Origin of the sequence: Kribbella yunnanensis (assembly GCF_039529655.1) — a bacterium.
GTDB classification, from domain to species: domain Bacteria; phylum Actinomycetota; class Actinomycetes; order Propionibacteriales; family Kribbellaceae; genus Kribbella; species Kribbella yunnanensis.
Map to the genome: position 1 here is coordinate 29035 of NZ_BAAANF010000030.1, position 53172 is coordinate 82206.

Below are 53172 nucleotides of genomic sequence, written 5' to 3' on the forward strand. Positions count from 1 at the left end.
CCCCCCCAGCTCCGTGGCGTCGCCCTTTATCTGGGGTGTGATTCCCCCTCGCAGCCTGACTACGCCCGCTCCTACGTCGCGTGCTACGCAGTCCACCCTTTGCACGCTCGCAACGCTCGCTGACCTGCTCACTACCGCTCGCGCTGACCACGGGCCGCGTGCGCTGCAGGCAGGCGCAGGTGCTCCACGCCTGGGGGGATGACCCGGACGGTTGTGTTCGAGCCAGCGCGCGTTGCTGCGGACACACGGCACTCCACAATTGCGGATTGCACGATGTGGTCAGGCGTGGCGGTCGCCGCCGGGTGCATTTGTGGAGTGCCTGCGGTCCGCCACCCGTGGGCGTGCGCGGACCGCCAGCACCCAGTAACCCCGCTCGGACCGTCTTCGCGACACCGACCTGAGCGTGAACTCCGCGGCCGAGCCGCACTTACACGGTGATGCCGGTCCGCTCTCTGCGTCGGGTAGGACATGAGGTAGCCCCCCAGCAGGAACCTCGCGACAAGCTGGCAGGTGTGGGAATCACCACCCCACCCGACTACCTCATGTCCGTGGCGACGCCAGACCGCTTCGCTGACCTGCACCACCCTCGACCTGTGGTCAGGGCGAGCGGTAGCGAGGGTCGGAGGGTTACAGGAAGCGCTTGGCTACCTGCTCGACTCGGTCTACGAGGTTGAGGTCGTAGGCGACGCCGGGGATGTAGAAGATGACGTAGTCGGCGCCGGCTTCGAGGGCGGCTTCTACGCGGTTGGCGAGTTCGTCTTCGGTTTCGATGTTGTTGTCGTTGGAGAAACGGTCCCAGTCGATCGGGCCGCGGGCCTTGTCGGTGGCGAGTTTGGGGTCGTCGCCCTTGTCGATGGGGAAGACGTTGATACCGGTCGACTTGATGATCGAGTCGTAGTCGCGGTCGAGTTTGTTGCAGTGGTCCTTGAGGACGGCGACCTTCTCGCGGATGACCTCGGGGTTGCCGCCGCCGATGTTGGCGGCGTCGCCGTATTGGGCGACGAGTTTGAGGGTGACCTGGGGGCCGCCGCCGCCGATCCAGAGGCTGGGCTTCTTGCCGCCGGCGCCCTTGGGGAGGTTGATCGGGCCGTCGATCGAGTGGTACTTGCCGTTCACGACCGGGCGGTCCTCGGTCCACATCCGGTGGATGATCTCGGTGGCCTCGCGGAAGGCGGCCATCCGCGGCTTCACATCGGGCCACTCGTAGCCGTAGGCCTTCCACTCGTGCTCGTACCAGCCGGCGCCGATCCCGGCGTACAGGCGGCCGTGGCTGGCGACGTCGACGGTGGAGGCGATCTTCGCGTACAGCGCGGGGTTGCGGTAGCCGTTGCAGCCGACCATCTGGCCGATGTTCACCCGCTCGGTGTCGCGGGCCAGCGCGGCCGTCGCGGTCCAGCACTCGAACGTCGTGTTGTCACTCGGCTCCGGCACCGTGTGGAAGTGGTCGAACAGCCAGATCGAATCCCAGGACTGCTCGTCGGCCCGCTTCGCCACCGCCGTCATTGCTTCCCACTGCTCCACCGGATCCGCGATCTGCGCCAGATCCATCTTCCAGCCCTGCGGCACGAACAAACCGAAACGTGTAGTCATGGTCTCCATCCTTTCCATCCGCAGGGCCGCCGGTCCATCGATCCGAGTACTGAATTTGCACTCAATCAGAGCACCAGAACTTCTGAATCACTCCCCGCGTCCTATCCCCCGCACGCGATCCGAGGAGGAACCATCACCAAGTTCGACGAGCTCTTCGCCCACGCCGTACCGCTGATCGCGGGCGGTGCGCACACCCGCGACGAACCACCATCGGAAGGCGGACGCTGGCCGTTGTCGGTGATCCTTCCGGCCAGTACGGCGTTCCTGGACGACCTGACCGCGGAAGCCGCCGAATTGGCGGGGCCTGGTCATTGGCAGACCGGGCAACTCGGTTCGGCCCACTTCACCGTGCGGGCGTTGGAGGGGTACCGCAGCGAGGTGCCGCCGGATGATCCAGCCTGCGCGCGGTATCTCTCCGCCATGAGCCGTACGGCGGCCGGTCCCTTCCGCATGCGGGTCACCGGGCTGACGCTCACCCCCGGCAGCGTGATGGCTTCCGCGGAGCCGGTAGACGACGTGGCTGACGCGTTCATGGACGATCTTGCGGTGGAGCTCGGAGCGGATGCGTGGTTCGAGCAACCCCACGGACGACGGGACATCTGGTACGTGAACCTGCTGCACTTCACGGGCGAGATCGTTGACCCCGGCAAGCTGATCGATTGGGTCGCGGAGCGTCGTACGGCGGAGGTCGGGGAGCTGTCGATTCCGGCGCCGGCGCTGGTGCGGTTCCGGCTGGTCGGTGGGGAGCGGCCGCATATGCGGCCGGTGGGGTTGTGAGCGGACGGTTAGGCGATGGTGAGCGGGCTCCGCGAGCCTGTGCGCGTGTCCGCCACGCCCGGCGGACCTGAGGAAGGAGCCACGATGTCCACGTTCCGTAAGTCTGCTGCGCTGACCGGTGCACTCGCCGCCGGTGTCCTGGCGGTGTCCCTCGCCACTACCGGCACCGCGTCGGCCGCCACGGTGAGCGGCGGCTGGTACAGCACCAGCGGTGCCTGCAACCAGTCCGGCAAGAACATCACCAGCAACCCGTCCAGCCCGTACGAGGGCTGGTCCTGGAACTGCAAATACGTCAGCACGCACAACCCCCACTGGCACCTCCTCCTCACCAGCTGAGCAGCACCTGCGGGCTCCCACGCTCCTGACCGCTCGCTGTGGTCAGGAGGCGTGGGTATACGTGCACCCGATCCTGACCGAGAATGTGGCGTGTACTTTCGCCTGCTCGGACCGGTCGAGGTGGTCGCCGAGCCGGTCGCTCTCGGCGGCCGGGAGCGGCTCGTGCTGGCGATGCTGCTCATCAACGCCGACCGGGTCACGCCGTCCGACCGGCTGATCGACACGGTCTGGTCGCGCCCGCCGCGGTCCGCCCGGCAGCAACTGCATAACCTCATCGCCCGGCTGCGCCGCAAGCTGGACGCGGCCGGAGACCTCATCGTGACCCGTCCGCTGGGTTATCAGCTCGCTCTGGCCGCCCACGGACTCGACCTGCACAGCTTCCGGCTGTCCGTCCTCCGCGGGCGGGAGCAACTGCAGTCCGAGCAGTACGACGACGCCCGGGGCGAGTTGGGCACGGCGTTGTCGCTGTGGCGCGGGGACGCGCTCGCCGACCTGTCCGGTGACTGGGCCGCGGCGACCCGCGAGTCGCTCCACCGCGAGCGGGTTGCGGCCGGCGAAGCACTCGCCCAGGCGCAGCTCGCTACGCACGACCACGCAGGTGTTCTCGAGACGGTACAGATATTGCTGGCCACCGATCCACTGCACGAAGGTCTGCACGACCTTCGATTGCGCGCCCTGTCGCGGAGCGGCCGGCGTACCGAGGCTCTCAGCGCCTACCAGGACCTGCGCCGCCGGCTCGTCGATGAGTTCGGTGTCGAGCCCGGGCCGGATCTCCAGGAGACCCACTGCAGCCTTCTGCGGGACCTCGACCCGCCGTTGGCCTCTCCTCGGCACGTGCCCCGGCAGCTGCCCCGCCCGATCGCACTGGCCGGACGGGACGAGCTCCTCGGCCGGCTGACCGCTGTCCTGCGGACGCCTGAACCACGTCCGGGCACGGTGCTTCTCGTTGGAGCGGGCGGCATCGGCAAGACATCGCTCGCCGTCGTTCTCGCCGACCGCGTCCAGGACGAGTACCCCGACGGCACCCTGTACGCCGAGCTCGACGGCACCTCGCGTGAGCCACGGGACCCCGACGAGATCATCGACCGATTCCTCCGCGCGCTCGGCGCCACTGCTCCCGCCACCCACGCCGGACGGGCGGAACGGCTGGCGCTCTATCGCAGTGCGATCGCGAACCGCCGCGTACTGGTGGTGCTGGACGACGCCCTCGACGAACGACAGGTCCGCGACCTGCTGCCGCCGTCGCCGCGTTCGGCCGCGATCGTCACCTCACGGCACCGGCTCGCCGGCCTCGACGACGTACTCCGCCGCAACGTACCGACCCTGTCGACCGAGGTCGCCGTCGAGTTGCTGCAGGCAGGTCGAGACGTCACGGATCCGGCACCTGAACTCGCCCAGTCTGCCGTGCAGCTGTGCGGGCACCTCCCCCTCGCGTTGATGGTCGTCGCGGCCCGGCTGGCGTCCGGTGTCGTCGATCTGGCCGAGGTGGTCGAGCATCTCAGCGAGGAGCACATCCGTCTGGACGAGCTCGCGATCGGGGACGGCGACGTCCGGGCAAGCATCGCGCTGTCGTACGACGGTCACCTGTCCGCACCCGCTCAGCGACTGCTTCGACGGGTCGCCGCCGTGTCCGTGACGACCTGGCCGGCGTGGTTCGCCGGCGTGGTGCTGGACGACGACGTACTCGTGGGCTCGCGGGCGCTGGACGAGCTCGTCGACGTCCATCTCGTCGAGCCGTGCGGTCGTGATGCCGCGGGTCAGCTCCGGTTCACCGTGCATCCCCTCGTGGCGGCGTTCGCCGGCGAGCGCGCTGCCCGCGAGGATGACGCGAGCGCTGTCGCGGGCTGTCGTCGTACCGCCGCCATGGCCTGGCTGGGACTGGCCTCGCAGGCCGACGACGCTTTCGGTCACGGACTGCGCCCGGTGATCGGTCCGGACGGCGCCACGATCCCGGCGGGTCTCCCGCCTCCTCGCGTCTCCGTCGCGGCGGAGCAACCCGCGGCCTGGTTCGACGCGGAGATCGACAGCATCCGCGACCTCGTCCACGCGCTGAGCCGCGCCGGTGAGCTCGATCTGGCAGCTGCCCTCGCGCTGCGCTCGGACGGCTACCTCGTGGTCCGCGGCGAGACGCATGTCCGTGCGGGCCTGCTGCGGCGGGTCGTCGACTGTTCGGACCTGGTACTGCGCTGGGGCGTCCTCCGGTCGTTGTTCCACACCGCTGCCGAGGCGGGTCGGTTCTCCGAACTGGCTGATCTGGCCCAGGCGCAGCTCGATGTCGCTCGCAAGCTCGATGCCGGGGCGATGGAGCAGAACGCCCTGGTGCAGCTCGGCTGTGCGCTGCGCGAGCTGGGTCGTTTCGAGGAGGCGACGGCGAGATTCGAAGACGCCTCGTCCGGCGCGCTGGCACGAGACGACACCATGATGGCGGCCCTGGCACGCGGACACCTTGGCGTCCTGCTGGCTCGCACCGGACACCCGGTCCGTGGCGCGGCGCTGGTCGCTGAGAACCTCCAGGCCGAACGGCTGCGCGGGCCGTCTCGGCGACTGAGCATCTGGCTGGTCACGTACGCCGACTGCCTCGCGCTGACCGGTGACGCAGCGGCGGCCGAGCGGGCGTTGGACGAGGCCGAACAGCTCGCCACCAGCTTGGTGGACCGCAACGTCCTGCTCGACGTCGCCCAGACCCGAGCGGCGATCGCGCTGCGCGCCGATGACATCGATCGCGCCGAACGCATCCTCGACGACAGCTCGGCGTACGGCGAATCGACCGCACCGGAGTCGGAGCCGACCGACGGGGAGTTGCGCCTGCGCGCCGACCTCCTGCTCGCTCGTGGGCGCGCAGCTGAGGCGGCCCCGTTGCTTGAGCGGGCCGTCGACCGGCATCGGCGTGAGGGCGTCCGGTTCGAACTCGCCCACGAGCTGGCCCGGCTCACTGCGGTCCACGCGGCGCGGGGCGAGCAGGATCGAGCCGGCCGGCAGCACGCAGAACTTGTCGTCCTGCTGCGAGAGCTCGGGATCGGTCTCGACGATCTCCAGCTTCCCCCGGTCGTCGCGCGGATCGGAGGGTACGATTTGCTGGAGATTTCTTCGGAATAGCGAAACATGGAGGTCGGCATGCTGGCTGTCGTGGTGGGGGCCGGAGGGGGAATCGGCGGAGCGTGCGCGCGACAGCTCGCTGAGCAGTACGACATCGTGCTCTGTGTGGATCGCGACCTAGCCGCGGCCGAACGCACAGTCGCGGAGATCGCAAGTCCGAGCGCGCAGGGTGCGGACGGTGTAGGCCCAGGAGCGGTTGCGCTGGGGGCGGATGCGGCTGATGCGGACTTTGGGGTGCGGGTGGGTGCGGCTGCTGCTGAGTACGGAGCCGTGGGGTGCGCGGTGTACGCGGTGGCTTATGAAGAGCACACTCCGGCTGTCGAGCTGAGCCGCGAGTCGCTACTCAGGAGTCTGACGGTTGGGCCCGTGGGGGCGTTCGAGTTCTTCCGCGGACTGACGCCGGCCGAAGACGCGTCGTACATTGCGATCGGGTCGCTCCACGAGACGCAGCCGTTCGCGAATTGTCTTGGCTACAACGCAGCACACGGCGCACTCGGGCAGGTCGTGCGGACGCTTGCCCACGAGTGGGCCGACCGCGGGATCCGGGTGAACGCCGTCGTACCGGGCTGGATCGCGACTCCCGGCGAAGAGGTGTTCCATGGCGCCGAGGCGCTCAAGGCTGCGGGCGAACTACTCCCGTTCGGGCGGCAGGGTCGGCCGGAGGAGATCGCGGCCGCCGTTGGTTTCCTGGCGTCGGAGGCGGCCGGGTATATCTCTGGATCGTTCCTGACTGTCGATGGCGCGCTGTCCACTTCGCTCGCCCGACTGCGAGGACTCTGACGATGAAATACGTCTGCGTGTTCGCGCACCCCGATGACGAGATGCGCTGCCTGGGCACGCTGTTGCGGTTGCGCGACGCCGGGCACGAGTTCGCGTTCGTGACGATCACCACCGGCGACAAAGGGCTGCCGTATCACCCGCCGGAGGAGCAGCAACGCGCCGCCGAGATCCGGACCGTGGAGATGCAGGAGGTCGCGGCGTACTTCGACGCCGAGTACATCAGCCTCGCCCGCGAAGACGGTTTCGTCATCGAGGACGCCGAACTGCGTGCCGACCTGATCCGCACGCTGCGCCGCGTCGGTGCCGAAATCGTCTTCACCCATTGGACAACCGACTACAACCCCGACCACGTCCTCACCGCGAAACTCGTCACCGACAGCGCCCTGCTCGCGCCGCTCTCGTCGTTCGCCCCGAGCCCCGGTGTCCTCGCCCACGCACCACGGATCTGGTACGTCGATCCCGGCCCCGGCCACGGTTTCGAGGCCACCCACTTCGTTGCCTTCGGCCCCGAACACGCACAGCGCAAGGCCGAACTGATCCGCCGCCACCGCAGTCAGATGGACGTCATGCGCGAACTCAGCGGCGGCGAGGACTACGCCGACCAGATGGCCGAGCAGGACCGTTTCACCGGCCGCCGCCTCCTGGTCGACCACGCCGAGTCCTTCCGCCCCTGCCTCACCGACCGCCGAATCCCCTGGCCCTCCGACCTCCCCGCGCACCCCTGACGCGCCAGCCCCCGCCCCACCCCACCGGCATCTGATGGGTTCCCCCATGAGCTTGTGGGTTCCCCCATCGCATGCGGGTACAGAACCCACAAGCTGCTGGGTTAACCCATCAACTGGCGTCGGCCGGGCGGCGGGCCGGGCGGGCGGCGGGCCGGGCGGGCGGGCGGCGGGTTAGGCGATGCGGTACTTGGTGATGACGGAGGGGTTGATCTGTACGCCGATGCCTGCGGTGCTGGGGACTTGTACGTGGCCGTCTGCCAGGGTGAGGCCGTTGGCCAGGTCTCGGCTGATGGGGGCTGAGGAGACGTTGTACTCGACCATGACGGGGTCGGGGAGCCAGGCGGCGGCTTGGACGGTGGCGGCGGTGAGTAGCGGGGACGTCCAGGCGTGCGGGACGATGCGGCGGCCTTCGCGGGCGACCGCGGCCGCCAACCCCTGCAACGCCGTGAATCCGCCGCACCGCGACAGATCCGGCTGGATGACGCTGACACCGGGCTCGGCGAGCAGTTCGTCGAACTCGTCGCCACCGAGTTGCTCACCGGACGCAATGGTGAGACCGGTCTCGCGACCAAGCCGCGCCAGATCGCGCGGTCGATCGGCCCGGAACGGTTCCTCGACCCAGTACGGATCCAGGTCCTCGAGACTGCTGACAAATCGCCGTACGGCGTTGAAGTCGCCCGGCAGGTACCCGTCCACCATCAGCCGTACGTCGGGCCCCGCCTCCGCGCGAGCGGCGGCCAGCAATGAGCGGGACCCCTCGGATCCCCACGGACCCCAACCGAACTTGATCGCCCGGAACCCGCGGTCCAGATAGGACCGAGTCGCCGCCCGCATCTCGTCCGGCGTCTCCCGGAACAGCGTGCTCGCATAAGCCAGCACTCGGTCCCGACGCCGACCGCCAAGCAACGACGCCACCGACTGACCCGACAGTTGCCCGCAGATGTCCCACACGGCCAGGTCGATCCCGCTCAGAGCGTGCAGCGCCGGTCCGCGCCGGCCGTGGTACCAGGAGTGCTGGTAGAGCCGGTCCCACAACGCGGTCCGATCCCACACGCTCTGACCAACCGCAGCGTCACGCAACCCGGCGCAGAACGCCGGAATGTGCGACACCGCCTCCACGATCGCCTTGACCACCCACGGGTGTGAGTCCACGTCGCCGTACCCGATGACGCCGGCATCGGTCGTCACCTTGATCAGGCACGTATGCCGGGGCCCGGCCCGCTCGTCGTCGCCGAGCCGGGTCCCGTACTCGATCCCGTTGTCGAGGATGAGCACCTCGACGTCGGTGATCTTCACGTCAGTCAGTGTCGTCACCCTTCCGAGAACACCACATCGGCGAAGTAGTTGCGGTTCTGGTAGGACAGTGTCGGGAAGTCGCCCGCCTTCAGCGCGTACAGGCCAGGCCCGCTGGTCGACAGCGCACCGTTCTGCCGCACGGTCGCCAGTCCGTTCTCCGTCGCGCTGTACCCACCGGCCGAGCTGTACGAGATCACGTACGACGTACCAGCGTCGATCGTGACCGCCTGTGCGAACCGCACCTCCTGCCACCCGGAAGCCGACTCACCCACGAAGGTCGCACTCGTCAGCTTCTGACCGGATGCGGTCCACAGGGACCCGACATGCGTCCCGGTGTTGTGCGTCCCCTTGAAGAACCGCACCCCGTGCACCTTGCCGCCCGTCGTACTGCTGAACTTCACGCCCATCTCCAGTGACGCCTGCTCCGTCGCCCCGAACACAGGTGCATCGCTGACGTTCCACAGCGCGTAGGTGTCCGGCTGGAAGATCACATCGGCCCAGTAGTTCGTGTTCAGGTAGGACTGGTTCGGGTACGACGTCGGTCCGTAGGCGAAGTAGCCGGCGCCGGTCGGGGTGTGCACGACTCCGTTGTCCTGCGTGCGTCCGTCGAAGAAGTTGTGGTTGTACCCGAAGGTCCCGTTCGGCGAGTGGTACGAGGCCGTGTAGTTGCCGCCAGCATCAATACGTACCGGCTGCGCGAACCGCACCTCCTGCCAACCCGCAGCACTCTCACCCGCGAAGGTCGCGGCCGCCAGCTTCGCCCCCGAAGGCGACCACAGACTACCCGTGTGTACGGCGCCATCTCCCGGAGCCTTGTAGAACTTCACCCCCAGTACGACGCCCGGCCGGTCGACGCGGAACCGCACACCCAACTCGGTCTCCCGCGAATCGGAGTAATACTCGACCGCCGGACCCTCCTCGTCGTTCCACAGCGACCGCGGGTACGCGACGCTCGGCCGTTTCGCGACCTTGAACGTCCACTGCCCCGTGATCCACTGCCCGGAGGTGTCCCGCGCCTGGAAGCTCATCCCGCAGCTCTGCTCGTACCGCCACGGCGCACTCGGAGTGAACGTCGCCGTCCGAGTCTCCGGGTCGAACGTCGTCCGCCCCGGCGTACCGGCCTCAATGCCGCCCTCGCGGAGCGAGACGGTCGCCGGATCGATGTCGTCGTAGAAGACCACCTGCGGGGTCCGGTGCGGCCAGACAGAGGTAGCGCCGTCAACCGGCGAGATCTTGCGACGTCCCACCGGGTACTGCGGCGGCCGGCCGACGCGGTTGACCCGTCCCGGGAACCCGTCGGCGTACTGCGGGTACGGGAACGGCGAGCCCCACAGCACCTGCGCCAGCGACCGGAACGGCAGCCGCAGGTTGTTCGACTGGATCTCCTCGGCCTCCGTCGCCGGGAGGGTCCACAGGTGCAGCTTGGCGCCGCGCAGACCCGGGTGGTTCTTGTCGACGACCTCGAGGTCGGCATCCGGGCGCGGGCGTGGGAAGACGCCCGGGTGGAACCGGTTGTAGATCGCCTCCGCATTCGGGATGCGCCCGTTGTGCGCCGGCGGGGCGGGCGGGTCGTAGTACAGGAACTCGCCGTTCGAGTTGGAGACCTGGTACCCCGCTTCGAGCAGCTGGGTCGGCGTCAGCCGGTTGGGCCAGGTGATCCAGTGCTCGAGGATGATGTTCTCGTTCAGCTTCGCGCGCTTGATGCTGTTGAGCAGACCGTCGCTCCACACCCGCAACTGCTTGTTGTGCGCGCGAACCGTCTCGTTCATCTGGTTCAGGAACCCGGTGAAGATGTCCACCGGGTTCGCATCCGCGCCGTACCGCTGCTTGGCGCTCTGCCCGAGCTGCGGATACCGCGCGTACTCCACGGTGAAGTTCGGGTCACTGTCGAGGATCGTCAGGTATTCATCGGCTCCGAGATGCCAGTACGGCGTATCGAACTCGTCGAGGTACTTCTCGAACAACCCACGCGCGAACGGGTAGACCTCGTCCTTGCTGAGGTCGAGATCGCCACGATCCGGCAACCCCATCCCGGGCTCGAGCAGGCGCTCCATGTGACCCGGCATGTTGACCTGCGGGACCAGCGCGATGTTGTACTTCTTCGCGTACGCCGCGATCTCCTTCAACTGCGCCAGCGAGGTCGTCGACTCGTACCCGACGTACACCCAGAGCAGGTTCATCTTGAGGAAGGCGAGTTCGTTGATCTGCCCCTTCCACCACTCCATCGTGTAGTGGCGGGCCGAGTTCGCGACCAGGAAACCGCGATCCTTGTAGGTCGGCCAGTCGCGGACCAGCCCGGCCGGCACAGTCGTTGCCTGGCGCAACCACTGGATCACGGTCTGGGCGCCGTGGATGACACCGGCGGCGGTACCGCGCAACCGCAGCGCCGCGCCGACCTCGATCTCGTAGCCCTCGAGGTTCTGGTGCGGCGGTGCGCCCAGGCTGAGCACAAGGTCACCGGCCGCAGGTGCGGGGTTGTCCTGGGTCTCCACGGTGATCGTGCGTTTCAGCACCTTCCCGAGGTCCTCCTGCAGGATGACCTTCGCGCGTGCCAGCTGAGCGGCGTCGCCCGCACGGACGATGATCCGGAACGGCGCGCCGGCCGCCGGTACGACGTACTGGGCACCGGAGCCTGGTGTCCACTCCTGGAGGTTGGGGATCGTCTCCGGCGGATCGGCGAGCGCCCGCCGGCTTGCCGCCGCAGCGGGCAAGGTGGTGGCGGTCGTGGTGATCCCCGTGGCGAGGGCGGCGCCGCCGGCAAGGGAGAGGAAGTGGCGCCTGGGCAGATGTGCAGTCATGGATCCTTATCCTTCGGAGAAGACCGGGTCGACGAAGTAGTTGCGCGCTTGGTACGACAGCGTCGGGAAGGTGCCGGCCGACAGGGCGTAGATCCCGGCCGCCGGGCTGGTGCGGGTGAAGAGCGCACCGTTCGTCCGGGCGGTCGCGAGGCCCTGGTCGGTGGCGCTGAAGCCGCCCGCCGAGCTGTACGAGACGACGTAATCGGCACTGGCGTCGATGGTGACCGGTTGCGCGAACCGGACCTCCTGCCAGCCTCCGGCGCTCTCGTTGGTGAAGGTCGCACTGGTGAGCTTCTGACCGGCTGCGGTCCACAGCGAGCCGACGTGGGCGCCGGTGTTGTGCGTGCCCTTGAAGAACCGCACGCCGTGCACCTTGCCGCCGTTCGCGCTGCTGAACCGCAGACCGAGCTCCAGCGAGGTCGGCTCGGTCGTGCCGAAGACCGGTGCATCGCTAACGTTCCACAGCGTGTACGTATCGGGCTGGAAGATCACGTCGGCCCAGTAGTTCGTGTTCCGGTAGGTCTCGGTCGGATACCACGTCGGCCCGTGCGAGAAGAAGCCATTCCCGCCAGGTGCGTGCAGTACGCCGTTGTCCTGGCTGCGGCCGTCGAAGAAGTAGTGGTTGTAACCGAACGACCCGGCCGGCGAATGGTACGAGACCGTGTAGTTGCTGCCAGCATCGATTCGGACCGGCTCGGCGAACCGCACCTCCTGCCAACCACCGGAGGTCTCATTGGTGAACGTTGCCGTGGCCAACTTCTGCCCTGACGGCGACCAGAGACTGCCAGTGTGGACGGCGACATCCCGCGGTGCCTTGTAGAACTTCACGCCCAGTACGACGCCCGGCCGGTCGACGCGGAACCGTACCCCGACCTCGGTCTCGCGGTTGTCGGAGTACCACTCGACCGCCGGACCGTCCTCGTCGTTGAACAGCGACCGGGGATAGGCGATGCTCGGCGGTTTCGCGACCGTGAGCGGCCATTCACCGAAGATCTGTTGCCCAGCTGTGGCCCGGGCGACGAAACTCATCGACAGCTTCTTGCTGTACGGCAGCGCCGCGCTCGGAGTGAACGTCGCCGTCCGCGACACCGCGTCGTACGTCGTCTGTCCCGGCGTACCGGTTTCGCTGCCGCCCTCGCGGACCTGGACCGAACTCGGCACGATGTCGTCGTAGAAGGTGACCTGCAACTTGCGTTGCGGCCAGACGCTGGTTGCGCCAGGCAACGGAGCAGTCGTGAACCGGCCGACCGGGAAGAGCGGCGGTCGTCCGACCGTGCGGATGAGCTCACCGAAGCCGCCGTCATAGGTCGTGAACGGCCTTGGCGAAGCCCACAGCACCTGCGAGAGCGAGCGGAACGGCTCGGTCAGCAGGTAGGACTGCAGCTCTTCGTGCTCACTGAACGGCATCGTCCACAGGTGCAGCTTGGCGCCACGCAGACCTGGCGTGTCCGGGCTGACCGTCCTGTCGGTGAACCGGCCGGGGTGGAACTCGTTGTAGAGCCGCTTCGGATCCGGCACCCGCCGCGGGTTCTCCGTGGTCGCCGGGTCGTAGTACAGGTAGTCGCCGTTGGAGTTGTGGACCTGGTAGCCCTCGTTCAGCAACTGTTCCGAGGTCTTCCGGTTCGGCCAGGACACCCAGTGCTCGATAATGATGTTCTTGTCCAGCGGGACCGTGATGCTGTTCAGCAATCCGTCGTTCCAGATCCGGGCCTGCTTGTTGGTCGCCCGCACCGTCTGGTTCATGTCGTTCAGGAACCCGGTGAACACGTCGACCGGCTGCGCGTTGTCGCCGAACCGCTGCTTGGCTTTGGCGTGCAGCTGCGGCCACAGGTCGTACCGGACCAGCGCGTTCTGGCTGAAGTCCGTGATGTACTCATCCGCGCCGAGATGCCAGTACGGCGTACTGAACTCGCGCAGGTTCGGCGCGAGCACCTCGTCGCGGCAGAAGTCGTAGGCAGCGTCCTTGCTGAGATCCAGATGCGAACCCCAGTTCGGCAGAGCCAGGTCCGGCCGGTCCGCGAGCAGTTTGTTCATGTGCCCGGGCATGCCGGTGAGCGGGACCAGGCCGATGTTGTACTTCGCGGCGTACGCCTCGATCTCCTTCGCCTGGGCCAGCGGCGCTGTGTCGTAGCCGATGTTCACCCACAGCATGTTCAGCTTCAGGTAGGCCATCTCGTCGAGCTGACCCTTCCACCAGGCGGTGGTGTAGAACCGGGCCGCGTTGGCGACCAGGAAGCCGCGCTCCGGGTACTTCGGCCAGTCCCGGGCCACGCCACCGGGCACAGTCGTCGCCTGCTTCAGCCACTGCACGACGGTCTGCACCCCATGGAACACCCCGGCGCGCTGGCCGCTGATCTCGAGCGCGGCACCGACCTTGATCTCGTACCCCTCGCTGTTCACGACCGCGGCGGCCAGGCTCAGCACGATGTCACCGGCTCCCGGCGCAGGCGTGTCTTGAATCTGAACCTGTGCAGACCTGTTCAAAGCCTTCGCGAGCGCGGCCGCGAGCGTCTCAGCGGCCGGACGCAATGCGGCGGCGTCGGCACCCCGAACGATGATCCGGATACTGGAAGGAACGACGTACTGGCCGCTGCCTGCGGTCCACGACTGCAGCGCGGGGATGGTCGGCGGCGGTACGGCGGTGGCCCGCGCCGCGGCGGGGGTGGCGGGGCCGGCGACCAGCCCGGCCAGCGCGGCACCACCGGACAACGCGAGGAACTGGCGACGGGGCAGGTTCGGCATCGGACGCTCCTCTGGGCGGTGGAAGGTCTTAAGCTTCGAAATATCGAAAATGCATCTCCATATGGGAGCTTAAAAGCCGCTTCCGGAGAGCACAAGAAACCCGGCCTGCCTTTACACGGACGTCGAAACGTGATCTATGAGAGCGCTCTAGTTCCGGAACCGCCGACCCCTTGATCTGGGCGGCCGCAGCACCCAGAGTCGGGCGCGACGCGGGCGCGCGCCCGCGCTGAGCTCAGGAGTCGCCCATGCCCAGGTGGCCAGTTGCACGTAAGTCCAGACGGCGCACGGCGGTGGTCGCAGCGGTCGCGCTGCTGGCCGGCACGCTCGTGGCCGGTCCCGCCGTCGCCGCCGATCCGACGCCGCTGACGCTGGCCGCCTTCGAGGGGGCCGAGCCGTTCGCCTCACCACCGAACCCCGGCATCTTCGGCTGGGGCAGTGACGCCGACGACCCGCCGACGATGGAGCTCCAGACCCGCGCCGACGCCCCGGCAGGCGGCTCAGTCCTGCACGGTACGTACAACATCAGCGGGTGGGGTGGCTTCAGCCACGACATCACGTTCGACCAGAACCCGGGTAACTGGTCGGCGTTCAAGGGCATCCGGTTCTGGTGGTACGGCCAGAACCCCGCGCAGACCGAGCCCGGTACCGGGAAGCGGATCTTCTTCGAGATCAAGGACGGCGGCGCGAACGCAGAGGCCTCGGAGCTGTGGAACACCAGCTTCACCGATGACTGGCAGGGCTGGCACCAGGTCGAGATCCCGTTCAGCGAGTTCGTCTACCGCGGTGACTACCAACCGGTTGGTGGTATCGACCACATCCTGGGTCTCACCCAGATGTGGGGCTACGCGTTCACCATGCCGGGCGGCGCGCCCGGGCAGTTCCAGATCGACCAGATCGAGACTTACGGCAAGGCCGATCCAGCCCTCAAGGCAAGCATCAGCACGGACGCCGAGGTCTACCCGGTCAAGGAGGGCGGCAGCGCCCAGGTGAAGGTCGCGGTGACGACCACCGGCGGCACGCCGCTGGAGGACCCGGTCACCGTCGCCTACACGGCTGGCAGTGGGACCGCCAGTGTTGACGACTACACACCGGTTTCCGGCACGCTCACGTTCCCGGTTGGTACGGCGTCCGGTTCGACGCAGACCGTGACTGTGGCGACCCGGAAGGACGGTACCGCGGAGGTCGCCGAGACGATTCCGCTGGAGCTGACCGTCACCGGCGCCAAGTCGCCCGCGACTCAACCGGTCGTGGTGATCGACGCACACGACCTGCCGTACCTGAACCCGAAGCTGTCGGTGAGGAAGCGGGTCGACGACCTGCTCTCCCGGATGACGCTCGCCGAGAAGGTCGGCCAGATGACCCAAGCCGAGCGGAACGCACTCAAGTCCCGCGGCGACATCGCGACGTACGCGCTCGGTTCGTTGCTGTCCGGTGGTGGTTCTGTGCCGTCGCCGAATACTGCGGCTTCTTGGGCGGCGATGGTCGACACCTTCCAGCGGAGCGCGCAGGCGACTCGGCTGCAGATCCCGTTGATCTACGGAGTGGACGCGGTCCACGGACACAACAACGTGGTCGGCGCGACGATCCTGCCGCACAACATCGGTCTCGGCGCGACTCGTGATCCGGACCTGGCTCGCCGTACCGGTGAAGTGACGGCTTCTGAGGTCCGTGCGACCGGAATCCCGTGGGACTTCGCGCCGTGTTTGTGCGTGGTGCGGGACGACCGCTGGGGGCGTGCCTATGAGGGGTACGGCGAGGATCCGGCGCTCGTGGATGCGATGTCGACGGTGCTCACCGGTATGCAGGGTAAGGCTGATGGCAGTCAGCTGAAGAACAAGGACCGGGTGCTCGCGTCGGCGAAGCACTACGCCGGCGATGGCGGTACGACGTACGGGTCGTCGACGACCGGTGGTTACAAGATCGACCAGGGCATCACGCAGGTCAGCCGTGCAGACCTGGAACGGTTGCACCTGGCACCGTTCAAGAAGGCGGTCGACCTCGGTGTCGGCACGGTGATGCCGTCGTTCTCGAGTGTCTCGATCGACGGCGGGCCGGCGGTGAAGATGCACGGGAACGACGAACTGATCAACGGTGTTCTGAAGGACCGAATGGGCTTCAAGGGCTTCGTGATCAGCGACTGGGCGGCGATCGACCAACTGCCGGGCGACTACGCGAGTGACATCCGGACTTCGATCAATGCCGGTCTGGACATGATCATGGTGCCGGCGCGGTACCAGGAGTTCACGGCAGGCCTGACCGCCGAGGTCGGCGCCGGGAGGGTACCGGTGAGCCGGGTCGACGACGCGGTGCGCCGGATCCTCGGTGAGAAGTTCAAGCTCGGTTTGTTCGAGAAGCCGTACTCGGATCCGTCGCTGCTCTCGACGGTCGGTTCGGCCACGCACCGGGCAGTCGGTCGCGAGGCTGCGGCGAAGTCTCAGGTATTGCTGAAGAACGAGGGCAACCTGTTGCCGCTGGCACCGACCTCGAAGGTCTACGTTGCCGGTAGCAACGCCGACGACCTGGGCAACCAGCTCGGCGGCTGGAGCATCACCTGGCAGGGCAAGTCCGGCGCGACTACCACCGGTACGACGATCCTCGCCGGAATCAAGGAAGTGGTGCCGTCGGCAACCTTCAGCGCAGACGCTTCGGCACCCCTGACCGGTCATGACGTCGGCTTAGTCGTCGTCGGCGAACGCCCGTATGCCGAAGGTGTCGGCGACGTAGGCAACGGTCACGATCAGTCGCTGTCAGACGCCGACAAGGCCGCCGTGGACAAGGTCTGCGCCGCAATGAAGTGCGTCGTACTCACCGTCTCCGGCCGCCCGCAGGTCGTCTCCGACCAGCTAGGCAAGATCAACGCCCTCGTCGCTTCGTGGTTGCCAGGCACCGAGGGTGCCGGGGTAGCCGACGTCCTGTTCGGCAAGAAGCCGTTCACTGGCCGCCTCCCGGTCAGCTGGCCCCGAACCGAAGCCCAGCAACCCCTGAACGTCGGCGACGCAACCTACGACCCGCAATACCCCTACGGCTGGGGCCTAACCACCCAAGCCGCCGCCCGCCAAAAGCTAACCGACGCCCGAAACACCTTGCTCCGCAAACACGATCCCTACGCACTAGCGGCCGGCGTAGCAGCATCCATCGCCCTACAGGTGAAGGACTGGTCGGGGCCCCAGGCAACCATCGCCCTGGCCGCCCTAGAACAGTCCGCCAAATACCTAGACCGCACCAAGGCAGACACCTTCGCCGAGGGCGACGCCGTAGTATCCGCCGCCCGCTGGATCACCCAAACCAGGCTCGGCCAAAACCTCACCGAGCCCACCTCCAAACTAACCGCCGACGCCGAACACGAAGCCCTAACCGGCCACCTATCCACCGCCGTCACCAAACTAACCACCGCCTACAACCACTAACCCCGACCGGGCGGGACCCCCATCCCGCCCGGTCGCCCGCCCCCGCGCCCAAAGAGCAGCCGCCCCGCCCTTGTGCACGGATCCCAACTTTGTGCACCCACCAACCACCCAAACCCCGCCGAAACGATCGGTGGCTTCTCAAAGTAGGAGCTCGCGCCCAAAGAGCAGCCGCCCCACCCTTGTGCACGGATCCTTGTGCACGGATCGCATCTTTGTGCACCCACCAACCACGCAGAGCCCCCCGAAACGGTCGGTGGCTTCTCAAAGTGGGGGTTCGTGCACAAAGAGCAGCGGGCCCACCTTTGGGCGCGATCCCTCGCGAATGCGCCGAGGCTCCGACTCAACCGCCGCGCACCCCTCCAGGCGCTCCGCCAACGGGTCACACTCAACCGCGATCCACGAACCCCCTCGCCCACGGTGCATGCTCGGGTGGTGGGTTGTTGCGCCTCTGCGCCGGAGGCGCCGAATGGGGAGCCGCCGGAGGCGGTGTCGTTTACGTACGGGAGCGGAGGCGGCGGAGCATGCGGGCGTCTTCGAAGCCTACTGCTCGGGCGGCGGACTCGATGGTACTGCCGTGGCCTATTAGGTGTTCGGCTCGTTCTAGGCGGAGGAGTTGTTGGTAGCGGAGGGGGGTTAGGCCGGTGGCGGTGGTGAACATGCGAGTGAGGGTTCGTTCGCTGACCGAGACTTGGTCGGCTAGGTCGGCGAGCGGTAGGCGTTCGGCGTAGCGGGCGTCGATGACGTCTTGGACTCGGTGGGCGAGATCGCTCAGGTGGCCACGGTGGCGCAGCATCACGCTTTCTTGGAGTTCGTCGCCGTTGCGGCGGGCGTAGACGACCATTTCGCGCGCGACTCGGGCCGCTGCCTCGGCGCCGTGGGCGCCGGCGATCAGGTGCAGGGCTAGGTCGATGCCGCTGGCGATTCCGGCGGAGGTGATGACGCGGTCGTCGACGACGTACAGGACGTCGCGCACGATGGTCGCCCGGGGGTAGCGGGCGGCCATCATGTCGGTCAGGTCGTGGTGGGTGGTGTAGCGGCGGCCGTCTAGCAACCCGGCGGCGCCGAGTGCGTCGGCGCCGGAGCAGACGCTGGCCACGGATCCCCCCGCCGCGTGGTGATCGCGAAGGCGTTGCTGGAACGAGGCGCCGATCGGTGGCACCGGGAGGAGTCGCGGCGACCGCCAGCCCGGTACGACGACCAGGTCGTCCGGGCCGAGTTCCGGCCACTCCGGCTGTGTCTTCAGCGGCACGCCCTGGGCGGTCATCACCTCGTCGGCCTCGGCCACGTAGGTCAGTTCGTAGCCGTAGCCGAGGGTTTCGGCGGTCGAGAAGGCCTGCGCCGGCCCGGCCAGGTCCAACAGGTGCAGCTTCGGCACCAGGACGAAGACGACCCGGATACTCCCCATTCGGTCAGGATGACACGGGTACGGCGGCCAGGTCGTCGATCGTCCGGATGGTGGCGAACCGTCCCGCGAGCGCGTATTCGGTACGTTCGGTGACCGCCTCGGCCGACAGGGTCCGAGGATCGGCGAGAATCTCCTCGACAGTCGCATCCGCCGGCAGGGTCCAGTGCGGCAGCGGCATCGTCGCAGTGGCCTCGGTGACGAACACGACGTCGTACCCGAGGTCGGAGGCGACGCGAGCGGTGGTCTCGCAGCACTGTTCGGTGCGGATGCCGCTGACGACCACCGAGGTCACACCGTGCTGGGTGAAGATCTGCTGCAGATTCGTGGTGGTGAAGGCGTTGTGCGCGGTCTTGGTGATCACCGGCTCACCCTCGACCGGTTCGAGACCCTCGACCAGGCGGACCTGGCCGGAGGCCGGATCGAACGCCGTACCGGTCCCTGATTCGGTGTGCAGGACCCAGACGACCAGGTCGCCGGCAGCGCGGGCAGCCGCGACCAGTCGGCCGACGCGGTCGGCGATGTCGGGGTGGTTGACGACCTGCCAGCTCGGGCGGACCCGGAAGGATTCCTGGACGTCGACGACGAGGAGTGCGGTTCGGCTCATGACACCAGCATGAGCGGATCGTCGCTGCGCCAACCAGGCCCGATCGCGGCGCACAGCGGACCGATCCGGTCAGCGCCCGGCGGAGAATTTCCCATCGTTGGAGAGGTTGGACGAATTCACACCGTTCCGAACTATTCCAAACACTGTGCCGGAGTGCTTACAGTGCGCGAGGCGGCGTGGAAGCGCTCCCGCCGCCCAGACGACTCAGTGAGGGGAATGCGATGCCCGATCACCTGCCTCGCCGTCAGGTACTCCGGACGGCCGGAGCCCTGGGCCTGGGCGCTGCCGCCGCAGGGGCCCTGACCAGTACTGCGGAGGCCGCCTCAGGTGCGCCGGATAGGTTGAGCAGCATGGGTGCACACCACGGCAAGCTGGAGATCCGCAAGGACCCGTTCGGCACCACGCCGGACGGGAAGAAGGTGGATGTCTACACCTTCGGCAACGGCCGGGTCACCATCTCGATGCTGACCTGGGGTGCCACCATCCAGCGGGTCGAGACGCCGGACCGGCGCGGCCGGGTGGCGAACATCAGCCTCGGCTTCGACAACCTGCCCGACTACGCCGCGCTCAGTCCGTACTTCGGTGCCACCATCGGCCGCTACGGCAACCGGATCGCGAAGGGCAAGTTCTCGATCGACGGCACGTCGTACCAGATCCCGGTCAACAACGGCGAGAACGCACTGCACGGCGGACCGCTGGGCTTCGACAAGAAGGTCTGGTCGGCCAAGACCGTGCAGACGTCCAAGGCGGTCGGTGTTGCGTTCACCTATGTCAGCCCGGACGGCGAGATGGGCTTCCCTGGTGAGCTGACCACGACCGTCACGTACACCCTCGACCGCGACGACAACCTGCGGATCGACTACCACGCGACGGTCAAGGGCAAGCCGACGATCGTCAACCTGACCAACCACGTCTACCTCAATCTGGCCGGCGAGGGCAGCGGCCCGATCGACGACCAGGTGTTGCAGCTGAACGCGCCGAAGTACACGCCGGTCGACGCCGGCCTGATCCCGACCGGCGAGATCGCCCCCGTCGCCGGGACCCCGTTCGACTTCACCAAGCCGACCCCGATCGGCGCCCGCCTGCGCGGCGACCACCCGCAGCTCGTCGTCGGCCGCGGCTACGACCACAACTTCGTCCTCAGCACCAAGACCGATCCGGACGGGCTGCGCCTCGCGGCCCGCGCCTGGGACCCCGAGCACGGCCGCACGGTCACCGTGCGCACCGACGAGCCCGGAGTCCAGTTCTACAGCGGCAACTTCCTCGACGGCACCTTCCTCGGGATCGGCAACAAGGCCTATCGCCAAGGCGACGCCTTCTGCCTCGAGACCCAGCACTTCCCGGACTCGCCCAACCAGCCGAACTTCCCGTCGACGGTCCTGCGCCCCGGCCAGACCTACAAGTCGACGACCGTCTACACCTTCGGCACCAAGTAATACTCAGGCTGTCTTCGAGCTACCGGCGTCGATGAGGTAGTCGGCGCCGGTAATGCTCGCGGTCAACGGCGAGCACAGCTGCACCACGAGAACCGCCACTTCACTCGGCTCGATCAACCGGCCGGTGATCATCCCGCCCTGCTGCGGCAACCCCGCGAGCAACTCCTCCTGCGAGATACCGAGATGGCCGGCCAACTGACCGCCGTACCCCTCGGGTGACGTCCACAGCGCCGTCCGCACGGCCGCCGGTGAGACCGTGTTGATCCGGACGCCCTGCGGGCCGAACTCCTCGGCCAGCGCCTTCCCGAACGCGGTCAGCGCCGCCTTGGCGGTCGTGTACGGCACGGGACCACCGGACGGTACCTTCGCCCCGACGGACGAGACGTTGACGATCGCGCCGCCCTGCCGGACCAGACTCGGGATCGCGGCCCGGGTCACCCGGACGGTGGCGAAGTAGTTCAGCTCGAAGATCGTCTGCCAGGTGGCATCGTCGTAGTCGAGGAAGCCGGCCCCGAGCTCACCCTCGCCACCGCCGACGTTGTTGACCAGCAGGTCCAACTCGCCGACCTCGGCGAGCGCTGCCGCAACCGCCTGCTCGGGACCGCCCGCCGCAGCGAGATCAGCCTGTACGACGAACGCCCCGGTCGCGCGCAGTTCCGGCGTACTGGTCCGGGCGACCGCGACCACGCGAACCCCCTCCGCGGTGAGCTGCTCGACCACAGCCAGGCCGATCCCGCGACTGGCGCCGGTGACGAGTGCCGTCTTGTCCTTCAACTGCAGATCCATGAGATGTCCTTAAGTCGCATCTTCGCTGACCCATTGAAGGTACTACTTGCATCACGAATGATGCAAGTAGCTGCCGAACCGCATCCTCGGGGTAGTCTGGAGCCATGAGCGAGACCAGGTTGCGCGCGGACAGCGCCCGCACGGTGCTGACCATCCTGGAAGCGGCCGAACGCACCCTGAACCGCAAGCCGAACGCCACCATGGAGGAGATCGCTGCCGCCGCCGGCGTCGCGCGCACCACCGTGCACCGGCGCTTCGCCACCCGCGAGGCACTGATCGCCGCCCTCGCCACCTGGGCCGCCCAGCAGCTGACCGACGCGGTCGACGCCGCCCGCCCGGAGACCACGCCCCCGCTGATCGCCCTCTACCAGGCGACCGCGAACGTCCTGGCCGTCAAGCTCTCCTGGGGTTTCGCCACCAACGCGACCCTTGCCCCAGGCAACGAAGCCACCCGGATCCAGGCCGGCATCGTCGAGCGCTGCGATCAACTCTTCGCCCGCCTCGCCGAGACCGGCGTCCTCCGCCCCGGCGTCACGCCGCTCTGGGCCCGCCGCGTCTACTACGCCCTCATCCACGAGGTCTGCCAGGACGCCGCCGCCCACCCCGACGACCCCATCGACACCGACGCCGCGGCCACCCAACTCGTCGAAACCCTCCTCCACGGCATCGCCACCCCAGGCACCAAGCTCTAGCGCCGCCAGACCGTGCCCTGGCGGTCGCGGCCGATCCACTGCTCCATCGCGACCACTTCGGCCGCGGCGCCCAACTCGCGCTCGAGCAACCAGCCGGCGAGATCCACCCCCGCGAACCAACCGCTGCCACACGTCACCAGATCGCCGTCGTCGACAATCCGCGCATCGATGACCTCGGCCCACGGCTTCAGCAGGTCATAGCCGGGCCGATGCGTCGTCGCCGGTCGCCCACCGATCAGCCCGGCCGCGCCCAACAGGATCGAGCCGGAGTCGATCCCGGCCAGGATCAGTCCGGCACCACCGACGCGCTTGGCGTCGGCCAACTGCTGCGGAATGACTCCGCGCTCGATCTCCTCCTCGATCCACCCGCCCGACACCGCGAGCACGCGGGCAGTCTCCGGCGACCACAGTTCCAGTTCGCCGAACGTCGTTCCGTAGCAGCCTTTCACCGTGGTCGCGCCGTCGGCGGTCACGAGGCGCGCATCCACGTCGAGCCCGCGTCGCTTCGCATGCGCGAAGACGGCGTACACCGCCAGCGCGTCGACCTCAGCAACTCCCTCGAACATCAGCACATCGATTCGCATCCATCCACCCTGCCGCCGTACGACGCCTGCCGGAGAGTGGCGAGAAAGACATGATCCAGTAGATTCGCGCCATGCGGACCGTGGCCGTGCTCGTCCTCGACGGCAGTATCGGCGTGGAGCTGGCCGGCGCCTGCCAGGTGTTCGCGACCGCCGCCGATCCACGCACCGGCGCCGACCTGTACGACGTCCGCGTTTGCGGCTCCGCCGGTACGACGATTGCTGCGCATCGGCAGGCGATCTTCCGGGCTGACCCGCCGTACCCGCTGCGAGCCGCGAAACAGGCCCACACGCTGATCGTCCCGGCGGCCTTCGAAGCCGAACCCGAGGCCGTCGAGGTCGTCCGCGAGGCCCATCGACGCGGCGTCCGAGTGGCGTCGATCTGCACCGGCGCATTCGTACTCGCCGAGGCCGGGCTGCTCGACGGCCGCCGGGCGACCACGCACTGGGCCCATGCAGCCGAGCTGGCCCGGCGCTACCCGGCAGTCGAGGTAGTCCCCGACGCCCTCTACGTGGACGACGGCGACGTCCTGACCTCGGCCGGCGTGACTGCTGGCCTCGACCTGTGTCTACACCTAGTACGGCGCGACCACGGCGCCGCCGTCGCAGCGACCGTTGCCCGGCAGCTGGTGATGGCACCCCACCGTGCCGGCGGCCAAGCCCAGTTCGTCACCACACCCGTTGTCGAAGGCAACCATTCCCTGGAACCAGTCCTGCACTGGATCCGCGACCACCTCGCCGAACCACTGACGCTCGGCACCATCGCGACGTACGCCTCGATGAGTCCCCGAACGCTGAGCCGGCAGTTCCGCGCGCAGACCGGCACGACCCCACTACGCTGGCTGATCCGCCAGCGCCTGGCGCGAACTCAAGAACTGCTCGAGACCACGAGCCTCACCGTCGACCAGATCGCCACCGCCACCGGCTTCGGCACCGCCGACCTGCTCCGACAGCACTTCACCAAGACCTTCGCCACCACCCCAACCGCGTACCGCCGTACCTTCAGCGATGCGTCAGAGGCTGCGGTGGGTGACCTCGATCGTGACGATGAGGTCGCCGCGGCCTTCGGCGCGGAGGTGCGGGATTCCCAGTGAGGGCACGCGGAGGCGTTGGCCGGTGGCGGTTCCGGCCGGGACCCGGACGCGCTTGACGCCTTCGAAGGTGGTGACGTCGATGATGCCGCCCTGCGCCGCCACCGCGGCCGGGACCTGGACCGTGCAGGTCAGGTCGTCGCCGTCCCGGCCGAAGACCGGATCCTTGCCTTCGGCAACTTCCAGGAAGAGGTCGCCGGCCGGGCCACCACCCGGTCCGACCTCGCCCTGCCCGGACAGCCGGATCCGGGCTCCCTCGTACAGGCCCTTCGGCACGCTGACCGTCAGGGTGCGGGTCGTCGCGACCCGGCCGTCACCGTCGCATTCGGCGCAGGGGTTCTCGATCTGGGTGCCGAACCCGGCGCAGTCCGGACATCCACGGGGCGCCGGCGCCGTTGCATCCTTCGGGCCGAAGAACTCCTCCATCAACTCATTGGTGCGCTGCTCGGGGAGGTCCCCATAGCCCGAGCACTTGCCACATCTGGTCACGACCGACCTGGGCGAGGTGCCGACGCCTTTGCAGGTCATGCAGGTCACCGGGCTCTCGACCGTCAACCGCCGCTGACTGCCGAGCACCAGCTCACGGATCGGTACGTCGAATCGCAGCAGCATGTCCTGGCCACGTCGCGCTTTCCGCTGCGGCCAGATCGGGCTTTCGTCCGGCGTGCTGACCGCGGGCTCCGGCATCCGGATCCGTTTGCTGCTTGCCAGGAGCACCCGGTACTCGAGCTTCGCGAAAAGGCCTGGCGTCTGCTTGGCACCCGACCTCCGCAGGCGTTCGAACACGTGGCCGTAGAGCTCGTCGACCCCGATCTGTCCGTCGTGATCCCGGTCGGCCTCACCGGTCGCCAGGCCGTGGATGATCGCCTCGGTGAACAGCGACGGTTCCGGGGCCAACTCGACCACACCGTTGCTCTCCCACGCGTATTCGGTCCGCTTCGACGCGGTCATGATCGCGCGGCCGCTGCCCTGCATCTGGTCATCGGAGTCGACCCCGATCGAACCCTTGGCCCCGGGCAGCATGGCACCGCTGTAGCAACAGTCGAGCATCACCACGATCGACCGCGCCAGGCACCGATCCATCTGTTCCTTGAGGAACGTCGCGGGAACCGCGGTGGAGGCGAGCAGGGTCGGGTCGGTGTCCGTGGCGGCGAAGTACAGGTTGCCGCGATCGTCCTTGATGCCGTGGCAGGACAGGTGCAGGACCAGCAGGTCGTCGAGACTGCGGTGCAGGAAGAAGCGCTCGATCGCCCGCAGGATCTGGCCGGCCGAGGCGTCGAGCACCTTCTGGACCTGGAACCAGCCGATCTCCGGATCCTCCAGGACCGCGCCCAGCCGATCCGCATCAGCGGCGGGCGATCGAAGTCCGGTGAGTACGTCGTTCTGGTAGGTGCCGGTCGCGATCAGCAGCGCGTCACGGATGCCGGCCATCGTCACCTTCGGCCGGCAGTTCGGGGAACAGTTGCCGAACCAGCCGCTCGTCCTCCTTGGCCGAACCGCCCTTGAGCTCCACCCGCTCACCGGCGCGCTCGATGATCACGACGCGTCCGGCCCGGCGCTCGACGAACGCGCGCAGGACTCGCAAGGAGCCGGTCACGAAGGCCGTCGCCGCGCCCGTACCGGCCAGACTGATGATCAGCGTGCCGACCGTCACCGGATCGCCCTTGCCGCCCACCGGCACCTGACCAGACCTGTCCAGGCGCACGTCACCGATATCGGTGTCCAGCAACTCGCGCCGGACCAACTGAGTACGATCCTCCAGCAGTTCATCGTCGATCCCCGGCTCGGCGATGAACAGCTTCAGCTCCGTCATGCAGCCCCCTCCAGCACAACCGATGGAAGAGTCACGATAGCGAGTGGCGGGAGGGCGCGAACACCTCCCGCCGCTGCTCAGTTCGGCGAGGTGGTGGCCAGGCCGTGTTCGACGTCGTACTGCTGGATGAAGCGGGCGGCCATCGGCTCGCTGGAGGCGATGGCGGCGGCGAGGGCTTGTGCGGTGCGCTCGCGGTCCTCGGGCCAGTCGGCCAGGAGGGCCCAGGCGCGGGCACGCAGCTTCTCGAGGGCGGTCGGCTCCGGCTCGTCGTCGCCCTTGGGGGAATCGTCCGCCGGCTTCGGCTTGGGCTTGGACTCGGGAGCGGTGGTGATCAGGGCCGGCGGCTCGGAGTCGGTGGGCCCGGCGAAGGGGGACGGGGCGGCCGGCTTCTGCACGACCGGCTCGACCTTTTCCTTCGGGGCGGTCGGCTTGAGCTTGCCGTTGACCTTCGCACCGTTCTTGACGACGTGCTCGCCGTCCTCGACCACGACTGCCTCGGCCACCGACTCGTCGGTGCTGCGGTCGTAGGGCAGGTAGTCGACTGCCATCAGCTCACCGGTCATCGCCTCGCCCCAGGCGCCTTCGTCGCGCAGTGAGACGCCGGTGTCGGCGGCGCGGAGCTGGCGTGCCCGCGGTGCCTCACCCTCGACGACCCAGACGGCTGCGCGCAGATCGGGGTCGGGGGTCTCCTCCGGCTCCGGGGGCGGCGAGATCGCCTTGGTCAGCTTGTTGGTGATGACCTCGTAGTTGATCCGGTCCTCGAGCATGCCGGCCAGCCGGTCCGGGTCGTACGTCGTCTCGGCGATCTTCGCGAGGCGCTCGTCCTGGTGCTCGGAGCGGATGTACTCGGCGACCGTGCTCGCGATCGCGTCGCGGCGGGTCTTGTTGCGGATCTGGTGCCGGGCTGCGTGCAGACTCTCGTAGAGGCTGTAGCCGTGCTCGATCGCCAGCGACCGCGCCTGCCACGTCACCTTGGGCTCGCGCGCCCACTGCACCACGCCGTACACCGGAGAGGTCGTCATCATCTGCCCGGCGCGACGCAGGGCGTCGCGGCGGCGGGCCGAGCTGTGGATCAGCCACAGCACATAGGCGAACGCGGACAGGCCGCCGAAGCCGAAGGCCAGGAAGCGCTCCTCCGGCCGCCAGTGCCCGACCACGTTGAAGACGACCGCGATCACGGCCGCGAACAACGACATCGCGCGGTACGCGTAGGCCGTCTCACCCTTGCGGCGACGCAGGTCGGCCAGCGCGGCGGTGGCGACACCGCCGAGCTCGAGGACCGCCACCGCCGGAGTGACGAGGACGATCTTGAGGAATGTCGAGAAGCCGGCGTCGGGCCACGGGATGTGCGTGACACCCGCCCACACCTGGCCGACGAGGGCGGCCGCGGCCGCCGTGGCGTAGAAGGCGTAGGCGACCTTGTCCGCCCCGGTGAGGGGTACGTTCGCCAGTTCGCCAGTACTGGTGTTGCTGGTGTTCTCCTGCAAGACGTGGTCTCCTGACCGGTTTGGGCACTCCGGCAGTTCCGTCGCGGACGGCGGGGCTGACTGGTACGGCGGCACGAGGCTACCGGTTCCCGGCCCCGGAAGGGGAGGCGAATCCGGAAACGTCTCGTACCGTCCCCGCGAACCCCTCAGGGCATGCGCAGGAAAACCCGCATCCTGGCACGAACCTGGTGTACGGAACAACTCGTCGCAGTACTCAGACGGCCCAGGGCACCCCGAGTTCTTTGAAGAGTGCCAATTCGTCGGAGGCCCGATCGATCCACTGCTCGACATCGCGGACAATCGGATGCCGCTCGGCGCCTTCGCCTTCCCAGACGACGTTGGCATCCGGGATGACAGCCGGCTCGTCGGCCAACCGGATCGCTTCGACCACGCGCGTGAAACCACCGGTCGCCGCGAACGAACAGTAGAGAGGTACGGCGGGGTCCGCGCGATGCTCGATCAGATTCTGCAGCAGGTCCGCCCGCCCAAGAGTCTGCACGCCATCGGGCAGTTCGAGAGTGTCCGTCGTGTAGTGCAGTACGGCGCGACCTCGAGAGCCGTGGACTATCACCGCGGGGTCGACGTGCTCGGCCGCGCACAATGTCACCGCGATCAAAATCGACGTACCGCGGGTCGTGGTGATGCGAACCGTGGAGGTGTCGTCGGACTCGATGTCGTTGGCCCGGTACAGGTCGGTCTCGACCGAAAGAATGTCGTCCACTCCGGTCGAACCGTCGAGCAGCAAGGCCGCAGCTGTCGAGTGAGCCAAGGGATTCGTGACCGCACCGTCGACGACCGAGACGCCGTTCAGCGTCCGTCGGCCGGCCCATGCCGCGCGGTCGAAGTAGCCGGCCTTCCGCAACCACTTGCCGGTGGCACTGATCCCGCGGATCTCGCCGAGCCCGCCGTCGGCCATCAACTGCGCGAGCTGCAGAGTCGCCGCCGATGCCTGCGCCTGGAAGCCGACCTGGCACACGCGACCGGTCTCCTCGATCACCTTCGACAGGTATTCGAACTCGGCCAGCGACGCGGTCGGCGGCTTCTCGAGCAGCACGTCGGCACCCGATCGCATCGCCAGTTCGGCCAGCGGCACATGCGTCTGGATCGGCGTGCTGATGATCACGACATCGACTTCGGTTGCCGCCAGCAACTCGTCGAGCGACGGATACACCGGTACGTCGATATCGTCCGGCGGCCGCGGATCCGCGATCGCCACCAGGTCGCCGTACAAGCTGGCATTGCGGACGTGCGTTGCGCCGTGGCCGTGTACACCGGCCACGGCGATGCGGGTGGTCACTACTTGAGCTCTCCGTTCACCTCGTCGAGGAACTGCTGTGCTGCCTTGTCCGGAGCGAGTCGACCGAACAGCACCTCGGTGGTGTAGCGCTGGATGATCTTCTCCACCTGACCACCTCCGACCGGCGGTGCCGGTGAGGGCTCGCCGAGTTCCTTGCCGATGTCCTCGATGAACTTCGCCGAGGCCGCGTCTGCTGGCTGCAGCTTCGGGGTGACAGCGGCGCGGATCTCGGTGTTCGGCGGTACGCCACGCTCGGCCAGCAGGATGTTGCCCGCCACCGCGTTGTTGGCCAGGAAGTCGACGAACTGCGCGGCCGCCTCCCGGTTCTTCGAGCGCGAGGAGACCGACCAGAACATCGAGCCCTTGTAGTAGGAACCGTTCTTCGCCGACTGTCCGGTCGAGCTCGGGATGCGGAGCAGCTTCAGCTCCTGGCCGGAAGCCTTGCTGAAGGCGTTCAGCTGGTTGCTCCAGCCGAAGGCCATCGCGACCTTCCCAGTGGCCAGGGCGGTCTGGTCGAGGGACGCGGTCATGTCCTGCGCGACCGACTCCGCGGGCGGAATCGCCTTGCTGTCGCGCAATTTCACGACGTACTCGAAGAACTTGGTGGTCTGCCCGGCCGAGACACCGACCTTGCCGTCGGGCGTCCACAGCGACTCACCGTTCTGGCGGGCCCAGAGGTTCAGTCCGGCCTCGTTGGACCCGATCACACCGGTCCCCCAGCCCTTGCCGCTGAGCTTGGTGGTCACCTCGGCGGCGATCCGGTTGAACTCGTCCCAGGTCCAGGTCGTGTCGTTCGGCAGCGCGACTCCGGCAGCCTTGAAGACAGCCGGGTTCGCGAGTACGGCGAACGAGTTGATCCCAGCGTTGAGTCCGTACAGCCCGCCGTCGAACTCGCCGGCCCCGAGAGTGTCCGGCGCGAACTTGTCGGTCTTCAGGTCACCGGCCTTCTTCAGATCGAGCAGCGCGCCGCGATCGGCGTACTCGCGCAGGTACTTCTCGTCCATCTGGATGACGTCCGGCGCATCGTTCGCGGCGACCGTGGTGGCGAGCTTGTCCCAGTACCCGGCCCATTCGCCGTACTCGCCCTTGATCTTGATGTTCGGGTGTTCCTTCTGGAACGCGTCGATCACCGACTGGGTGAGTTTGGTGCGGGTGTCACTGCCCCACCAGGAGAAGCGCAGTGTCACCTCGCCGTTCTTCGCGGCCGGTCCGCCGGAGTCCCCACCGCACGCGCTCACGACGAGCAGGGCGGAGACGAGCGCGACGGCGGCCAGTGCCTTGAGACGTGTCATGGCAGGCTCCTTACTTGATACCGGTGGTGGCGATGCCCTTGACCAGGAAGCGCTGGCCGAGCAGGAAGGCGAGGAAGACCGGGACCAGCGAGACGACCGACATCGCGAACATCGAGCCCCAGGACGAGCTCGAGGTCGCGTCGACGAACGACCGCAGGGCGACCGGCACGGTGTACATGTGCGGGTCGGTCAGGTAGATCAACTGGCCGAAGAAGTCGTTCCAGGTCCAGATGAACGTGAAGATCGTCGTGGTCGCCAAGGCCGGCACCATCAGCGGCAGGATCACCCGCAGGAAGATCCCGGCCCGGCCGCAGCCGTCGATCGTGGCCGCCTCGTCGAGCTCGCGCGGAATGCCGCGGATGAACTGCACCATCAGGAAGACGAAGAACGCGTCGGTGGCCAGCAACTTCGGCACGATCAGCGGCAGGAACGTGTTGATCCAGCCCGCGTGCGAGAACAGGATGTACTGCGGCACGATCACCACGTGGATCGGCAACATGATGCTGAGCAGCATGATCGCGAACCACATCTTCTTGCCGGCGAACTCCAGGCGGGCAAATGCGTACGCCGCCATCGAGCACGAGACCAGGTTGCCGAGGATCGAGCCCAGTACGACGACCGCGGAGTTCAGCAGGTAGCGGGTGAACGGCTCGGTCAGCGCGTTCCAGCCGGCCCGGTAGTTCTCGATCCGCAGGTCCTTCACCAGCAGACCGGGATCGCGGAAGATCTCGTTGCCCGGACGCAGCGAGCTCACGATCATCCAGATCAGCGGGTACAGCATCACCAGCGCGGTGGCGATCAGCGCCAGGTGGATCAGCAGGGTTCGGGGGCGGAGGTCAGTTCTCATAGAACACCCAGTACTTGGAGACGAGGAAGTTGACCCCGGTGAAGATCGCGATGACCACCAGCAGGAACCAGGCCATCGCCGAGGCGTAGCCCATGTCGAAGTTCCCGAAGCCGCGGTCGTACAGGTAGAGCGTGAAGAACATCGTCGAGTCCGACGGTCCGCCACTGCCGCCGGAGACGACGAACGCCTGGGTGAACGATTGGAACGCGTGGATGATCTGCAGCACCAGGTTGAAGAAGATGATCGGCGTCAGCAGCGGCAGCGTGATCGAGAAGAACCTTCGGAGCGCACTGGCCCCGTCGACGGCGGCCGCCTCGTAGTACATCGACGGGATCTGCCGAAGGCCGGCCAGGAAGATCACCATCGGCGAACCGAACGTCCACACGTTGAGCACCACGAGCGTGCCCAGCGCCGTACTGGGGTCGGAGATCCAGCCCTTGCCCTCGACCCCGATCAGCGCGAGCACCTGGTTGAGCAGGCCCTCGGTACCGAACACCTGCCGCCACAGGATCGCGATCGCGACACTCGAGCCGAGCAGCGACGGCAGGTAGAAGACCGAGCGGTAGAAGGCCATTCCGCGGACGCCGCGATCCAGTACGACGGCCAGCAGCAGGGCGATCGCGAGTTGCAGCGGGACCGAGACGAACACGTAGGTGAAGGTCACCCGCAGCGAGTTGTGCAGCCGCTCGTCGGACAGCATCCGGGTGAAGTTCTCGAAACCGATCCACTCCGGCGCCTGGATCAGGTTGTAGTCGGTGAAGGCCAGGTAGAGCGAGGCGATCATCGGCCCGATGGTGATCAGGAAGAGTCCGAGCAGCCACGGCGACAGGAACAGGTAAGCCGTCAGGTTGTCCCGACGCTTCATCGACCCTCCTCCTCCGGGAACCTTCCGGAAAGCGCTTGCCTTGTCGCCGGACAGCATGCCGGGAAAGCGGTACCGGAACAAGAGGTCGAAGCGATTCGACTTGGCCGGTTCCGGACACCTGCAAAACTGTCTGTGTGACTTTCCATGCGGCGGTCTTCATCGCCACCAGCCTCGACGGGTACATCGCACGACCGGACGGATCGATCGACTGGTTGACCGAGCGCGGAGAGCAGGCAGGTGACACCGGATACGACGAGTTCATGGCCTCGATCGACACTGTCGTGATGGGCCGCAACACCTTCGAGAAGGTGCTCACCTTCGGCTTCTGGCCGTACGAGGGCAAACACGTCGAGGTGCTCAGTACGACGCTCGATCCCGACGCCGACGAGCGGGTCATCGTGCACCGCACGGTCGACGGCCTGGTCGAGACGCTCGCGGATCGCGGCGCTCAGCGGATCTACGCCGACGGCGGTGCGGTCATCCAGACCTTCCTGCGGGCCGGTCTACTCAACGAGCTGACCATCACCACCGCACCGGTCCTGATCGGATCCGGCCTGCCGCTGTTCGGTGCCCTGGACAACGATGTGACGTTGGTCCACAACGCGACCCGGACATTGAAGGCGGGCTTCGTCCAGTCCGACTACACCGTGGTCCGGTAGCCGGCCGCGGTAAAGCACACCCCACCGGAGCAGAGCCAGCCCTCGCGTTCGCCCTGCTCCAACTCTTCCCAGAACGCAGTCGCACGCTCCTCGTCGGCCAACGCGCTCACCCGGTTCCCGAACAGGAATCGCAGGAACGCAACGGTGTTCTGCAGCACGGTCGTCTCCAGCCGTACGTCGGTCAGCCCGGTCGCCAGCAACATTCGCTGCAACCGCCGCCCCGCATCCGGGGTCGGCAGATCGTCGGCGAATCCCCGCTCGATCGCCTGGACCAACTCGCGGTCCGAGCTGTTCACGAAGACCGTCGCCGCGTCCACCTCGGACAGCACAACCACCCCGCCCGGCCGCACCACCCGGGCCATCTCCCGTACTGCGGCCTCCGGATCGGCCAGCGCCATCAGCACGCGCTCCGCCCGCACCCGGTCGAAGCAGGCGTCGGCGAAGTCCAGCCGCGTCGCGTCCCCCACGACAAACTCGGCCGGCACCCCCTCCGCCGTACGCCGCCTCGCCTCGGCCACCATCGCCGTACTGACATCCACCCCAACGGCCCGGCCACCGATCCCCACCACACCAGCAATGCCCAGCAGGTCGTCCCCAGTCCCCGACCCCACATCCAGCACCGCCATCCCCGCTCGAGCATCCAGGAGCTCAGTGATCACCCCCTTGACCACCTGCTCCGCGGGCACCCCCTTCCGGGCGTCCAGAAACCGCACGAAATAGTCCCCAGGTGCAGTGTCCACCGCCCGAAACCCCGCCGGATCCTCCATGCCCCCACGTTCCCCCACCCACGTGTCACCAGCATTTCACCGACCTAACCCCACGACCTATCCGCCCAACCGTGACTGCGCCAACCCCCCATCTCAGCGGGCAACCCCCCGTCTCCCCCGCCAACCCCCCAACTGAGGGGATGCCCATCCACCTCGGGGGTTGCCTCAGCAGAATCTCAGTGGGCAACCCCCAATCTGAGGGGGCAACCCCAAGGCCGGTTAGTTAGGCGGTTCGGGGTCGCGTCAAGCACGGTCCAGTACGGCGCCCTCAGCGAGCCCCGCTGCCATCCGGAGCCGGCGAGCAGGAACCCCCGCGTTCCCCTCACCCCTGACCGGGGGTCGGCATCCTCCCCAAACCGGTCCGGGGCGGATCCAGGACGCATTCGGGCGGCAAATCCTCCCCAGACCACCCCTCGCGACCACGCCGACCGTCCCCAAACCGGCTTGGGGAGGGATGTGATGACGGCAGCCCTCGTTGCCGGCCCGCAACCTTTAGCCGGTACGACGTTGGGCACGGATCAACCATCTGAGCGGGCCCGAAGTGGTTGAGGAGTGCTCAAGGTGCGCTGGCCGGGGCGACCTTGAGCACGGTTCAACCATCTCGGCGAGGGGCAGACGGTCGATGGGACTGTGCTCAAGGTGAGTTGGTGGTCCACGATCTCTGGGGCCTCGGGGTGTCCGGCACGTTCGACGGAACTGTTTCGGCGCCACGACCCGAACAATCACCGGCTACCGCGCGACCTTGAGCATCACGAACCCCGGCCACAGCCCGTCAGCCCCAGACGGCGTGGAGCCGCGGTCGCCGGGCCTCGCCAACCAGCCCAGCCACCTACCCGCCTCCGCCGTCTTGCTTTGTCGGCCGTCTTTTGACGGCCGAGTCCGGGGTACAGGTCCGAAAGGACTCGGCCGGGGACGTCCGCTGTGGCTGATCGCGGCGTCCGGCCGACTACAAAGACAGGTGGCTGGGCGTCGCGGTGGCTGGGCTGGTTGGCGAGGTCCGGTGACCGCGGCTCCAGGTCGGTTGGGGTTGCCGGGCTGTGGCTGCGGTACGGGAAAGAGACCGGCTTCCGGCTGCCCGCCTCTCACGCACGCCGGCGTTGTCGATCGCGCGTTCAACGGTCCGGGAGGACCCACCCCCCAGACACGACCGATATCCACCCCACACCAGATCGACACCGGCCGGCACCCTCCCCAAACCGGTTTGGGGAAGACCCACCACCACCCGTTCCACACGACCGGGGAGCGCTACCCCGCCGATTCGGTGGAGTAGCGCTCCCCAGCCGCGCCGTACAGCACCGCTCCTGACACCACCCCGAACCGCCTACCTAACCGGCCTTGGGGCACCCCCCCAACTGAGTGGATATCCCCCGAGGTGGGGGTTCGCCGGCGGGACGGCGGCGGGCGTTCGGGGCTGTGGTTAGAGGTCTCGGAGGCGGGAGGTGATCTCGGATTCCTTGGGTTTGTGGGCGGCGTCGGTGGCGGCCTTCTGGGGGTGTTGGTCCGCGCGCGGGGTGGGGTTGGCGGCGGCGTGGAAGGCCTTGGCCAGCTCGGCGGACTCGCCCTTGGCCTGGTTGGCGTCGCCGCGTGCGTCGTCGAAGCCCTCGTTGAGGGTCCTGAGGCCGGCCCGGGTCTGCATGAGCTGGGTGTCGAGGGACTCCGCGACGTTGGTGATGCGGGCGGCAGTCGCCTGGCGGTCGTCGACGTACTGGCTGGAGTTGAGCAAGGGGTCGATGGCCTCGCGGGCGGCGACCAGGCGGCGGTCGGCCTGGTTGATGCTCTCGCCGAAGTTGTCGACAGCTCTGTCCAGGGTGTCGAGCTGGTACGCGAGGCGTGACATCGCGGCCTGGTCGTGCTCGACGGGCAGCTCCGACAGCTCGGTGAGCGCCTCCCGGCTCGCCTTGAGCGCGCGGGCGCCGTCCCCGAGGCGGTCACGAACCTCGTCGATTCCCCGCCGGCCGGCGCGCAGTCGATCATCCACCTGACCGGCGAGGTACTGCGCGTTCCGCTGGAACGGGGCCGGTTCTTCCGCTTCCCGGACGCGGTTCGCCTGCGGTGGCAACTCGAAGATGTCTTCCTCGCTGCGCCGGAGGTAGTTGTCGACGTCCCGCGTCGTGTCGGCTGCTTCGCCGAGCGACACCCGGGCAGCGGTCAGCGCCCTGAAGGCGGTGTCCGCCAGTACGGCGGCACGCTGCTGCTCCTGGGCCGGCGTACTCACTGATCGTCCTCGGTCTCGTCCAGGGCCGCGCGCAGAGCCGCTTCGGCACCCTGGAGCTCGGACCGAGCAGCCTGCAACTGGTCGCGGGCAGCCTGCAGCGCCTCGTTCGGCTGGTCGGCCGGGTCCGTGGTGGACATGCGAACACCTCTCTCAGGGCAAACGTCCCCTTGAGACTAACGCGGCGGTGGCTCAGCGGCGCTCAAGGAGGCCGACGGCCTCGGCGGCCCAGTAGGTGAGGATCTGGTCCGCACCTGCACGCCGGATCGACGTCAGCGTCTCGAGAATCGCCCGCTCGCGGTCGATCCACCCGTTCGCCGCGGCCGCCTCGACCATCGCGTACTCACCGGAGATGTTGTACGCCGCCACCGGCACGTTCACGTGGTCGCGAACCTGCCGGATGATGTCGAGGTACGGCAGCGCGGGCTTCACCATCACGATGTCCGCACCCTCGGCGATATCGAGGTCGACCTCGCGGATCGCGTCACGCGCGTTCGCGCCGTCCTGCTGGTACGTCTTCCGGTCGCCCTGCAGCGACGAGTTCACGGCCTCGCGGAACGGGCCGAAGAAGCTCGACGCGTACTTCACCGCGTAGGCCAGGATCACCGTGTCCTGGAAGTTCGCCGCATCCAGCGCCCGCCGTACGACGCCGACCTGGCCGTCCATCATCCCGGACGGACCGACGATGTGCGCACCGGCCGAGGCCTGCGCGACGCCCATCTCCGCATAGATCTTCAGCGTCGCGTCGTTGTCGACCCGGCCCTCGGCATCCAGTACGCCGCAGTGTCCGTGCGAGGTGAACTCGTCCAGGCACAGGTCCGACATCACCAGCAACGAGTCGCCGGCTTCACTGACCGCGTCCCGGATCGCGACGTTCAGGATGCCGTCCGGATCGAGCGAACCCGATCCGACCTCGTCCTTCTCCTCCGGTACGCCGAACAGCATCACGCCGCCGAGCCCGAGCTGCGCCGCCTCGGCGACCGCCTTCCGCGCGGTGTCCCGGGTGTGCTGGTAGACGCCCGGCATCGACGAGATCGGCAGCGGCTCGCGCGCGCCTTCCCGGATGAACATCGGCAGGATCAGCTGCCGCGGCTCGATCGTGGTCTCCGCGACCAGCCTGCGCATCGCCTTCGACGACCGCAGCCGCCGGGGCCTCACATCCGGGAATCCAGGCATTTCAGCTCTTTCGACGAGAACCTGCACGACGTTCGGACGGGCGGGTCACGGGCTCGCCCGCTTCCACCATGGTGTCACGCCGGTTCGCACCGAACCGGGCGAGTGCGTCGGCCAGCTCCTCGGCGGACGGCGAATCCGCCATCGCGTCGACGCGCAGTCCGTGCTCCTCGGCCGTCTTCAGCGTGGCCGGGCCGATCACCGCGATCACCGTCGAGGCGTGCGGCTTGCCGGCGATGCCGACCAGGTTCCGGACCGTGGACGACGAGGTGAAGACCACCGCGTCGAACTTGCCGGACTTGATCGCCTCGCGGGTCGGCGCGGGCGGCGGGGCGGCCCGGACGGTCCGGTACGCCGTCACGTCGTCGACCTCCCAGCCGAGATCGGTCAGACCCGCGACCAGCGTCTCGGTGGCGATATCGGCGCGCGGCAGGAACACCCGGTTGATCGGGTCCAGCACCTCGTCGAACGGCGGCCAGTCCTCGACCAGACCGGCCGCCGACTGCTCACCGGTCGGGGTCAGGTCCGGACGGATGCCCCAGGCACCGATCGCCTCGGCGGTCTTGTCACCGACCGCGGCGATCTTCAGCCCGGAGAACGCCCGTGCGTCCAGGCCGTACTCGTCGAACTTCTCCCGGACCGCCTTGACCGCGTTGACCGAGGTGAACGCGACCCACTCGTAGCGGCCCTCGACGAGCCCGCGAATCGCCTTGTCCATCTGCTGCGGGTTGCGCGGCGGCTCCACCGAGATCGTCGGCACCTCTTCGGGCATCGCGCCGTACCGGCGGAGGCGGTCCATCAGCGGACCGGCCTGGTCCTTGGTGCGCGGCACCAGGATCCGCCAGCCGAACAGCGGCTTGGTCTCGAACCAGGACAGCGCCTCGCGCTGCTCGACCACGGTGCCGACCACGATCACGGCCTCGCCGGTGACCTTGGCGGCCCGCAGGTCGGCGACGATCGTCTCGAGGGTGCCGACCACGCTGGTCTGCGCGGTCGTGGTGCCGCCGACGGTCGCTGCGACCGGGGTCGAGGCGTCGAAGCCGGCGTCGACGAGCGCGGCCACGGTGTCCTTGAGGACATCGGTCGCGTTCAGCAGGACGAGCGTCTGCTTGGTGTGCAGGCGGCTCAGGTCGAGCTTGGCCTCGGCGAGGTCGACGACCGTGACCTCGCGGTCGTTCTTCATGGTCAGCGGGATTCCGGCGTACGTCGGGACCGCGCTCACCTCGCTGACACCGGGGATCACGTTGAAGCCGATGCCCGCCTTGCGGCACGCGGCCGCCTCTTCGGCGCCGCTGGAGAAGGTGAACGGGTCACCGGTCAGCAGCCGTACGACGTTCGCCGCGGACTTGGCGGTCTTCACCACCAGCCGGCCGCGAGCGGCGACGCGCAGTGCGCGGCTGCCCTCGGCACCGGAACCGTCGATCACCTCGACACCCGGCTTGCAGTACGCCAGGAAGGCGTCGTGCTCCGGACCCTCGACGACCACCGCGTCCGCACCGGCCAGGACGTCGCGTCCGGCCAGTGTCAGCAGCGAGGGGTCACCCGGGCCGACGCCGACGAACGTGACGTGGCCGAGTGGTCTCGGCTGCTTGGCCGCGCTCGTCGTGGCAGCCTTGGCCGGCACTGTCTGAGGTGTCGCGGATGTCGCGGTGGAGGCTGCTGTCTGTGCGCTGCTCACGTCTGCCTTCGCCCTCGTCCTCGTGGTGCTTGTCTTCTTGGCTGTCGTCGTGCCCTGTGGCGGTGGTGTCATTCGCGCTCCAGCAACTCGTTCGCCAGCGCTATGCCGAGGGACACCGGGTCGTCCACCGGCCCGTTCGCGGAGAGCCGTCGGACCCCGTCGTCCTGGCCGAGCGCGCCCCGCAACCAGAGCTCGGGGCCGTCCTCACCCTCGACCACCTCGGCGAGGGCTCCGACCGGAGCCGAACACCCTGCCTCGAGTGTGGCCATCATCTGCCGTTCCGCTGTCACCGCTGCCCGGGTGGCCGGGTCCTCCAGCGGAGCCAGTGCGGCCAGTACCTCGGTGTCGTCCGCGCGGCACTCGATGCCCAGGGCACCTTGTCCGGGAGCGGGCAGAACCTGGATCGGATCCAGGGTCTCGGTCACCTCGGCGAGCCGTCCCAACCGGGACAACCCTGCCCTCGCAAGGACCACCGCGTCCAATTTACCGTCCGTGACGAGCTTGATCCGGGTGTCCACGTTGCCGCGGATACCGGTCAGCTCGAGCCCCAGACCGAGCCCGTCGAGCATCGCGACCCGGCGGGCCGAGCCCGTCCCGACCAGGGCGCCTTGCGGCAGTTCACCCAGCGTGAGGCCGTCGCGAGCGATCAGTACGTCGCGCGGATCCTCGCGGACCGGGATCGCGCCGACCGTCAGACCCTCGACCGGAATGGTCGGCAGATCCTTGAGCGAGTGCACCGCGATGTCGATCTCGCGAGCCATCAGTGCGTCCCGCAGGGCGCTGACGAAGACGCCGGTGCCACCGATCTGCTGCATCGGCGCCAGGTTCACGTCGCCGGTAGTGACGATCGGGACCAGCTCGACCTCGTGCCCGAGGGCGCGCAACTGGTCGGCCACCAGGTTGGCCTGAACGGTCGCCAGTGCGGACCGCCGGGTTCCCAGTCGGATCATGCGTGCTCACCTCCGCGCGCCTTGGGCGTCGTCACCGCGTCGACCGTCGCCTGGTCGAGAGCGAACAGCTCGCGCAGCGCGTTCGCGTACGTCGGTCCGCCGGGATCGGCGGCAAGTTCCTTCACCCGAACGGTCGGGTTGTGCAGCACCTTGTCGACGACCCGGCGGATCGTCCGGGCCACCTCGTGCCGCTCGTTCTCGTCCAGGCCGGGCAACCGGCGGTCGAGTCGGGCCAGCTCGGAATCGACGAGCTCACTGGCCATCGCCCGCAGGGCAACGACGGTCGGCGCTACCGAAGCGGCTCGCCGGGTCCCCTCGAAAGCAGCGGTCTCCTCGCCGACGATCCGCCGTACATCCTCAATGTCGTCCTCGCTGCCACCGGCAGTGCCCGCGAGGTCGGCCAGCGTGACGAGGCGGACGCCAGGAATCCGGGCGGCCTCGGGTGCGACATCGCGCGGCAGCGCAACGTCCAGCACGCCGAAAGGCCTTCCATCACTGGCGTTTCGGATCATCTCTTCGGTCAGCACGACTCCGCGCGCACCGGTGCAGGACACCACGAGGTCGGCCTCGGCCAGTGCGTCCGGGACGTTCGCCAGCTGGATCGCCGTACCGCCGATGCGCTCGGTCAGCAAGACCGCGCGCTCATAGTTGCGGTTGGCAATGACCACGCTCGCGGCGCCGCCGTTGAGCAACGTCTGGGCAGCCAGCGAAGCCATCGAGCCGGCGCCGACGATGAGCGCACGACGGCCTTCGAACCCACCGACTGCTTCGAGCCCGGCCGACACGACCGAGCGGCCGGCCGAGTCGATCCCGGTCTCGGTACGAGCCCGCTTGCCGACCCGCAACGCGTGCTGCAGAAGGGCATTCAGGTCGGTGGCGATCGTCTCGAGCTCTTGGCCGACGCGCAGCGTCTCCTTCACCTGACCGACGATCTGGCTCTCGCCGACGATCATCGAGTCCAGCCCGACCGCGACCTGGAAGAGATGCGCGACCGCGCCCTCCTCGAAGTGCACGTACAGGTGCTCGGCCAGATCGATCAGCGGTACGCCGGTGACGTCGGACAGGATCGCGGTGACCTCGTCCATGCCGGCGTGGAAGCGGTCGACGGTCGCATAGACCTCGGTGCGGTTACAGGTCGCCAGTACGGCGGACTCGGTCACGGCCGGGGTGTTCTGCACGGCCAGCGCGAGCTTGGTCGCCGCGTCCGGATCGAGCGCGACCCGCTCCAGCACGTTGATGTCCGCGGACCGGTGACTGATCCCGACAACCAAATAGCTCATGCGCCCACACCCCCGCCCACCGCGGGCAGATCCGAAGCGAGACCGTTGGGCGTGGGTAGCTCGGGCACCTGGGGGAGCGCCACCTCTCCGGACTTTCGTTGTTCGTGGTACGCCAGGATCTGCAACTCGATCGAGAGGTCCACCTTGCGGATGTCGACGCCGTCGGGCACGGACAGCACCACCGGCGCGAAGTTCAGGATGCTGGTCACCCCGGCCGCGACCAGCCGGTCGCAGACCTCCTGGGCCGGACCGGCGGGCGTGGTGATGACGCCGATCGAGACCCGGTCGGTCTCGACGATGTGCTCGAGCTCGGCGAAGTCGCGGACCTCCATGTCGCCGATCCGCTCGCCGACCAGCTTCGGGTCGGCGTCCAGCAGGGCGACGATCCGGAACCCGCGGGTGCCGAAACCGGAGTAGTTCGCCAGCGCGTGACCGAGATTTCCGATCCCGACGATGACGACCGCCCAGTCCTGGGTGACGCCGATCTCGCGGGCGATCTGGTAGCGGAGATACTCGACGTCGTACCCGACGCCGCGGGTGCCGTAGGAGCCCAGGTAGGACAGGTCCTTGCGGAGCTTCGCGGAGTTGACGCCGGCCGCGGTGGCCAGGTCCTCACTCGACGCGGTCGCGATACCACTGTCCGACAGCGCGGTCAGCGCCCGCAGATAGACCGGCAAGCGCGCGACAGTCGCCTCGGGGATGCCGCGTTCGGTTCTCGTCGGCGGGCCGGGACGACGGCTGCTGGCACGCGTCACAATTCTCCTGGGGGGTGGTTCTCATCAGCCGCGTTCAGTACCCTGCGGCTCCTCTTACTCTAGGAGCTTGTGAACGTGAGAACAAAATCGGCGAACCCCAGGGTGACCGAGAGCACTAAGCGCTGAGCGCCTTCCGCAGTCTGGCCGGGTCCACCCGCCAGAAATCGTGCTGCTTGCCGTCGACGAAGGTGACCGGGATCTGTTCGCCGTACTGCGTGAACAGGGCGTCATCCTGGGTGATGTCGACCTCGGTCCACTCGACCCCGAGCTCGGCGCAGACCGCCTCGACGATCGTCCGGGCGTCGTCACAGAGGTGACAGCCGGGCTTGCCGTAGAGCGTGACGCGCGCGCTCATCCCTCCGCCCGGAGCCGGCCCTTGGCCACCTTGCCGGTGACGGAGTGCGGCAACTGCTCGACGATCTCGAGCTCGCTCGGGCATTTGAACCGCGCCAGCCGGGTCCCGGCGTACTCCAGGACTCTGCTCGGCTCCAGCGTCACACCAGGCTCCGGTACGACGAATCCCTTGATCGCCTCACCGGTGTCCTCGGACGGCACCCCGATCACGGCGGCCTCCAGTACGCCGTCGGCCCCGACCAGCACGTCCTCGACCTCACTGGGGAAGACGTTGAACCCGGACACGATGATCAGCTCGCGGAGCCGGTCGACCAGGAAGAGGTCACCGTCGGAATCCAGGAAACCGACGTCACCGGTGCGGTACCAGCCTTCGCTGTCCGGGCCGTCCACACCGTCCGGCCAGTAGCCGGAGAAGACGTTCGCGCCGCGGATCAGGATCTCGCCGGGGTCGTCGCCCTCGACGTCCTCACCCTGCTCGTCGGCGATCCGGACCTCGACATTCGGCAGTGCGCGACCGACCGAACCGGGTTTCGGCTCGCCCTCACCGAGGGTCGTGGTCACGCCTGGGGATGCCTCGGTCAGGCCGTAGCCCTGGTGGACGAAGAGACCGGTCTCCTGCTCGAAACGATCGGCCAGACCACGATCCAGCGCCGAGGCGCCGGTCAACACCACCTTCACGACGGAGAGCGCCGTACGGAGGTCTGGACGAGTCAGGAGCGCATGCAGAGCCGGTGGTGCCAGCGGCAACCGGGTGACCCCGTGCTCCTTGACCAGTTCAAGCGTGTGCGCGGGGTCGAAGCGCTGGTCGATGACCAGGGCCGCGCCGGTCGCGACGGTCCAGCCGAGGACCGCGTTCAGACCGAAGGCGTGGAACATCGGCAGCACGCCGAGCACCACGTCCTCGGGTCCCATTCGGTCGGGGCCGAGGCCGGAGAGATTCTTCACGTTTGCCGCGAGAGCGCGGTGCGTGAGCATCGCGGCCCGCGGATCTCCGCTGGTCCCCGAGGTGTACAGGAGGACCGCGAGTGTCTCGGCATCGAGAGTCGGCTGTAACACAGCGTCACCTTGGATGTCGCCGGCCCGCACCTTCCGGACCCCTTCGACGAGCCCCGCGAGGTCCTCGTCGGTGATCGCGAGCCGGGCCCCGGAGTGCGCCACAACGGTGTCCACCTCGGGCTTCGTCAGCCCGGTGTTCAGCGGTACGGCGACCAGTCCGGAACGAAGAACGCCCAGGTAGGAGGTGACGAACTCGATGCTGTTGGCCAGCAGCAGGATGACCCGGTACCCGGGCACCAGACCGGCCGCGGCAAACCCGCGGGCAGCGGTTTCGACGGCCTCGTCGAGCTCGGTCCAGGTCAGTCGCCGGTCGCCGTCGACCAGCGCGATCCGATCGCCGTGACGTCGCGCTGTGTCACGAAGAAGGTCCGCGAAGTTGAAGTCCACCCGCTGAGTCTGCCATGGCCGTCGCACGCTCATCGAGGGACCGGCGCACCCGGAATGGTTGCAGCGGAGCGTAACGGGAGATATACAGGTGAACTCGCGGATGTTGCTTCTGCTGAACCTCACACTGCAGAAACCCCGTCCGCGTCCGGGGAGACCATGCGCGACAACCCCACAGCAGGCTGCATTGCGTCATCAGGTGGTGACGGGAGCAGTCCGCTGGCGCATTCGTGACGATCGACCGACGGGAAGGCGGCACGCCACAAGCTGTTGACAGCGAGTACTGAAGGCATAACGCTCAGTGCTCGTATGTCGTCACAGCCGTTGTGGCCATGCGCGGATGTGTCAGACGACGTGTCTTTCGAACGGGGAGAGAACTTGACGACGCCGGAGCCAAGTCCGGACGGGATGCGACGGGCCGAGCTCGTCGATCGCGCTCAGGCTGGAGACGTCGGTGCCTTCGGTGAGCTGTACGACGAGTACTCGCTCACCGTCTATCGCTACATTTACGCTCGGGTGTCCTCATCGGCACTCGCCGAGGATCTGACCAGCGAGACGTTCGTCCGGGCGCTGCGCGCGCTGGACTCGTTCCGCTGGCAGGGCCGGGATTTCGGCGCCTGGCTGGTGACGATCGCCCGGAACCTGATCACCGACCACTACAAGTCCGGCCGGGTCCGGCTCGAGGTGGTCACGGACGAGATCGAGACGCACGACCGGCAGACCGAGGGGCCGGAGGTCGACGTCCTGGCCGCCGCCACCGCCGAGGTGCTCCGGGACGCCGTCGCGGGCTTGCCCGACGAACAGCGCGACTGCCTGACGATGCGGTTCTTCGCCGGTTTGTCGATCGCGGAAACGGCCAGGGCGCTGGAGAAGTCCGAAGGCGCCGTCAAGCAACTGCAACTGAGGGCCGTCCGGCACTTGGCGAAGGTTATCCCCAAGGACTTGAGGTGAGACGGATGACAACGACAGTCTTCCGTAACCCGTCAGGGAGTTTCATCGTTCTCCCTCGTGAGGACCTGTCGGTGACCCCGACTGGCCATTGAGGAGAACGAGATCCATGAGTGACCTACACAGGGCTCGAGCGCGCGCGGAGACCTTCGCGCACGCCGTTGATCACGGGCCCCGTCACTCTTCGCGACTGAGCGATGACCCGGAGTTGGAAGAGGCTGTAGAACTCGTCGGACGGCTGAGGACCGCCGGCGCAGTTGCACCTCGGCCGGAGTTCAGCGCCGAGCTAAGGCACCGTCTGCTCGAACAGGCGACCGCCCGCGCGGCGACCACGACCCCGACCATGGTGCGCAGCACCCCTGACAGCTCCGACGACCCGCCGAGTGGCGAGGACGTCGACGCGTCCGTGACAGATATCCGCCATCGTCATGGCCGGCGCATCCGGCTCGTGGCCAGTACCGCCGCGCTGGTGCTGCTGGGAGGTGGCATCGGTTCGGCCGCTGCCGCTCAGCAGGCGATGCCCGGCGACACGTTGTACGGGATGAAGCGCAGTATCGAGAACGTGGCGACCAATGTGGGGATCGGCGACGACTCCCGCGGCCGGCGCGATCTCGAGCACGCCAAGACCCGGTTGTCCGAGGTCCAGGCCCTCGCCGGTAACGGCGGGTCCGCGGCCACCATCAACAGCACTCTCGACGACTTCTCGGCACAGGCCCGCAAGGGCGTGTCCCGCTTGGTCGCGTCGTACCAGCAGGACGGCGACGCGAGTTCGATCACCGCGGTCACGGCGTTCATCACCAGCGCCCGCCAGGCGCTGGGAGAGCTGGCGCCGAAGCTGCCACCGGAGTCGCTGAAGTCGGCGGTCGAGGCCCTGGCCACGATCGACCAACTGGCCCAGCACACCACGTCGGCGTGCCCGAAGTGCGACAAGCCGAAGGCACCGAAGAACGAGCAGGTGCCGACCACCGTCGAGCAGTCCGGCAAGCCGTCCAACAGCGGCAGCCTGAAGACCCCACCGGTCGGCAAGACGTCGACCGCGCCCACCAGCAAGCCCACCACGACACCCACCAAGGTGCCGAACACGACGATCGTCGAGGAGCCCAAGACTCCGCCCGCGAGCAGTCTGAAGACTCCCCCGCGCCCGTCCGGCTCCCAGCCGACCGGTACCCCGTCCGGCACCCCGAGCGGTCCGCCGCCCATCACCCCCCTCCTGGCCCTGGCCGTTTCCCAGCCTGAGCCTCCCCCCGCTGATCAACGTCCCGGGCGTCCTGCAAACCCTGCTCCCGCCCTGGAAGTAACCAGCACCCGCACCACCCCAGAAGCCCGGCCCCCCCGGCCGGGCTTCTGCTTTGCCCCCACCTTGAGCACCCACCAACCACACTCCGCACGCAGAAACGACCGAGCCGCGCCCAAAGTCGCGAGCAAAGTCCACCTTGAGCACCCACCAACCACTCCGCGCGACTCCAAATGGTCGAACCGTGCCCAACGTCGTACGCCCGGCCACCTTGAGCACCCCTCAACCACGACCCACCCGCCCAAACGGTCGAACCGTGCCCAACGTCGTACGCCCGCACCCCAGAACGCCATCCCGCACCGCATCCCTTCCCGCCCAAAGGTGGGTCCGCTGCTCTTTGTGCACGAACCCCCACTTTGAGAACCCACCAACCGTTTCGGCGAGCTCCACGTGGTCGGTGGGTGCACAAAGATGCGATCCGTGCACAAGGGTGGGGCGGCTGCTCTTTGGGCGCGGAATGGGGCGAGGGGCCGGGCGCGGCGAGGGGGTGGCCTTGGGGTGCGGGGGCCGGCGTGGTGCACGTTGGGCGCCCATCGACCGCGTGGTGTGGGGCGAGATGGTTGAGCTGTGCTCAACGTGGTGTGGGCGGCGGGGTCAGAAGAAGACGCTGCGGCGTTGGACGAGGAGGGTGTAGAGGGTTTGCTGGATGGTTTCGCGGACCTGGTCGGTCACGTTGAAGACCAGCATCGGGTCGTCGGCGGCGCCGTCGGGGAACTCGTCGGTGCGGATCGGTTCGCCGAACTCGATCAGCCACTTGGACGGTAGCGGGATCAGGCCGAGGGGGCCGAGCAGCGGGAAGAACGGGGTGACGGGAACGTACGGGACGCCCATCAGGCGGGCGAGTGAGGAGAGGTTGCCGACGAGCGGGTAGATCTCCTCGGCGCCGACGATCGAGCACGGCACGATCGGTACGCCGGTCCGCATCGCCGCGCTGACGAAGCCGCCGCGGCCGAACCGCTGCAGTTTGTAGCGCTCACTGAACGGTTTGCCGAGTCCCTTGAACCCCTCGGGCCAGACGCCGACCAGGTTCCCCTGGCGGAGCAGGCGCTCGGCGTCGTCGTTGTTCGCCAGCGTCGCTCCGCCCTTGCGGGACCACTCGCCGACGAACGGCGTCCGGAACACCAGGTCGGCCGCGAGTGTGCGCAACGGCCGGTTGGTGTGGTCCGCGACGATCAGCTGGGTGATCAGGCCGTCGAGCGGCATCGTGCCCGAGTGGTTCGCGACGATCAGCGCGCTGCCGGTGTCCGGGATGTTCTCCACCCCGCGCACCTCGACCCGGAACCACTTCTCCGCGAGCGGCCGCAACATCGGCAGCAGGATCTGGTCGGTGAGATCGGAGTCGAATCCGAACTCGTCGATCTCGTACTCCCCCGACAGCCGCCGGCGCAGGAACGCGAACCACTCCGCGATCCGCCGCTCGCCATCCGCCCCGAACAGATCCCGCACAGCCTTCTCGAGAGCCGCAAAGTCCAACCCACCGAACCCGAGGTTCGGTCCACGATCCTCGGCCCGGGTATCGCTCGCCTGGCTCTCCGCCCCGCCGGTCCCCGTGGCACCCGCCTGCGTGGTGGCGCTCGGCGGAATCTCGGCGCTGTCCGGCGTCGGCAACTCGGTCACCGGCTCCTTCGCTTTGACCTTCTTCTTCGGCCGCGCCCCCGGTCCCGCGAGAGCGCGTGCCGCGGCGGACGGCGTCGTACGACGGCCGCTGCCTCGACCCGGGCGCCCACCGGAACCGATCGGGATCACGTCCGCGTCAGCCACGAAGTGCTCCGAGCCCGGTCGTCAGCAGCGACGCCATTTGGCTGGCCGCGCCCGGACCGAGCGACTTGCGGAACTCGTCGAACGCCTCGGCGGACGTGTACTGCGGCTCGAACCCGAAGGTGCTCCGCATCCGCGTGGTGTCGACGACCCGGCCGTAGGTCAGGAAGGTGATCTGGTCCGGCGAGAAGTCCGCCAGCCGAGCACGCCGTACGGCGGCCGCCGAGCTGGACGCGGTGAACGGAGGCAGCCGCAGCGTCGGGCGACCGAGTCGCCGGATCGCCTGGGACAGCGCGAGCACGCCGTCGCCGGCCAGGTTGAAGGTCCCGGGCAGATCGTTCACGGTCGCGTGATGGACGGCCTCGACCCCGTCGTCCTCATGCAGGAACTGGAGACGAGCGTCGTACCCGAAGATCGTCGGTACGACGGGAAGTCCGAAGTACCGGGTCATCGGCGAGTCGGTCTTGGGGCCGATCCAGTTCGCCATCCGGAGCGTGGTCACGCAGACATCGGGGCGGCGCCGGGCGAACCCGCGCACATACCCCTCGACCTCGACCGCGTCCTTGCTCAACCCGGTCTGATGGATCGCCCGCGGCGCCATCTCCTCGGTGAACATCGCCGGATCGCGCGGACCAGCGCCGTACACAGTCGTCGACGACTTGACCACCAGCTTGGCCACGCCGGGCGCCTTCTGGCACGCGGCGAGCAGCTGCATGGTGCCGATGACGTTGATCTCCTTCATCGACGACCGGCCGCCGGCACTCCCCGGGGTGGCCACCACGCCGGTGTGGACGACAGTGTCGACGTCCTCGGCAGCGATCACCTTCGCGATCACGGGGTTGCGGATATCCGCTCGCACGAACCGGACCCGGCCCAGCTCGGCCCGTGGCGGAACCACGTCGATACCGAGCACCGTGCCGATCGACGGATCGTCGGCCAGTCTGCGGGCACAACGAGCACCGGCGTCTCGCGAGACGCCGGTCACCATTACTACCTGTGCCACGAGAAGCCCCCAGCCAGACAGCAACCCCGCTGAACGCCGCGCCGCCCTCATCAACCGGGGCGCGGCGGGCCTGCTACTACTTGCCGAGCTTGCGGCGCTGAACCCGCGTCTTCTTCAGCAGCTTGCGGTGCTTCTTCTTCGCCATACGCTTGCGGCGCTTCTTGATTACGGAACCCACAGTGGACCATCCAAACTCAAAGAGAACGTCGGCAAAGCTTACCCGTACGTCACCGTGTGGACCTAAAGCGGGCCTTGGGTAGGGTGGAGATCACGTCTGGGGAGGCTCGATGAACACTGTCACCAACGCCCGGTACGACGGTCTGGCCGACTGGTACGACGATCGTTTCGTGATCGGCGGGGAGCCACACCAGCCCGGTCTGCTCGAGCTGCTCGGCGAGGGCTCCGGCCCCTGCCTGGACATCGGCTGCGGCACCGGCCGGAACTTCGAAACCATCCGCGCCAGCGGCCGCGAGGTCGTCGGCCTCGACTACTCGTCCGACCAACTTCGCCTGGCCCGCACCCGCACCGACGGCCCGCTGATGGTCGGCGACGCGGCCGCGCTGCCGTTCCCCGACGAGTCGTTCGGCACCGTGATGGTGATGTGGATCTCCACCGACGTCGACGACTTCGGCGACGTACTGCGCGAAGCGACGCGTGTGCTTCGGCCAGGCGGGGTCATGATCGAGTACGGCGTGCACCCGTGTTTCAACGGGCCGCATGTCGTCTACAACGACGAAGACGGCAGCCGGACGGCACACACGACGTACCGGCAACCCGGCTGGCACGAGCCCGCGCCGTACTGGGGTGAGGGCGGCATCCGCCAGCACATCGGCATGAGCCATGTCCCCCTCGCCGACTACCTCAACGCCTTCCTCAGCACCGGCCTCGTCCTCGAGCGCTTCATCGAGCCCGAAGGCCCCGGTGTCCCCCACGCCCTCGCCGTACGCGCGAGGAAGCGGGCCTGAGTGGCGTACGCGCTCTTCGTCGGCGGACTGCTCGTCGTACTGGCCGGACTCACCTGGTTCGCCAGGTGGGCCAAGGGCCGCGGTGGCGGATCAGGCCTCGCCGGCGCAGTCGCGGCGTACGAGGAGGCCTACCGGCCCACCTCACACCACGCCCACCACGAACAACGCACCGCCGCCGACCGCCAATCCGAGTCCGGCTCCCCCACCGACCTCTAGAGGTAGTCGGCGATCGGGCCGAGGGTTAGCAGGCCGGATTGGCCGCCGGCTTGCTCGGCTGCGGCCGGAGCCAGTACGGCGCGCGCTCGGGCGAGCGTCTCGTCGTCGCCGCGGGTGCGCGCGGCGCGGGCGATGAGCGTCCAGTGGAGCTCGAGGAACAGGCCCGGGGACGGGTCGGGGGTATGGGGACCGGGGTGGATGTAAGCGGTGTGGGGATCGAGGTCGCCGCGAGAGGTGAGGGGATCGAGGTTGGCGCGAGGGCGGTGGGGATCGTGATGGCGGTGAGGGGTATGGGAGCCGTGGTGGCGGTCGGGGGCGTGGGGGCCGCGGTCGGGTTCGGGGAGGGGAGTTCCGTGGCGGATGGCCTGGGTGGTTAGGGCCAGGGTGAGAAGGCCGGCGTCCAGGCCTGGCATGGCTGTCGCGGGGTGTTGGGCGGCGGCGCTCAGGTAGGCGTCCGGGGTGTCGGTGCGGAGGGCGTCGTACCAGCGGGTGAAGACGCCGACGAGCGGCGAGTCATGGCGAGCGGCCAGGTCATCAGCCGCGGCGGAATGGTTGTCGGCGGCAACATAATCGGCGACGGCGCACGCGGACTGCAGACGGATCAAGTGCCCGAGGATCTCGTACGCCGGGAGTGCGTGCCGCTCGGCGAGTGCGATGAGCTCGGCACCGATCCCGTCGCGAACCACCGACTGACCGGGCTCGCGGCAGGACTGAATGAACACACCGTTCAGCGCGAAAGCGAGCACGGACGGATCGTCCAACGTGCGCGCGATCTGCTCGGCCTCTCGCGCGGCTTCCAGCGGTCGCGCGGCACTGGAACCCCTTGATTCCAAGGCGATTGTGGCCAACAGCCGTGCCCGCATCGTCGGGTGATCCTGGGTCGGGAGGACACGCTCGGCAGCGCGAACGATCGCCGCAGCCTGCGCCTCGTCGTCCGACCGCGTCCAGATCGCCGGTACGTCGTACGCCCCGATCACGCGCGCCACCAGATCCGCATCACCGAGCTCCTCGGCCGCCGTGATCGCGGCCAGCCGATGCCGCCGTACCTCGGCAAGCTCACCGGTCACCGCGAGACTGCGCAGCAATCCGACCGTTGATTCCAGCTGAGCCCGGGTACCGGCGGTCCGCTGATACGCGGCTGCTGTTGCGGACCACACCGACGCCGGTTGCAGGTGCGCGGCCTGGTTGAGGATGTCCTCCTCCAGTCGCGCCAGCGCCGGCCCCGGGTCGAGGCCGAGCTGCGCAACCAGCATGGCGCGGGCACGCCGCAGTACGGCGAGTGCATCGCCCTGCCGACCGGACTGGTAGAGCGCAAGCGCCAGCAACCGCCAGCCCTCCTCACGCCACGGATGGTCGGTCACATGCGCGTCCAGCTCAGCCACAGCCGCCGCAGCCTGCCCCGCCGTCACCCGCGCCGACGCCAACCGCTCTACCGCCAGCAAACGCAGCTCGGTCAGCCGTGCACGCTCCCCCTGCACCCACGGCTCATCGGCAAAGTCGGCGTACGCGGGCCCGCGCCACAACCCAAGCGCAGTCTCGTACTCCCCCGCCTCGACAGCCTCCTCAAAACGCCAGCCATCGACCGCATCTGTCCGCAGCGCATACCCAGGCCCCTCGGTCACCAGCAGCCGCGGCTTGGACCGCGGTGCGCGATCCGGCTCGAGAGAACGACGCAGTGCGGCCACAAACGTCCGTACGGCGCTCAGTGCACCATCCGGCGGATCCGGCCACAGATCGTCCACCAGCCGCGTCGCCGGTACCACTCGGCCACGCGCCACTATCAGTCGCGCCAGCACCGCCCGATGCCGCGGCCCCTTGAGCGCAACCAACTGCCCCGCATCGTCCCAGGCCACCACCGGCCCGAGCACCCCGAACTCCACCCGCTCACCGTAACGTGCTCATCCAGCGCTCATCCGCACCCGCGACGCTGGCCGGGTGAAGATCAACGGATTCGAGTACCACCAGCTCCCCGGCGCCGACGGCGTCAAACTCAACGTCGCAGTCGGCGGCACCGGTACGCCGGTCGTCCTGCTGCACGGCTTCCCGCAGACGCACCTGATGTGGCGGCACGTAGCCACCAAGCTAGCCACCGAGCACACCGTCATCTGCCCCGACCTCCGCGGCTACGGCGCCAGCGACAAACCAGCCGACGGCTACGCCAAACGCACCATGGCCGCAGACATCGTCGCCATAGCCCACGCCCTCGGCCACGACACCTTCGCCCTAGCCGGCCACGACCGCGGCGCGCTAGTCGCCTTCCGCGTCGCCCTAGACCACCCCGAGGTCGTCACCCACCTCCTGTCGCTAGACGTCCTCCCCACCCTCGACATGTGGAACGTCATGCACGGCACCACCGCAGCCGTCGGCTTCCACCTCTACCTAATGGCCCAACCCCCAGGCCTCGCCGAGACCCTCATCGCCGGCGCCCCCGACACCTTCTTCGGCTACTTCCTCGACGCCTGGACCAAAGACCCAACCGCGATCCCCGCCGACATCAGAACGGCGTACCTGGACGCCTCCCGCGCCGCCATCCCCTCCATCGTCGCCGACTACCGAGCCTCCGCCACCATCGACGTAACCCACGACACCGAAGACCTTGCTGCAGGCAACAAACTCCAGATGCCCGTCACCGTCATCCAGCAAGACTGGGGCACCGCCCTAGGCTTCGACGCCGCCACCCTCTGGCGCGCCTGGGCCCCCAACCTCCGCCACCAAACCACCACCGCCGGCCACTTCCTACCCGAAGAACGCCCAGAAGAAGTCATCACCGCCATCGCCGACCTCCTCAAACGCTGACCCCACCCTCATCCGTCCGACGGCATCCCACTGCGCCCTGCATCTCCGTACGACGGGCATCCGACCGCGGCCTGCATCTTCGTACGCCTGCGTCTTTCGTACGTCTGCGTCTTCGTACGGCCTGCGTCTTCGTACGACGGGGGGGGCGCGTCCGACTGCGGTCGGAGGCGCACGGCGGGCTCGCGCCGCTCGGATGCGGCCGGAAACCTACGGCGGTGGCTGCTCGCCGCTGCGGCCGGCTTACAAAGGGAGGTGTGGCTGGCCAGGTCTGTGGCTGGGCGGGATGGCGAGGTCGGCGACCACGGTGCCCGTCGCCTGAGCTTCCAGGCTACGGCTAGCGCCGCCGAGCAAGGAGGCCAATCACCTGACCCGCCACAGTGGCTAGCACAGCACCGCCCACTGCAACTGTGATTCGGTGAGGTAGCACTCCCCAGCCGCGCCGTACAGCACCGCTCATGGCACCACCCCGAGCCGCCTAACCAAACCGGCTCTGGGACTGACCCATCCCGTTGCGGGAGCACCAACTGCGTGCGGCCGGCCCCCCCACAGTTTGCTGGGCCCCCATCTGCTGGGTTCACCCATCCGCTTGTGGGTTCTGTACTCCCATGCGGGTGCAGAACCCACAACCTCACGGGTGAACCCACGAGATGTAACGGGACCGGAGGCCGGTCAGCTGCCAACCCGAGTCTTTCCCGCACGGTAACCACAGCCCGGTCACCTCAGGCAGCGTGAAACCGCGGTCGCCGGGCCTCGCCATCCGCCTCAGCCACCGCGGCGCCCAGCCACCCTTTCTTTGCAGTCGGCCGGACGCGGCGATCAGCCACAGTGCACGTCCCCGGCCGAGTCCTTTCGCGCCTGTACCCCGGACTCGACCGCCAAAGACGGCCGACGAAGCAACAGGGCGAGCCACGCAGATGGCTGGGCTGGTTGGCGAGGCCCGGCGACCGCGGCTCCACGCCGTCTGGGGCCTGCCGGGCTATGGCTGAGGTCCGTGATGCTCAAGGTCTTGCAGTAGCCGGTGATTGTTCGGGTCGTGGCGCCGAAAGAGTTCCGTCGAACGTGCCAGACACCCCGAGGCCCCGAGATCGCGGACCACCAACTCACCTTGAGCACAGTGATGATGGTTGTGGCTCTTGGCGGATGACTCGCTTGAGCACTGACGACGCTGTCTTTGATGGGAT

Annotated in this window: 44 protein-coding genes; 15 read left to right on the forward strand and 29 right to left on the reverse strand. The window is 68.1% G+C overall.

The genetic code is table 11. The features are described 5' to 3' along the window. Positions 1-627 precede the first annotated feature (627 nt). The gene (locus ABD231_RS39560; protein WP_344164727.1) at positions 628-1590 is read right to left on the reverse strand and encodes an LLM class F420-dependent oxidoreductase; all 963 of its coding nucleotides are present in this window, start codon (positions 1588-1590) and stop codon (positions 628-630) included. 231 nt (positions 1591-1821) lie between these two features. On the opposite strand from ABD231_RS39560, the gene ABD231_RS39565 reads away from it, so the two are divergent. The 5 genes from ABD231_RS39565 (at position 1822) to ABD231_RS39585 (ending at position 7304) form a co-directional block, all read left to right on the forward strand. Next, a complete protein-coding gene (locus tag ABD231_RS39565) occupies positions 1822-2367 on the forward strand; it encodes a hypothetical protein (protein ID WP_344164730.1) in 546 nt (181 codons plus the stop codon). Positions 2368-2451: 84 nt separating this feature from the next. Then, complete coding sequence (locus tag ABD231_RS39570; RefSeq protein WP_344164733.1) at positions 2452-2703, forward strand: hypothetical protein; 252 nt, start codon at positions 2452-2454, stop codon at positions 2701-2703. Between the two features lie 90 nt (positions 2704-2793). Next, positions 2794-5799, forward strand: a complete 3006-nt coding sequence (locus tag ABD231_RS39575) for an AfsR/SARP family transcriptional regulator (RefSeq protein WP_344164736.1) — start codon at positions 2794-2796, stop codon at positions 5797-5799. Between the two features lie 18 nt (positions 5800-5817). Then, positions 5818-6579, forward strand: coding sequence for an SDR family NAD(P)-dependent oxidoreductase (locus ABD231_RS39580; protein WP_344164739.1), 762 nt, complete (start codon positions 5818-5820; stop codon positions 6577-6579). A 2-nt stretch (positions 6580-6581) separates the two neighbouring features. Next, positions 6582-7304 carry a PIG-L deacetylase family protein gene (locus ABD231_RS39585; protein WP_344164742.1) on the forward strand — a complete coding sequence of 241 codons (723 nt, stop codon included), beginning with the start codon at positions 6582-6584 and terminating at the stop codon, positions 7302-7304. Positions 7305-7475: 171 nt separating this feature from the next. Here the strand turns inward: ABD231_RS39585 and ABD231_RS39590 are convergent, their stop codons facing one another. From ABD231_RS39590 to ABD231_RS39600, 3 genes are read right to left on the reverse strand one after another with little or no spacing between them, the layout of a single operon-like run. Continuing rightward, positions 7476-8618, reverse strand: a complete 1143-nt coding sequence (locus ABD231_RS39590; protein ID WP_344164745.1) for a mandelate racemase/muconate lactonizing enzyme family protein — start codon at positions 8616-8618, stop codon at positions 7476-7478. After that, complete coding sequence (locus ABD231_RS39595; RefSeq protein ID WP_344164748.1) at positions 8615-11398, reverse strand: DUF4082 domain-containing protein; 2784 nt, start codon at positions 11396-11398, stop codon at positions 8615-8617. Before ABD231_RS39595 ends, ABD231_RS39590 begins: the two co-directional genes overlap by 4 nt. A 6-nt stretch (positions 11399-11404) precedes the next feature. Beyond that, positions 11405-14140, reverse strand: a complete 2736-nt coding sequence (locus tag ABD231_RS39600; protein ID WP_344164751.1) for a DUF4082 domain-containing protein — start codon at positions 14138-14140, stop codon at positions 11405-11407. A 245-nt stretch (positions 14141-14385) separates the two neighbouring features. Between ABD231_RS39600 and ABD231_RS39605 the strand changes: the two genes are divergently transcribed. Further along, on the forward strand, positions 14386-17547 hold the full coding sequence (locus tag ABD231_RS39605) for a glycoside hydrolase family 3 N-terminal domain-containing protein (protein WP_344164754.1): 3162 nt from the start codon (positions 14386-14388) through the stop codon (positions 17545-17547). Positions 17548-18040: 493 nt separating this feature from the next. On the opposite strand, the gene ABD231_RS39610 is transcribed toward ABD231_RS39605, so the two are convergent. Together ABD231_RS39610 and ABD231_RS39615 are read right to left on the reverse strand one after the other, a co-directional pair. Then, the gene (locus ABD231_RS39610) at positions 18041-18952 is read right to left on the reverse strand and encodes a GlxA family transcriptional regulator (protein WP_344164757.1); all 912 of its coding nucleotides are present in this window, start codon (positions 18950-18952) and stop codon (positions 18041-18043) included. Between the two features lie 4 nt (positions 18953-18956). Further along, on the reverse strand, positions 18957-19556 hold the full coding sequence (locus ABD231_RS39615) for a cysteine hydrolase family protein (RefSeq protein ID WP_344164760.1): 600 nt from the start codon (positions 19554-19556) through the stop codon (positions 18957-18959). A 350-nt stretch (positions 19557-19906) separates the two neighbouring features. On the opposite strand from ABD231_RS39615, the gene ABD231_RS39620 reads away from it, so the two are divergent. Further along, on the forward strand, positions 19907-20992 hold the full coding sequence (locus ABD231_RS39620) for an aldose epimerase family protein (RefSeq protein WP_344164763.1): 1086 nt from the start codon (positions 19907-19909) through the stop codon (positions 20990-20992). A gap of 3 nt (positions 20993-20995) precedes the next feature. Here the strand turns inward: ABD231_RS39620 and ABD231_RS39625 are convergent, their stop codons facing one another. Beyond that, positions 20996-21778: an SDR family NAD(P)-dependent oxidoreductase gene (locus ABD231_RS39625; RefSeq protein ID WP_344164766.1), complete on the reverse strand. Its 783-nt coding sequence runs from the start codon at positions 21776-21778 to the stop codon at positions 20996-20998. Between the two features lie 104 nt (positions 21779-21882). Here ABD231_RS39625 and ABD231_RS39630 point away from each other — a divergent pair, with 104 nt between their 5' ends. Then, positions 21883-22470, forward strand: coding sequence for a TetR/AcrR family transcriptional regulator (locus ABD231_RS39630; protein WP_344164769.1), 588 nt, complete (start codon positions 21883-21885; stop codon positions 22468-22470). Here the strand turns inward: ABD231_RS39630 and ABD231_RS39635 are convergent. Then, positions 22467-23054: a DJ-1/PfpI family protein gene (locus ABD231_RS39635; protein ID WP_344164772.1), complete on the reverse strand. Its 588-nt coding sequence runs from the start codon at positions 23052-23054 to the stop codon at positions 22467-22469. The two genes, ABD231_RS39630 and ABD231_RS39635, sit on opposite strands and share 4 nt — an antisense overlap. 71 nt (positions 23055-23125) lie before the next feature. Here ABD231_RS39635 and ABD231_RS39640 point away from each other — a divergent pair, with 71 nt between their 5' ends. After that, positions 23126-24145 (forward strand): GlxA family transcriptional regulator, encoded by a 1020-nt coding sequence (locus ABD231_RS39640; RefSeq protein WP_344164775.1) that lies wholly within the window; start codon positions 23126-23128, stop codon positions 24143-24145. Here ABD231_RS39640 and ABD231_RS39645 read toward each other — a convergent pair. The 7 genes from ABD231_RS39645 to ABD231_RS39675 all read right to left on the reverse strand — a co-directional run bounded on the left by ABD231_RS39645 (position 24065) and on the right by ABD231_RS39675 (position 31743). Beyond that, positions 24065-25573 carry a caspase, EACC1-associated type gene (locus ABD231_RS39645; protein ID WP_344164778.1) on the reverse strand — a complete coding sequence of 503 codons (1509 nt, stop codon included), beginning with the start codon at positions 25571-25573 and terminating at the stop codon, positions 24065-24067. The two genes, ABD231_RS39640 and ABD231_RS39645, sit on opposite strands and share 81 nt — an antisense overlap. Further along, entirely contained in the window at positions 25557-25955 is a 399-nt protein-coding gene (locus ABD231_RS39650; RefSeq protein ID WP_344164781.1) for a hypothetical protein, read from the reverse strand. The genes ABD231_RS39645 and ABD231_RS39650 overlap by 17 nt, the downstream gene beginning before the upstream one ends. 77 nt (positions 25956-26032) lie before the next feature. Next, complete coding sequence (locus ABD231_RS39655; protein WP_344164783.1) at positions 26033-27442, reverse strand: hypothetical protein; 1410 nt, start codon at positions 27440-27442, stop codon at positions 26033-26035. Positions 27443-27656: 214 nt separating this feature from the next. Next, positions 27657-28739 carry a Gfo/Idh/MocA family protein gene (locus ABD231_RS39660; RefSeq protein WP_344164786.1) on the reverse strand — a complete coding sequence of 361 codons (1083 nt, stop codon included), beginning with the start codon at positions 28737-28739 and terminating at the stop codon, positions 27657-27659. Further along, on the reverse strand, positions 28739-30031 hold the full coding sequence (locus ABD231_RS39665; protein ID WP_344164789.1) for an ABC transporter substrate-binding protein: 1293 nt from the start codon (positions 30029-30031) through the stop codon (positions 28739-28741). The genes ABD231_RS39660 and ABD231_RS39665 overlap by 1 nt, the downstream gene beginning before the upstream one ends. Before the next feature lie 10 nt (positions 30032-30041). Further along, the gene (locus ABD231_RS39670; RefSeq protein ID WP_344164792.1) at positions 30042-30878 is read right to left on the reverse strand and encodes a carbohydrate ABC transporter permease; all 837 of its coding nucleotides are present in this window, start codon (positions 30876-30878) and stop codon (positions 30042-30044) included. After that, positions 30868-31743, reverse strand: coding sequence for a carbohydrate ABC transporter permease (locus ABD231_RS39675; protein ID WP_344164795.1), 876 nt, complete (start codon positions 31741-31743; stop codon positions 30868-30870). Before ABD231_RS39675 ends, ABD231_RS39670 begins: the two co-directional genes overlap by 11 nt. A gap of 134 nt (positions 31744-31877) precedes the next feature. Here ABD231_RS39675 and ABD231_RS39680 point away from each other — a divergent pair, with 134 nt between their 5' ends. Then, positions 31878-32402, forward strand: a complete 525-nt coding sequence (locus ABD231_RS39680; RefSeq protein WP_344164797.1) for a dihydrofolate reductase family protein — start codon at positions 31878-31880, stop codon at positions 32400-32402. On the opposite strand, the gene ABD231_RS39685 is transcribed toward ABD231_RS39680, so the two are convergent. The 10 genes from ABD231_RS39685 to ABD231_RS39730 all read right to left on the reverse strand — a co-directional run bounded on the left by ABD231_RS39685 (position 32384) and on the right by ABD231_RS39730 (position 43014). Continuing rightward, positions 32384-33142: a methyltransferase domain-containing protein gene (locus tag ABD231_RS39685; protein WP_344164800.1), complete on the reverse strand. Its 759-nt coding sequence runs from the start codon at positions 33140-33142 to the stop codon at positions 32384-32386. The two genes, ABD231_RS39680 and ABD231_RS39685, sit on opposite strands and share 19 nt — an antisense overlap. A gap of 1444 nt (positions 33143-34586) precedes the next feature. After that, positions 34587-35384, reverse strand: a complete 798-nt coding sequence (locus ABD231_RS39690; RefSeq protein ID WP_344164803.1) for a hypothetical protein — start codon at positions 35382-35384, stop codon at positions 34587-34589. Continuing rightward, positions 35381-35521, reverse strand: coding sequence for a hypothetical protein (locus ABD231_RS39695; protein WP_165952801.1), 141 nt, complete (start codon positions 35519-35521; stop codon positions 35381-35383). Before ABD231_RS39695 ends, ABD231_RS39690 begins: the two co-directional genes overlap by 4 nt. Before the next feature lie 52 nt (positions 35522-35573). Next, complete coding sequence (hemB, locus tag ABD231_RS39700) at positions 35574-36557, reverse strand: porphobilinogen synthase (RefSeq protein WP_344164807.1); 984 nt, start codon at positions 36555-36557, stop codon at positions 35574-35576. Position 36558: 1 nt separating this feature from the next. After that, positions 36559-38304 (reverse strand): bifunctional uroporphyrinogen-III C-methyltransferase/uroporphyrinogen-III synthase, encoded by a 1746-nt coding sequence (locus ABD231_RS39705; RefSeq protein ID WP_380158839.1) that lies wholly within the window; start codon positions 38302-38304, stop codon positions 36559-36561. Next, a complete protein-coding gene (gene hemC / locus ABD231_RS39710; RefSeq protein WP_344164813.1) occupies positions 38301-39182 on the reverse strand; it encodes a hydroxymethylbilane synthase in 882 nt (293 codons plus the stop codon). The genes ABD231_RS39705 and hemC overlap by 4 nt, the downstream gene beginning before the upstream one ends. Continuing rightward, the gene (locus ABD231_RS39715) at positions 39179-40462 is read right to left on the reverse strand and encodes a glutamyl-tRNA reductase (RefSeq protein ID WP_344164816.1); all 1284 of its coding nucleotides are present in this window, start codon (positions 40460-40462) and stop codon (positions 39179-39181) included. Before ABD231_RS39715 ends, hemC begins: the two co-directional genes overlap by 4 nt. Further along, on the reverse strand, positions 40459-41217 hold the full coding sequence (locus ABD231_RS39720; protein WP_344164819.1) for a redox-sensing transcriptional repressor Rex: 759 nt from the start codon (positions 41215-41217) through the stop codon (positions 40459-40461). The genes ABD231_RS39715 and ABD231_RS39720 overlap by 4 nt, the downstream gene beginning before the upstream one ends. 115 nt (positions 41218-41332) lie before the next feature. Continuing rightward, positions 41333-41572: a glutaredoxin family protein gene (locus ABD231_RS39725; protein ID WP_344164821.1), complete on the reverse strand. Its 240-nt coding sequence runs from the start codon at positions 41570-41572 to the stop codon at positions 41333-41335. Then, a complete protein-coding gene (locus ABD231_RS39730; RefSeq protein ID WP_344164824.1) occupies positions 41569-43014 on the reverse strand; it encodes a class I adenylate-forming enzyme family protein in 1446 nt (481 codons plus the stop codon). The genes ABD231_RS39725 and ABD231_RS39730 overlap by 4 nt, the downstream gene beginning before the upstream one ends. Before the next feature lie 375 nt (positions 43015-43389). Between ABD231_RS39730 and ABD231_RS39735 the strand changes: the two genes are divergently transcribed. Together ABD231_RS39735 and ABD231_RS39740 are read left to right on the forward strand one after the other, a co-directional pair. Further along, the gene (locus ABD231_RS39735; protein ID WP_238161031.1) at positions 43390-43962 is read left to right on the forward strand and encodes a sigma-70 family RNA polymerase sigma factor; all 573 of its coding nucleotides are present in this window, start codon (positions 43390-43392) and stop codon (positions 43960-43962) included. A 106-nt stretch (positions 43963-44068) separates the two neighbouring features. Further along, positions 44069-45613, forward strand: coding sequence for a DUF5667 domain-containing protein (locus tag ABD231_RS39740; RefSeq protein WP_344164830.1), 1545 nt, complete (start codon positions 44069-44071; stop codon positions 45611-45613). A 234-nt stretch (positions 45614-45847) separates the two neighbouring features. Here the strand turns inward: ABD231_RS39740 and ABD231_RS39745 are convergent, their stop codons facing one another. The 3 genes from ABD231_RS39745 to ABD231_RS39755 form a co-directional block, all read right to left on the reverse strand. After that, positions 45848-47014: a lysophospholipid acyltransferase family protein gene (locus tag ABD231_RS39745; protein WP_344164833.1), complete on the reverse strand. Its 1167-nt coding sequence runs from the start codon at positions 47012-47014 to the stop codon at positions 45848-45850. Further along, positions 47007-48014 (reverse strand): NAD-dependent epimerase/dehydratase family protein, encoded by a 1008-nt coding sequence (locus ABD231_RS39750; protein ID WP_344164836.1) that lies wholly within the window; start codon positions 48012-48014, stop codon positions 47007-47009. Before ABD231_RS39750 ends, ABD231_RS39745 begins: the two co-directional genes overlap by 8 nt. A 76-nt stretch (positions 48015-48090) precedes the next feature. Beyond that, entirely contained in the window at positions 48091-48192 is a 102-nt protein-coding gene (locus tag ABD231_RS39755; RefSeq protein ID WP_008356322.1) for a 30S ribosomal protein bS22, read from the reverse strand. Positions 48193-48301: 109 nt separating this feature from the next. Here ABD231_RS39755 and ABD231_RS39760 point away from each other — a divergent pair, with 109 nt between their 5' ends. Continuing rightward, positions 48302-48979, forward strand: coding sequence for a class I SAM-dependent methyltransferase (locus ABD231_RS39760; RefSeq protein WP_344164838.1), 678 nt, complete (start codon positions 48302-48304; stop codon positions 48977-48979). Further along, entirely contained in the window at positions 48980-49195 is a 216-nt protein-coding gene (locus tag ABD231_RS39765; protein ID WP_344164840.1) for a hypothetical protein, read from the forward strand. On the opposite strand, the gene ABD231_RS39770 is transcribed toward ABD231_RS39765, so the two are convergent. Beyond that, positions 49192-51075 (reverse strand): AfsR/SARP family transcriptional regulator, encoded by a 1884-nt coding sequence (locus tag ABD231_RS39770; RefSeq protein WP_344164843.1) that lies wholly within the window; start codon positions 51073-51075, stop codon positions 49192-49194. The genes ABD231_RS39765 and ABD231_RS39770 overlap by 4 nt on opposite strands. Positions 51076-51130: 55 nt before the next feature. On the opposite strand from ABD231_RS39770, the gene ABD231_RS39775 reads away from it, so the two are divergent. Next, the gene (locus ABD231_RS39775; protein WP_344164846.1) at positions 51131-51991 is read left to right on the forward strand and encodes an alpha/beta fold hydrolase; all 861 of its coding nucleotides are present in this window, start codon (positions 51131-51133) and stop codon (positions 51989-51991) included. Positions 51992-53172 lie beyond the last annotated feature (1181 nt).

What these genes read in the sequence shown, in the direction of transcription:
- ABD231_RS39560 (WP_344164727.1), bottom strand. Translation starts at nt 1,590, where the DNA reads ATGACTACACGTTTCGGTTTGTTCGTGCCGCAGGGCTGGAAGATGGAT.
- ABD231_RS39570 (WP_344164733.1), top strand. Translation starts at nt 2,452, where the DNA reads ATGTCCACGTTCCGTAAGTCTGCTGCGCTGACCGGTGCACTCGCCGCC.
- ABD231_RS39580 (WP_344164739.1), top strand. Translation starts at nt 5,818, where the DNA reads ATGCTGGCTGTCGTGGTGGGGGCCGGAGGGGGAATCGGCGGAGCGTGC.
- ABD231_RS39585 (WP_344164742.1), top strand. Translation starts at nt 6,582, where the DNA reads ATGAAATACGTCTGCGTGTTCGCGCACCCCGATGACGAGATGCGCTGC.
- ABD231_RS39595 (WP_344164748.1), bottom strand. Translation starts at nt 11,398, where the DNA reads ATGACTGCACATCTGCCCAGGCGCCACTTCCTCTCCCTTGCCGGCGGC.
- ABD231_RS39600 (WP_344164751.1), bottom strand. Translation starts at nt 14,140, where the DNA reads ATGCCGAACCTGCCCCGTCGCCAGTTCCTCGCGTTGTCCGGTGGTGCC.
- ABD231_RS39605 (WP_344164754.1), top strand. Translation starts at nt 14,386, where the DNA reads ATGCCCAGGTGGCCAGTTGCACGTAAGTCCAGACGGCGCACGGCGGTG.
- ABD231_RS39610 (WP_344164757.1), bottom strand. Translation starts at nt 18,952, where the DNA reads ATGGGGAGTATCCGGGTCGTCTTCGTCCTGGTGCCGAAGCTGCACCTG.
- ABD231_RS39615 (WP_344164760.1), bottom strand. Translation starts at nt 19,556, where the DNA reads ATGAGCCGAACCGCACTCCTCGTCGTCGACGTCCAGGAATCCTTCCGG.
- ABD231_RS39620 (WP_344164763.1), top strand. Translation starts at nt 19,907, where the DNA reads ATGGGTGCACACCACGGCAAGCTGGAGATCCGCAAGGACCCGTTCGGC.
- ABD231_RS39625 (WP_344164766.1), bottom strand. Translation starts at nt 21,778, where the DNA reads ATGGATCTGCAGTTGAAGGACAAGACGGCACTCGTCACCGGCGCCAGT.
- ABD231_RS39630 (WP_344164769.1), top strand. Translation starts at nt 21,883, where the DNA reads ATGAGCGAGACCAGGTTGCGCGCGGACAGCGCCCGCACGGTGCTGACC.
- ABD231_RS39635 (WP_344164772.1), bottom strand. Translation starts at nt 23,054, where the DNA reads ATGCGAATCGATGTGCTGATGTTCGAGGGAGTTGCTGAGGTCGACGCG.
- ABD231_RS39640 (WP_344164775.1), top strand. Translation starts at nt 23,126, where the DNA reads ATGCGGACCGTGGCCGTGCTCGTCCTCGACGGCAGTATCGGCGTGGAG.
- ABD231_RS39645 (WP_344164778.1), bottom strand. Translation starts at nt 25,573, where the DNA reads ATGGCCGGCATCCGTGACGCGCTGCTGATCGCGACCGGCACCTACCAG.
- ABD231_RS39650 (WP_344164781.1), bottom strand. Translation starts at nt 25,955, where the DNA reads ATGACGGAGCTGAAGCTGTTCATCGCCGAGCCGGGGATCGACGATGAA.
- ABD231_RS39665 (WP_344164789.1), bottom strand. Translation starts at nt 30,031, where the DNA reads ATGACACGTCTCAAGGCACTGGCCGCCGTCGCGCTCGTCTCCGCCCTG.
- ABD231_RS39670 (WP_344164792.1), bottom strand. Translation starts at nt 30,878, where the DNA reads ATGAGAACTGACCTCCGCCCCCGAACCCTGCTGATCCACCTGGCGCTG.
- ABD231_RS39675 (WP_344164795.1), bottom strand. Translation starts at nt 31,743, where the DNA reads ATGAAGCGTCGGGACAACCTGACGGCTTACCTGTTCCTGTCGCCGTGG.
- ABD231_RS39695 (WP_165952801.1), bottom strand. Translation starts at nt 35,521, where the DNA reads ATGTCCACCACGGACCCGGCCGACCAGCCGAACGAGGCGCTGCAGGCT.
- hemB (WP_344164807.1), bottom strand. Translation starts at nt 36,557, where the DNA reads ATGCCTGGATTCCCGGATGTGAGGCCCCGGCGGCTGCGGTCGTCGAAG.
- ABD231_RS39705 (WP_380158839.1), bottom strand. Translation starts at nt 38,304, where the DNA reads ATGACACCACCGCCACAGGGCACGACGACAGCCAAGAAGACAAGCACC.
- hemC (WP_344164813.1), bottom strand. Translation starts at nt 39,182, where the DNA reads ATGATCCGACTGGGAACCCGGCGGTCCGCACTGGCGACCGTTCAGGCC.
- ABD231_RS39715 (WP_344164816.1), bottom strand. Translation starts at nt 40,462, where the DNA reads ATGAGCTATTTGGTTGTCGGGATCAGTCACCGGTCCGCGGACATCAAC.
- ABD231_RS39725 (WP_344164821.1), bottom strand. Translation starts at nt 41,572, where the DNA reads ATGAGCGCGCGCGTCACGCTCTACGGCAAGCCCGGCTGTCACCTCTGT.
- ABD231_RS39740 (WP_344164830.1), top strand. Translation starts at nt 44,069, where the DNA reads ATGAGTGACCTACACAGGGCTCGAGCGCGCGCGGAGACCTTCGCGCAC.
- ABD231_RS39760 (WP_344164838.1), top strand. Translation starts at nt 48,302, where the DNA reads ATGAACACTGTCACCAACGCCCGGTACGACGGTCTGGCCGACTGGTAC.